This is a genomic window from Myxococcus sp. CA005 (assembly GCF_006518205.1).
GTDB classification, from domain to species: Bacteria; Myxococcota; Myxococcia; order Myxococcales; family Myxococcaceae; genus Myxococcus; species Myxococcus xanthus.
In genome coordinates, this window is sequence record NZ_SRLV01000001.1 from 56780 (window position 1) to 113657 (window position 56878).

At 69.3% G+C, this 56878-nt stretch carries 45 protein-coding genes and 1 pseudogene (2 of these 46 cut by a window edge); 29 read left to right on the top strand and 17 right to left on the bottom strand.

Annotation, left to right across the window (positions count from 1 at the left end):
* The 4 genes from FMQ63_RS00240 to FMQ63_RS00255 all read left to right on the top strand — a co-directional run.
* Positions 1-213, top strand: the final stretch of a protein-coding gene (locus tag FMQ63_RS00240; protein ID WP_011556402.1) for a BatA and WFA domain-containing protein. 1572 nt of this gene lie to the left of the window's left edge; only the last 213 of its 1785 coding nucleotides appear in the window; the start codon falls outside the window, past its left edge; it ends in the stop codon at positions 211-213.
* Between the two features lie 251 nt (positions 214-464).
* Entirely contained in the window at positions 465-947 is a 483-nt protein-coding gene (locus tag FMQ63_RS00245) for a hypothetical protein (RefSeq protein WP_225909556.1), read from the top strand.
* A gap of 131 nt (positions 948-1078) precedes the next feature.
* Positions 1079-1384, top strand: coding sequence for a hypothetical protein (locus FMQ63_RS00250; protein ID WP_225909555.1), 306 nt, complete (start codon positions 1079-1081; stop codon positions 1382-1384).
* A 7-nt stretch (positions 1385-1391) separates the two neighbouring features.
* The gene (locus tag FMQ63_RS00255) at positions 1392-4136 is read left to right on the top strand and encodes a VWA domain-containing protein (protein WP_011556400.1); all 2745 of its coding nucleotides are present in this window, start codon (positions 1392-1394) and stop codon (positions 4134-4136) included.
* A gap of 263 nt (positions 4137-4399) precedes the next feature.
* Here the strand turns inward: FMQ63_RS00255 and trxA are convergent, their stop codons facing one another.
* Positions 4400-4729, bottom strand: a complete 330-nt coding sequence (trxA, locus tag FMQ63_RS00260) for a thioredoxin (RefSeq protein WP_011556399.1) — start codon at positions 4727-4729, stop codon at positions 4400-4402.
* 120 nt (positions 4730-4849) lie between these two features.
* Positions 4850-5758, bottom strand: a complete 909-nt coding sequence (locus FMQ63_RS00265; protein WP_171452211.1) for a LysR family transcriptional regulator — start codon at positions 5756-5758, stop codon at positions 4850-4852.
* Positions 5759-6108: 350 nt separating this feature from the next.
* On the opposite strand from FMQ63_RS00265, the gene FMQ63_RS00270 reads away from it, so the two are divergent.
* Positions 6109-7155, top strand: coding sequence for a hypothetical protein (locus FMQ63_RS00270; RefSeq protein ID WP_011556397.1), 1047 nt, complete (start codon positions 6109-6111; stop codon positions 7153-7155).
* Between the two features lie 58 nt (positions 7156-7213).
* Here the strand turns inward: FMQ63_RS00270 and FMQ63_RS00275 are convergent, their stop codons facing one another.
* Positions 7214-11950, bottom strand: a complete 4737-nt coding sequence (locus tag FMQ63_RS00275; RefSeq protein WP_020478004.1) for a translocation/assembly module TamB — start codon at positions 11948-11950, stop codon at positions 7214-7216.
* The gene (locus FMQ63_RS00280; protein ID WP_011556395.1) at positions 11947-14094 is read right to left on the bottom strand and encodes a BamA/TamA family outer membrane protein; all 2148 of its coding nucleotides are present in this window, start codon (positions 14092-14094) and stop codon (positions 11947-11949) included. The genes FMQ63_RS00275 and FMQ63_RS00280 overlap by 4 nt, the downstream gene beginning before the upstream one ends.
* Positions 14095-14250: 156 nt before the next feature.
* Here FMQ63_RS00280 and FMQ63_RS00285 point away from each other — a divergent pair, with 156 nt between their 5' ends.
* On the top strand, positions 14251-14562 hold the full coding sequence (locus tag FMQ63_RS00285; protein WP_020478005.1) for a hypothetical protein: 312 nt from the start codon (positions 14251-14253) through the stop codon (positions 14560-14562).
* 54 nt (positions 14563-14616) lie between these two features.
* On the opposite strand, the gene FMQ63_RS00290 is transcribed toward FMQ63_RS00285, so the two are convergent.
* Positions 14617-16167: a 4-alpha-glucanotransferase gene (locus FMQ63_RS00290; RefSeq protein WP_011556394.1), complete on the bottom strand. Its 1551-nt coding sequence runs from the start codon at positions 16165-16167 to the stop codon at positions 14617-14619.
* A gap of 107 nt (positions 16168-16274) precedes the next feature.
* On the opposite strand from FMQ63_RS00290, the gene FMQ63_RS00295 reads away from it, so the two are divergent.
* The 6 genes from FMQ63_RS00295 to FMQ63_RS00320 all read left to right on the top strand — a co-directional run bounded on the left by FMQ63_RS00295 (position 16275) and on the right by FMQ63_RS00320 (position 21867).
* Positions 16275-16859 carry a DNA-3-methyladenine glycosylase gene (locus FMQ63_RS00295; protein WP_011556393.1) on the top strand — a complete coding sequence of 195 codons (585 nt, stop codon included), beginning with the start codon at positions 16275-16277 and terminating at the stop codon, positions 16857-16859.
* A gap of 35 nt (positions 16860-16894) precedes the next feature.
* Positions 16895-17509: an RNA polymerase sigma factor gene (locus tag FMQ63_RS00300; RefSeq protein ID WP_026113852.1), complete on the top strand. Its 615-nt coding sequence runs from the start codon at positions 16895-16897 to the stop codon at positions 17507-17509.
* Positions 17506-17814: an anti-sigma factor gene (locus FMQ63_RS00305; RefSeq protein ID WP_020478006.1), complete on the top strand. Its 309-nt coding sequence runs from the start codon at positions 17506-17508 to the stop codon at positions 17812-17814. The genes FMQ63_RS00300 and FMQ63_RS00305 overlap by 4 nt, the downstream gene beginning before the upstream one ends.
* Entirely contained in the window at positions 17811-18887 is a 1077-nt protein-coding gene (locus tag FMQ63_RS00310; protein WP_011556390.1) for a radical SAM protein, read from the top strand. Before FMQ63_RS00305 ends, FMQ63_RS00310 begins: the two co-directional genes overlap by 4 nt.
* A gap of 125 nt (positions 18888-19012) precedes the next feature.
* On the top strand, positions 19013-19633 hold the full coding sequence (locus tag FMQ63_RS00315) for a DedA family protein (protein ID WP_011556389.1): 621 nt from the start codon (positions 19013-19015) through the stop codon (positions 19631-19633).
* 113 nt (positions 19634-19746) lie between these two features.
* Complete coding sequence (locus FMQ63_RS00320) at positions 19747-21867, top strand: hypothetical protein (RefSeq protein ID WP_225909999.1); 2121 nt, start codon at positions 19747-19749, stop codon at positions 21865-21867.
* A gap of 36 nt (positions 21868-21903) precedes the next feature.
* On the opposite strand, the gene FMQ63_RS00325 is transcribed toward FMQ63_RS00320, so the two are convergent.
* On the bottom strand, positions 21904-25050 hold the full coding sequence (locus FMQ63_RS00325; RefSeq protein WP_011556387.1) for an ABC transporter substrate-binding protein: 3147 nt from the start codon (positions 25048-25050) through the stop codon (positions 21904-21906).
* A gap of 62 nt (positions 25051-25112) precedes the next feature.
* Between FMQ63_RS00325 and FMQ63_RS00330 the strand changes: the two genes are divergently transcribed.
* Positions 25113-26138, top strand: coding sequence for a lasso peptide biosynthesis protein (locus FMQ63_RS00330; protein WP_011556386.1), 1026 nt, complete (start codon positions 25113-25115; stop codon positions 26136-26138).
* 9 nt (positions 26139-26147) lie between these two features.
* Here FMQ63_RS00330 and FMQ63_RS00335 read toward each other — a convergent pair whose 3' ends face one another.
* On the bottom strand, positions 26148-27173 hold the full coding sequence (locus FMQ63_RS00335) for an arginine N-succinyltransferase (RefSeq protein ID WP_011556385.1): 1026 nt from the start codon (positions 27171-27173) through the stop codon (positions 26148-26150).
* A 256-nt stretch (positions 27174-27429) separates the two neighbouring features.
* Between FMQ63_RS00335 and FMQ63_RS00340 the strand changes: the two genes are divergently transcribed.
* The 8 genes and pseudogenes from FMQ63_RS00340 (at position 27430) to FMQ63_RS00375 (ending at position 35296) form a co-directional block, all read left to right on the top strand.
* Positions 27430-28524, top strand: a complete 1095-nt coding sequence (locus FMQ63_RS00340; RefSeq protein WP_011556384.1) for a heparin lyase I family protein — start codon at positions 27430-27432, stop codon at positions 28522-28524.
* Between the two features lie 750 nt (positions 28525-29274).
* Positions 29275-29871, top strand: a complete 597-nt coding sequence (locus FMQ63_RS00345; RefSeq protein WP_225888201.1) for a hypothetical protein — start codon at positions 29275-29277, stop codon at positions 29869-29871.
* A 303-nt stretch (positions 29872-30174) separates the two neighbouring features.
* Positions 30175-31770 (top strand): serine hydrolase, encoded by a 1596-nt coding sequence (locus FMQ63_RS00350; protein ID WP_011556382.1) that lies wholly within the window; start codon positions 30175-30177, stop codon positions 31768-31770.
* A gap of 82 nt (positions 31771-31852) precedes the next feature.
* Positions 31853-33136, top strand: coding sequence for a TIGR04013 family B12-binding domain/radical SAM domain-containing protein (locus FMQ63_RS00355; RefSeq protein WP_011556381.1), 1284 nt, complete (start codon positions 31853-31855; stop codon positions 33134-33136).
* A gap of 48 nt (positions 33137-33184) precedes the next feature.
* Positions 33185-33856: a TIGR02269 family lipoprotein gene (locus FMQ63_RS00360; RefSeq protein WP_011556380.1), complete on the top strand. Its 672-nt coding sequence runs from the start codon at positions 33185-33187 to the stop codon at positions 33854-33856.
* Positions 33853-34581, top strand: a pseudogene (locus FMQ63_RS00365) (double-CXXCG motif protein). Before FMQ63_RS00360 ends, FMQ63_RS00365 begins: the two are co-directional and overlap by 4 nt.
* 67 nt (positions 34582-34648) lie before the next feature.
* A complete protein-coding gene (locus tag FMQ63_RS00370) occupies positions 34649-34987 on the top strand; it encodes a hypothetical protein (protein ID WP_011556377.1) in 339 nt (112 codons plus the stop codon).
* A 66-nt stretch (positions 34988-35053) separates the two neighbouring features.
* Positions 35054-35296 carry a hypothetical protein gene (locus FMQ63_RS00375; protein ID WP_011556376.1) on the top strand — a complete coding sequence of 81 codons (243 nt, stop codon included), beginning with the start codon at positions 35054-35056 and terminating at the stop codon, positions 35294-35296.
* A gap of 3 nt (positions 35297-35299) precedes the next feature.
* Here the strand turns inward: FMQ63_RS00375 and FMQ63_RS00380 are convergent, their stop codons facing one another.
* From FMQ63_RS00380 to aceB, 3 genes are all read right to left on the bottom strand, one after another.
* Entirely contained in the window at positions 35300-35707 is a 408-nt protein-coding gene (locus tag FMQ63_RS00380) for a hypothetical protein (RefSeq protein WP_026113851.1), read from the bottom strand.
* A gap of 178 nt (positions 35708-35885) precedes the next feature.
* On the bottom strand, positions 35886-37172 hold the full coding sequence (gene aceA / locus FMQ63_RS00385) for an isocitrate lyase (RefSeq protein WP_011556374.1): 1287 nt from the start codon (positions 37170-37172) through the stop codon (positions 35886-35888).
* Positions 37173-37229: 57 nt separating this feature from the next.
* Positions 37230-38855, bottom strand: a complete 1626-nt coding sequence (gene aceB, locus FMQ63_RS00390) for a malate synthase A (RefSeq protein WP_011556373.1) — start codon at positions 38853-38855, stop codon at positions 37230-37232.
* A gap of 248 nt (positions 38856-39103) precedes the next feature.
* Between aceB and FMQ63_RS00395 the strand changes: the two genes are divergently transcribed.
* The 4 genes from FMQ63_RS00395 to FMQ63_RS00410 all read left to right on the top strand — a co-directional run bounded on the left by FMQ63_RS00395 (position 39104) and on the right by FMQ63_RS00410 (position 42241).
* Positions 39104-39457 carry a PspC domain-containing protein gene (locus FMQ63_RS00395; RefSeq protein ID WP_043611863.1) on the top strand — a complete coding sequence of 118 codons (354 nt, stop codon included), beginning with the start codon at positions 39104-39106 and terminating at the stop codon, positions 39455-39457.
* 99 nt (positions 39458-39556) lie between these two features.
* Positions 39557-40957 (top strand): class II fumarate hydratase, encoded by a 1401-nt coding sequence (gene fumC, locus FMQ63_RS00400; protein WP_011556371.1) that lies wholly within the window; start codon positions 39557-39559, stop codon positions 40955-40957.
* Positions 40958-41063: 106 nt separating this feature from the next.
* The gene (gene clpP, locus FMQ63_RS00405; protein ID WP_011556370.1) at positions 41064-41675 is read left to right on the top strand and encodes an ATP-dependent Clp endopeptidase proteolytic subunit ClpP; all 612 of its coding nucleotides are present in this window, start codon (positions 41064-41066) and stop codon (positions 41673-41675) included.
* 146 nt (positions 41676-41821) lie between these two features.
* A complete protein-coding gene (locus tag FMQ63_RS00410; RefSeq protein WP_011556369.1) occupies positions 41822-42241 on the top strand; it encodes a hypothetical protein in 420 nt (139 codons plus the stop codon).
* 64 nt (positions 42242-42305) lie between these two features.
* Here FMQ63_RS00410 and FMQ63_RS00415 read toward each other — a convergent pair whose 3' ends face one another.
* Both FMQ63_RS00415 and FMQ63_RS00420 read right to left on the bottom strand, forming a co-directional pair.
* Positions 42306-42773, bottom strand: coding sequence for a DUF3293 domain-containing protein (locus FMQ63_RS00415; RefSeq protein WP_225909554.1), 468 nt, complete (start codon positions 42771-42773; stop codon positions 42306-42308).
* Between the two features lie 223 nt (positions 42774-42996).
* Positions 42997-44433 (bottom strand): M48 family metalloprotease, encoded by a 1437-nt coding sequence (locus FMQ63_RS00420; protein WP_011556367.1) that lies wholly within the window; start codon positions 44431-44433, stop codon positions 42997-42999.
* 147 nt (positions 44434-44580) lie between these two features.
* On the opposite strand from FMQ63_RS00420, the gene FMQ63_RS00425 reads away from it, so the two are divergent.
* Positions 44581-45207 (top strand): hypothetical protein, encoded by a 627-nt coding sequence (locus FMQ63_RS00425; RefSeq protein WP_026113850.1) that lies wholly within the window; start codon positions 44581-44583, stop codon positions 45205-45207.
* An 8-nt stretch (positions 45208-45215) separates the two neighbouring features.
* Here the strand turns inward: FMQ63_RS00425 and FMQ63_RS00430 are convergent, their stop codons facing one another.
* Together FMQ63_RS00430 and FMQ63_RS00435 are read right to left on the bottom strand one after the other, a co-directional pair.
* Positions 45216-45701: an ester cyclase gene (locus FMQ63_RS00430; RefSeq protein WP_011556365.1), complete on the bottom strand. Its 486-nt coding sequence runs from the start codon at positions 45699-45701 to the stop codon at positions 45216-45218.
* A gap of 63 nt (positions 45702-45764) precedes the next feature.
* Positions 45765-48098: an acyl-CoA dehydrogenase gene (locus FMQ63_RS00435; RefSeq protein WP_020478009.1), complete on the bottom strand. Its 2334-nt coding sequence runs from the start codon at positions 48096-48098 to the stop codon at positions 45765-45767.
* A 141-nt stretch (positions 48099-48239) separates the two neighbouring features.
* On the opposite strand from FMQ63_RS00435, the gene FMQ63_RS00440 reads away from it, so the two are divergent.
* Positions 48240-49049, top strand: coding sequence for a phospholipase D-like domain-containing protein (locus FMQ63_RS00440; protein WP_011556363.1), 810 nt, complete (start codon positions 48240-48242; stop codon positions 49047-49049).
* Positions 49022-49219, top strand: a complete 198-nt coding sequence (locus FMQ63_RS37745) for a hypothetical protein (protein WP_011556362.1) — start codon at positions 49022-49024, stop codon at positions 49217-49219. Before FMQ63_RS00440 ends, FMQ63_RS37745 begins: the two co-directional genes overlap by 28 nt.
* 54 nt (positions 49220-49273) lie before the next feature.
* Here the strand turns inward: FMQ63_RS37745 and FMQ63_RS00445 are convergent, their stop codons facing one another.
* A complete protein-coding gene (locus FMQ63_RS00445) occupies positions 49274-50755 on the bottom strand; it encodes a LamG domain-containing protein (RefSeq protein WP_225909553.1) in 1482 nt (493 codons plus the stop codon).
* A 451-nt stretch (positions 50756-51206) separates the two neighbouring features.
* Between FMQ63_RS00445 and FMQ63_RS00450 the strand changes: the two genes are divergently transcribed.
* On the top strand, positions 51207-54842 hold the full coding sequence (locus FMQ63_RS00450; RefSeq protein ID WP_020478010.1) for a serine/threonine-protein kinase: 3636 nt from the start codon (positions 51207-51209) through the stop codon (positions 54840-54842).
* 96 nt (positions 54843-54938) lie between these two features.
* Here FMQ63_RS00450 and FMQ63_RS37255 read toward each other — a convergent pair whose 3' ends face one another.
* Both FMQ63_RS37255 and FMQ63_RS00460 read right to left on the bottom strand, forming a co-directional pair.
* Positions 54939-55379, bottom strand: coding sequence for a hypothetical protein (locus tag FMQ63_RS37255; RefSeq protein ID WP_171452212.1), 441 nt, complete (start codon positions 55377-55379; stop codon positions 54939-54941).
* 44 nt (positions 55380-55423) lie between these two features.
* Positions 55424-56878: the 3' portion of a sigma 54-interacting transcriptional regulator gene (locus FMQ63_RS00460; protein ID WP_011556358.1), read on the bottom strand. It continues 168 nt past the right edge of the window; 1455 of the gene's 1623 nt are visible here — the last part of the coding sequence; the start codon falls outside the window, past its right edge — the gene reads right to left on this strand; the stop codon is at positions 55424-55426.

Here is a 56878-nt window from a genome sequence, read left to right on the forward strand (position 1 = left end):
GACGCCCGGGAGTCGGACCTGCGTGAGCGCGGGCGCGCGGAGGTGCCGGCACGTGAGGCCGGCGACGACGACGCGGGAGGCAACGCGCCGGGCCGGGCCCGATGGCCTCTGGTTCTTCTGCTCGCCGCGCTGGTGGCGGACTTCTACCTCACGCGGCGAGAGCCGCCGGGCGCTTCAGGGGCGAGTGCGCCAAGTACCGGGGGCGCGTCATGAGCGCGTCGGAATCGCAAAGCACGGGCCATTGTGCCAGCAGGACGGCAGGTGCCGTGAATGTCCGGGCGTACAGTCGCTCGCACTTCAAGGCATCATGGCTGCTCATCGGTGGTGCCTGGGTTGCCGCATGCTCCAGTCCGAACCCGAACGTGAGGGCCCGTCGGTTGCCCTCTGGCGGCATCGCGGTGAAGGGGCCCCTGGCAGGGCCTTTCGAGACCGAGCAGGAGCTTGCGCAGAACGCATGTTCCATCATGACCCGTCAGCCCGGCGCATCCGCGGGGATGTACGGTACGGAGTACTGCGCTCTCGGGTACTACTCAGGCGAGGGAAAGGGATACTTCCTGAGCTACCTGTCCGAGTTGAGGTCACGCTTGGACAGTGGAAGGAAGAGCTGCCTGATTCCGTCGGCGCTCGACGATGAAGCGCATGGTGATGCGGTGGTCTTCTGGGCGCCGCACACGCATCCGCACAATCGCGAGTTCTCGCGAGTCGACCTCAAGACGCATCTGCGCTGGCTGCCGACGCGCGTGGCGGAGAAAGGCACGGGTAGGGCCTTTCCCAAGTCCATCCTGCTCCTCTACCGGGAGAAGACAGGCGAGTGCCGGGTGTATCGGTATGAGCTTCCGTCCAAAGGTGTCTTCGCGCTCCGCGACGGAGCGTGGGTACCGATTGGCCGAGTCTACGATGACGAAGGAAACGTCGAGATGCTCGACGGGATGGGGTGGCTGCCATGAGGTGCTGTCACGATGGGGGAGCCTCCCTGCGACGGGCGTTGGCCTGGGGCCCACTTCTGGGCCTCTGCGGGTGTTCCGCGCTGGGCATCTACCGATTCGACAAGCCGGAGAGAGCCCCTGCGAATGAGTCGGTGACGATTCCGAGCCAGATTGAGGGTGGCGTGGCGCTGACCGGACCCATGATGGCGGCCCTCAAGGTCGCCATGGATGATTTTCGTCCACCCTGGGTTACGGCGGAGAAGCAGGAGCACCTGGAGGAGAAGTGCCTCGCGGATTGGCGATACATCGACGCTCGTGTGGTTCAGGCGAATGACGACCTGTTCTATGTGACGTTCTCCCCCAACTTGAGCGCGTGTGGCCCAGGCCTTGTTCTTCTCGACGGTGGCGTCGTCTACGCTATCGATGGGAAGGGTCGCATCCTCGCGGAAGGGGAGTGACGGGCGCATGACCTTCTCCCTCCCGCAGGCGTGGGTGCTGCTGCTGCCGCTGGGCCTCTTCCTCTGGAAGTACGGCCGCCGGCCGGGCCCGCCCATGTGGCTGCGCGCCGCGCTGCTGGTGCTCGTCGTCGGCGCGCTCTCGGGCCCCGAGCTGCGATGGGCCGATGCTGGCAGTGACGTCGTCGTGGTGGTGGACCGCTCCGCGTCCATGCCTCGCGACGTGGACCGCACGGCCCAGGAACTCATTACCCTCCTGGAGTCGCAGCGCCGTCCCGGGGACCGCGTGGGGGTCATCACCTTCGGCCGGGAAGCGCGCGTGGAGCAGCCCCTCGCCACCCTCGGAGGCTTTGGCGGTTTCACGCGCCCCGTGGACGCGGAGGCTTCCGACCTGTCCGCCGCGTTGGATGTCGCGAGCGCCCTCATCCCCGACGAGCGCACTGGCCGCGTGCTGGTGCTGTCCGATGGCCGCGCCACGGGCGTGGATGCGCGCGGCGCCGCGCGGCGACTGGCGGCCCGGGGCCTCTCCGTGGACTGGCGCCACATCGCTCGCCCCGAACCGCCGCTTGATGTGGCCGTCGTCTCCGTGGACGTCCCCGCCGCCGTCTCCGAGCGCGAGCCCTTCCAGTTCTCCGCCGTGGTGCATGCCTCCGCCGCCGTCACCGGCACCGTCCGCCTGGAGCGCAATGGCCGCGTGCTCCTCCAGGGGCCCTTCGACTTCCAGCCGGGCCCCAACGTGCTGCCGCTGCGCGACCTGGTCGAGGAGCCCGGCCTGGTCCGTTACCGGCTCTCCGTGGCTGCTCCCGGCGACGGCGTTGTGGAGAACGACCAGGGCGTCGCCGTGCTGCGCGTGGAAGGCCCGCCCCGGGTGTTGCTGCTCACGAACCAGTCCCGGGGCACGCTCGCGCAGTCGCTCGCCGCTTCGGGGTTGCAACTCGACGTGCGCACGCCGTTCCGCCTCACGTTGGATGACCTGGATGGCGTGGGCACCGTGGTGTTGGAGAACGTGGACGCCAATGCGCTCGGCGAGCCGGGGCTCAACGCGCTGGCGGCCTACGTCGAGCAGGCCGGAGGCGGGCTGGTGATGACCGGCGGACGCAACAGCTTCGGCGAGGGCGGCTTCCGTCGCTCGCCCGTGGAGCCGCTGCTCCCGGTGTCCCTGGAGATGCGCGAGGAGCAGCGCCGCGCGTCCCTGGCGCTGAGCGTGTTGATGGATGCTTCCTGCTCCATGGGGATGACCGTCCCGGATGGGCGGACGAAGATGGAGCTGGCCGCCGAGGGCGTCGTGGCCGCGCTGACGCTGCTCAACCCCAAGGACGAGGTCTCCGTGCACATGGTGGACACGGCGGCCCATGAAATCTTCCCGCTCAGCCCGGTGGAGGCGGGGTTGCCCCTGGATGCCGTCGCGCGCGGATTCAGCGGTGGGGGTGGCATCTACGTGGGCGAGGCGCTCCGCGCCGGCCGCACGGAAATCCTCCGCAGCGAGAAGCCCACGCGCCACGTCCTCCTGTTCTCCGACGCAGCGGACTCCGAGGAGCCCGATGACTACCAGCGCACGCTGGCCCACTTGCGCGAGCAGGAAGTGACAGTGTCCGTCATCGGGCTGGGCGTGCCCTCGGACCCGGACGCGGACCTGCTCCGGGAAGTGGCCCACCGGGGCGGCGGGCGCGTCTACTTCGCCGAGGACGCGATGAGCCTGCCGCGCATCTTCAGCCAGGAGACGCTCACCGTGGCGCGCGCCACCTTCGTGGATGAGCCCGCGTCGCTGGAAGGGGCGCCGGACCTGCCGCTGCTCGGCCGGCTGTCCGCGGACGGGCTGCCCCAGGTGGGCGGCTACAACCTCACCTACCTCAAGCCCCGCGCCAACGTGGCGCTGCGCACCCTGGACACGAATGGCGCGCCCATCCTGGCGATGTGGCCGCGAGGCGCGGGACGCACGGTGGCCTTCACCGCGGAGGTGGACGGGCCGTACACCGGCGAGCTGCGAACGTGGTCCTCCCTGCGCGCGGCCCTGGAGGGGATGGTGCGCTGGACGCTGGCGGGCGCGGCGCCCGTCGGGGACGCGGTGGTGCGGACCGAGCGGAGGGGGCACCTGCTGCGCGTGACGCTGGACCTGCCTCCGGGCGAGGCGCTGCCCGGCGTGGTACCGACGATGGTGCTCCTGCCCGGCGACGGACGCGCCGCGCCGGTGGAGCGTCCGATGCGGTGGGAGGATGAAGACCGGCTCGTCGCCGAGTACCCGCTGGAGGGCAGTGGAACGTGGCACCCGGTGGTACGGTTGGGCGCGAAGGTGCTCCGCGCGCCGCCCGTCACGCTGCCCTATGCGCCGGAGTTCGAGCCCGGCTCCGCGAAGGCGGGACTGGAGCTGCTGCGCGCCATCGCGGCGGTAGGAGGTGGCGTGGAGCGCTTGTCCATGACGGGCCTCTTCATGGAGGCCCCGGAGTCGCTGGGCCGCGTGGCGCTGGCGCCGTGGCTGGTGGCCCTGGCGCTGGCCCTGCTGCTGGCGGAGGTGGCCGTGCGCCGCTTCCTCTCCGCGCCACGGCTGCGTGCGCCGCGGACCCGTGAGCGCTCCGTGTCCATCCCCGCGACACCCACGGCGCCGTCGTCCACTCCGGCAACACGGACAACCCCGACGTCAGCTTCGCCCACCCATCAGGGCGACGCGGCTCCGGCGCCAGCGAAGCCGGCCGAGGGCAGCGTGGACTCCGCGCTGGATGCCGCGCGAGCCCGGGCCCGCCGACGGCTGGACCGTTGATACGAAGGCGTTGGTCGAAGTGCGGGCCGCCCCGGACAGGAAGGGGCTGGCACGGAGGAGGGCGACTGTCCCCGGTGGGTACGAGTCGCCCCGAACGAGATGGGGGGATCGGAGATGTGGGGCGACCCGCGCCCTGCGAGATTCACAGGGCGAATGAGTGGATACACGAACAGTGTGCACTTTGCAACACGGGTCTAAAATTATCCGTGAACTGGACGCGCAACCTGCTGGCCAACACGGCCTGAAGGAAGAGGGACGCCACGTCACCCGAGGTGGGTGCGCAGTTCCTGCTCCAGCTTGGCGCGGGGCTGGGCGCCCAGCATTTGCCGCACCACCTTGCCCTCCTTGAAGAGCAGCAGCGCCGGGACGGCGCGGACGCCATAGCGCATGGCGGACTCCGGATTGTCGTCCACGTTCAGGCTGGTCACCTTCAGCCGGCCCCGGAAATCGGCGGCAATCGCGTCGAGCACAAGGGCGAGCGCACGGCACGGCGGGCACCAGGTCGCGGTGAAGTCCACCAGCACGGGCTCGGATGACTCCAGCACCTCCCTTTGAAAGTGCGCGTCGTCCAGCGAGATGACGTTCGTCGTCATGGTGTGTCCTCCTCGTTCGGCCGGGCGCGTGGGCCCTGCCTGGGTGTGGACACAGGTGTAGTGGCCTCAACGGGAACGGACGAGCGCCCGCGAGGGAACGCTGTGTTGCGCGAGGTCCCCTTACCGGCTCCGGGAGGACGGGGGCTCGGTGGCGTCGTCCCAGGGGAGCGCGGCGCCGCGTTCACTCAACAGCGCCAGGAAGGCGCGCACCTTGAGCGGGAGCTGCCGCCTGCTGGGGTAGACGGCGAAGACAGGGATGCCCGGCGGCGTTTCGGTTTCCAGCACCGGAACGAGCAGCCCGCCGCGCACGTCCTCGGCGACGAGCGAGGCGGGCAGCCGCACCACGCCCAGTCCCGCGCGCGCGGCGGCTTGTCCCGCGCGCACGCTGGGAACGCGCAGCCGTCCCGTCACCGGCAGGCTCTTCGCGCCGCGGCCTTCGCCGAAGAACCAGACCTCGTCGGTGCCGGGCGCGGCGAGCACGACGCAGGCATGACCTTGCAGCTCCGCCGAGGTCCGGGGTGCCCCTTGCCTCGCGAGATAGGCGGGGCTGGCGTAGTAGCCGGTGCGAAGGCGCCCGAGCCTTCGGGCCACCATGGCGGAGTCCGCGAGCGGGCCGGTCCGCAGCGCCACGTCGTACTCCTCGGAGATGAGGTCCACGTGCGCTTCGGCGAGTGAGACTTCCACGCGGAGCAGGGGATTGCGCAACAGCAGCTCGGCGATGAGCGGTGTCAGCAGCTCGCCCAGCAGTGAGAGCGTGGCGATGCGCAAGGTGCCCTGCGGCGTGACGCGCGACTCACCGAGCGCGCGATTCACCTCGCGAGCCTCCGCCACCAGCCGCGCGCAGTGGGCGTGGTAGTCGCGGCCCACCTCCGTGAGCCGGAGCCCGCGCGTATTGCGCTCGATGAGCCGGACGCCGAGCCGCTCCTCCAACGCCGCGAGGCGGCGGCTCACCGTGGACTTGCGCAGCCCCAGCCGCTCCGCCGCGGCGGTGATGCCACCGGTCGCCACCACCTCGGTGAAGAGGAGCATGTCATCCAGGAGGGGCGGGCTCGCGGGCACGCGGTCAGCCTACCAGGACGGGCAGGGCGCTCAGGACGCCAGGGTGGGGATGCACGGTGCCTGTCCGTCTCCGGCGTCGTCCGCCGCCCTTCGCCAGCGTGGACGTGCCTCATGGCGGGTCCGCGACTCCCGGCGCCCGCGCGCTGTCTGTGTGGCCTGGGTGACGGATTCAGCATGACACCAATAATCCGTCAGGCATTAAAGATAAGAAATTCTTGAATAATGTTTCACGCGGCTGGAGCCTCGGATTCCCCCAGGCCGTGTCCGGTGGACGGTGAGCACCGCTCTCCGGGTTCGCGGCCCATCCCCCCGAGGACGCGATGAAGACGCGATTGTGGTTGCTCCTGGTGCCCGCGTTGGTAGCGGCCGGCTGTGGTCCCATCGACGAGGCAGATGAGCCCGTCATCGATGAGCTGACCGGCCAGGTGCTGCTGGAGGCCACCACGAAGTACGACATGCACCGGCTGCTGGAGGACACCGACATCACCGGTGGCCAGTGGATTACCACCGCGCAGGTGCAGGCCTTCCTCCAGCAGAACAACTCGTTCCTGGCGAACTACCGGGACCCGGCCTTCAGCAACAAGACGGCCGCCGCGCTCATCGTCGAGCGCTCCAAGGCCTTTGGCATCAGCCCGCTGTACATGCTGGCCCGCATCCAGGTGGAGTCCAGCCTCATCCAGAGCGGCAACTCCAACAACCTGGCCAAGGCCACCGGCTGTGGCTGTCCGGACACCAGCGGCTGTGACGCGCAATACGTGGGCTTCGGCAAGCAGATTGACTGCTCCGCCAAGAAGCTGCGCGGCTACCTGACGGACCTGGACGCGGGCCGTGCCACCATCTCCGGCTGGCGCGTGGGCGTGACGAAGTCCACGTCGGACCCGTGCTCGGTGCGTCCCGCGAACAAGGCGACGGCGGCGCTCTACACGTACACGCCCTGGGTGGGCGCGTATGCCCTCCAGTGCGGCCGCACCAACGTGGGCGGCTCGTCGCTGGTGTCCGTCGTCTACCACCGCTACGAGTCGGCCTATGCGTGGGGCTCCGCCTCCGGCTGCTACTCCGAGACGGCCGACACCACCGTGCCGGAGCTCGGCTGTGTGCAGAGCTCGTCGGACGCCATGTGGCGGCAGTGCCAGTCGGGCGCCTTCACCGCGGGCAGCACCACCAAGCCCACGAACTGCACCGCGTCCTACGGCTGGTGCTCCTCCGCCACGCTGGGCCGCTCCGTGCCGCCGCGCACCTGCGTGCAGTCCACGGGCGACCAGCAGTGGCACCAGTGCGGCGCCAACAGAGCGTGGCTGAGCGCGCCGTCCGCGCCCATTTCCGGCGCGGGCCCCGCGGGCTCGTGCTTCGCGATGTACGGCCTCTAGTCGTTGAAGCGGCGGCTCCCGCCCGGAAGGACGGGAGCCCGCCGTGTCCCAGCGAGCCTCAGTACTGGTTGGTCCAGATGAGGTCCAACCCGCCCGAGCGCGCGTCGCCGTACTGGCCTTCCAGGCTCCAGCGCGTGCCCAACTGGTACTCGAAGCGCACCGCGTTGGCGTTCTCTCCCTGCTGGAGGTTGGCGCCCACGCGGCCGGTGTAGCCGACGTAGATTTTGTCCGTCACGTAGGTACCTACTTCCAGCTTGGTGCCCGCGATGCCGGAGGCCCCCGCCTCGATGGAGACCACGTCCAGGGGCAGCTTCGCGGCCAGGGCCTTGCGGGCCTCGTTGGCCACCAGCGAGCCCACCACGGACGCGGCCTGCGCGCTGGCATTCATGGAGGCACCGGAGCTGCGCTCCAGCGTGCGCCGGCCCGTCGCCAGCAGCGTGTAGATTTCCGACTCCGGCAGCGGCGGGTCACTGGTGGGCTTGAGCGTGATTTCCCGCCCCTGGCCCCGGATGGTGACGAACACGGTGACCTTGGCGCTGTCGTTGCGGTGCTCGGCGGTGACGTTGATGTACGGCGCCATGGCCGGGCCGGTGAAGCGCACCTGGCTGTCGCGCTGGATGTCGAAGCGGCGGCCGAGCACGTCCACGCGCCCGCGCAGCACGCGCACTTCACCGAACAGGCGCGCCACGTCCGTGTATTCGACGCGAAAGTCATCCGACAGCCCCAGCTCCGCGTTGATGTCGGAGCCCTTCACCCAGAGATTGCGGGGCGCATTCACATTCACCCAGAACACAATGGGTGGCGTGGCCGTTTCCTCCTCGCCTTCCGCCGCCACGCCCTCCGCCGGGGCCGCGCCTTCCACGGGTGTCCCGTCGGGATTCGCCGGGGGCTGCGCCTGGGCCGCTTCCTTGCGCTTCTTGCGGTTCAGCGGCTCTCCGTTGCGCACCAGCACCACGTCACCGGGCCGCTCCAGCGCCTGCAGGTCCTTGCGCTTGGCTTCCGGCAGCTCGATGGTGGCCTCGGGGATGGTGACGTTGCGCAGGTTGACGAGTCGCTGGGACAGCGTGCCCTCCACCTTCGCGCGCAGGCTCACCAGCGCCATGAGCTGGTCGTCGACGATGATGGGGAAGTTGCGCATCACCAGCGGCGGGTCGGACGTCCCGGGGCTGGACAGCTCGTACTCATTCCGGGTGTTGAGCACCGCGGTCAGCGGCGAGTTGAGGTTGAGTGAGCCGTTGCCGGCCTTCGCCGACAGCGTCGTGACGGCGATGGATTCGCGGCTGGCCTTCAGGGCGAGCTGGATGTCGCGGTACTCGCCCAGGCCCATCAGCCCCAGCTTGCCGTCCTTCCACTCCAGGCTGCCGTTGATGCGGGGCGCGCTCAACGTGCCGGCGACGCTGGCGTCCGCCTGGAGCACGCCGCCGATGCTGCGCAGCATCTCCACCGTGCCGGACAGGAAGGCCGGGTTGAAGTTGCGCGCCTTGAGCGCGACCTCCACCGGAGCGTTGTCTGTCTGGAGGCCCCGGTTGAGCGCGGGCAGTGACACGTCCAGGCCCAGGCCTCCGTTCACCAGCATGGTGCCGCCGCCCGGCTCGGTGAGCAGCAGGTCGAAGCGGGAGCGGGTGTCCTTGTACGTGTAGTTCAGGCGCACCTGGCCCAGCCCGGTGTTGCCCACGCCCAGGTCCTGCACGCCGGCGGTGAGCTCCATCTGCGGCGTGTCGAGCGTGCCCCGCGCGCCCAGCTCCATGGCCAGCACGCCCTGGATGCCCTGGGGCCGGCCGCCCTGCGGTGGCGGCGCGCCCTCCGCCACGGGCGACGCCGGGGTGGCCACGCCGGGAATCTCCTTCAGCGGCACCGGGCCCACGCGGCCGGTGATGTCGAAGGGAATGTGGCCGTAGACCTCGCGGTCCTGGAGCGCGCCCAGCGGGGCCGCCAGCGTGGCCGTCAGTTGCGCCAGCGGTCCGTCCTGGCGCTGCGCGTTCAGCGTGAGCTTCACGTCCTTGTCGCCGCCCACGACGCTGAGCTGCCCGTTCATGGGCGGCAGCCCGTTCATCGTCACCGCGTTGGCCTGCACGCGCAGCGTCGCGTGGGGCACCAGGACCGAGCCCTCGAAGTCCAGGTGCGCCGTCACCGTGCCGTCCGGCTGCTGCACGCCGCTCATGCCCTTGAGCAGGGTGAGGGGCAACTGCGTCACGCGGGCCTCAACGCCCAGCGTCGTCGCCAGGAGCTCATCGGGCGTGGGCGGCTTCGCCATCAGCCCGCCCACCGTGAAGGGCGTCCGCAGGGCCAGGTACGTCTGCGAGCCCAGGCCCTCCACGTCCAGGCGCGCATCCAGCGTCTGGTCCTCGCGGTCGGACGCGGCGCGCAGGTGGAAGGCCAGCGGCTCGGGCAGCGAGAAGCCCGGCGGCGGCGACTGGTAGCGCACGTCCTGCCCGCGGAGGGTGAAGTCCAGCAGGGGCTCACGCGCGGGGCCTTCCACGGTCAGCGCGCCAGCCAGCCGGCCGCTGGCGCTCTGGGGCTGGCCCGCGAGCTTCATGGCGCCGGCGATGTCCAGGTCCTCCAGATTCAGGCGCACGGACATCACATCGCGCCGGCGCTTGAGCACGCCCTGCACCGGCACGTCGAACTCGGCGGCGAGCCGCGCCACGGGCAGGCTGGCCGCCAGCGTCCCGGTGGCGCGGTCCTTCACGTAGCGCGCCTTCAGCTTCGCCTGAAGCCCCTCGTAGCCCTGCGCGCTGCCGTCTTCCAGCCGCAGGTCGGTCTCCGCGTCGGGGCGCGCCATCGTCCCACTGACGGCGGCGTGGCCCGTCAGCCTGCCGCCCAGGCCCAGCGACTCCGGGACGAAGGCCCTGGGCAGCCGCGACAAATCGAACGCGTCCAATTCCACGCGCGCATTGACGCGCTGGCCGCGCATCGTGCCCTGCAGCGACAGCGTCTGCCCCTCCGACGCGAGCCGCAGCGGGGGCTCCACCTCGACGTTGCCTCCGCCGAAGCCCACGTGCGTGGGCGCCTGGAGCGTCCAGGTGGCCTCCGGCCAGAACAGCGCCAACTGCCGGATGGCCAGCCCCTGGCGATTGCCGTCCACCAGGCCACTGAGCGTGAGCCCCAGCTCCGCGTCTCCCGCCACGCGCACGCTGGCCTCCAGCGCACGCTCCTGCGTGGCCAGCGTGACGGCGACGTCGCGCAAGTCTCGCCCGCCCGCCTTCAGCCGGGACACCACCAGCGTGGCGTTGGACGTGAGGGGGTGGCTGACGTCCGGCATCTCCAGCTTCAGGGATACGTCCTGCGCCGCCACATCGCCGTACCGCAGCGCCGCGAAGCCGCCGTCGACCTTCACGGCGGGCGTGCGCAGCGGGCCCTTCACGGAGAAGTCCAACGTGCCGTTGCCCGCCATGGGGGCCACCACGCCCGGCATCAGCTTGGACAGCATCTGCGAGAGCAGGGCGAGGTTGCCGGCGGTGAGGCCGCCTTGCAGGTTCACCGACTCCGCGGTGCCGTCTCCCTTGGCCTGCAGGGCCACGCCCGGTGCGAGCATCCGCAGCCGCATCAGCGAATACCGGCCCTCCTTCGCGCGGGCCTCCAGCTCCACCGGACCCAGCGGCTGGCCCAGGTATTGGGATGGGGACACGGTGAGCTTCACCTCGCCTTCCATCGACTCCAGGCTCGTGCCTCCGCCCTTCGCGTCCAGGTCCGCGGCGATGCGCGTCTTGGGGCCCTGCGCCATCAGCTCCGACAGGTCCACGTCGCGCGCCTTCACGGACAGGCCGTCGGTGCGCATCCGCTCCAAATCCATGCCACCCTTCACGGACAAGGAGGCGCTGGCGGCCTTCGCGGTGACGTCCACCCGCGCCGCGTCGCCGTCCAGTCCGGCGGAGCCCTCCGCGGACACCGGCACCCGCAGCGGCCAGGTGGGCACGAAGGCCCGCAGCAGGTCGGGCGGCGCGGACAGGCGCCGCAGCTCCAGTCCTGCTTGGAGCCGGCCCTCCGGCGCGCCCGGCGGCGTCTCTGGAGGGAGCTTCGCGCGGCCGCTGGCGTCCAGCACCAGCCCCGCGGCCTCCAGGTCGACATCGCCTTCGAAGGCGCCCTCTTCGCCGCGGGCCTTCAGCGCCAGCCGCACGGGCCCGGGCACGGGACGGGCGAGGCTCGCGGTGGCGTCCAGGTTCGCGCCCACGCCCTGCGTCGCGGCGGCGTAGCGGGCCGAGCCCCGGGCATCCAGGTCCTCCAGCCGCACCCGCCGCTCACCGCCTTCGGGCAACGCCTGGCGGAAGTCGACATAGCCGTCCTCGAGCACGAGCTCGTGCAAGTCCAGCGTCAGCGAGCCGCGGCCCTGGGAGGGCTCCTCGGGGCTGGGCGTGCGGGGCTCCAACGCGCGCGTCAGGTTCAGTCCGCGCTCGTCCTGGGCCAGATACAGGCGCGGACGCTCGATGCGCGCGGAGGGGAGGTTCACGTGCTGGCGCACCAGCCCCGCCAGCCGCGCGCGCACGTCCACCCGGGCGATGTCCGCCACCAGCTCGCCTTCGGGGGCATACAGCTTCACGTCCTCGAGGATGACGCCGCTCAGGGACAGGTCCAGGCGCCCCAGCTCCAGCCGGCCGGAGAGCTGCTCATTGGCCAGCGCGAGTCCCTTCTGGACGAGCCAGGCCTCTCCGCGCGACGTCGTGGCGAAGACGAGCACGCCCGCGACGACGAGCACGATGAGGCCCACGAGGCCCAGCAGGCCCCACAGCACGCGGCGGCCCCAGCGCGCGGGCCGGCGGGGTGGGGGAGGCGCGGCGCTCGGGGCGGATTCCGTCAAAACGCCTCTCCAATCGACAGGTGCAGCGCGCACAGCCCGTCCGGAGCGCCCGCGAACGCGCCGCTGGGCGTCGTCGGACCCGTGGGCCTCCACCGGCTTCCGATGCCAAAGCAGCCTCCGGCTTCGGGATAGATGTATCCCGGGGTGGAAACGGGCAATCCCTCGCCAATGTTCAACCGCCGGGCGATGTCCAGCCGGATGGGCCCGACGACCGTCAGATACCGCAGGCCCATGCCCACGGCGTGGTAGTGCTGGGGGCCGAAGAGCTTGGGCCGGTTCGCGTGGGAGAAGTCCTCGATGCCCACCAGGCCCGTGTCATAGAAGGCCGCCACCATCAGGCTCTCCGTGAACTGGTAGCGCATCTCCACCGAGGTCTCGAAGAGGCTGTTGCCACCCACGGGCACGGTGTCCCATTCCTCGTCCTGGACGACATCCGGGTTGCCGTCGCCGTCCACGTCCGCCGTGCGCTGCAGGGCGGCCAGGGGAGACAGGCGCTGGCCGTTGAAGCCGCGCATGAACGTGCCACCGCCCGAGAAGAAGCGGGTGACGATGGAGCTCTGGCTGCCGCCCGCGGGGTTCAGCGTGCCCGCGCGCACCTTCGCCGCCAGGATGAACCGCTTGTCCTCGCCGAACGAACGGTAGACGCGCAGGTCGGGCAGCAGGCGGACGTAGTTGAAGTCTCCCATGAGGGGCGTGCCTCCGCCCTTCTGGACGGAGAAGGAGATGTAGTAGCCGTCGCGTGGCTCGATGACGTCATCGCGCCGGTCCCAGGTGAAGGCCAGCTCCAGGAAGCTGAGCGCCACGTTGCACTGCGCCTGGCCCTCGCCGCAGCCCAGGACGATGGGCGGCACGCGGGAGTCGGCGCTGACGCGGCCGCTGAGCCGGTACACCTGGAGGTTGTACGACGGGAAGATGGAGAAGTCGGGGTGCGGCTGCCAGATGACACCCGTCTGGAGCCTGCCGCCCCAGAAGTCATAGGCCTGCTCCAGGCCCTTCTCCACGCTGAGCGAGTTCTGCGCCCGCAAGTCCCTGAAGAGGAAGCGGGGCTGCTCGTACTCGGCGGTGACGTCGAAGACAGGACCGTCCTTGTTGAAGTTGAGGACGTTGGGGATGAAGGCGTAGCCCAGCCGGCCGCGGACGGTGAAGCGGCGCAGGCCGCCGCCGAAGTTGCGGTGGGTCCATTCGCCCACCGCGCGGACCTCCTGCCGGGCCGCGTCCACGCCCAGACCGCCGCCCAGCCGCACGGAGCGGAAGGGCGCCTCGCGCACGTCCACCACCACCGGCACCGTGCCGGATTCGCGGTCCGGCGCGCCGCGGTTCACCTTCACCGCGCCGAACACGCCCATGCGGAACACGCGCGCCTGCGCGTTGGCCAGCGCCGTCTCGCTGTACCAGTCCCCCTTCTTCAGCGCGCCCGTCACCTGTTCGATGATTCGGCGCGGAGGCACCTGGGGATTGGCGTCCGTGGCGACGAAGGTGTTGCCGAAGCGGTAGCGGATGCCGGGCCGGGTGCGCAATTCCACCACCGCCTGCCTTGTGTCCACGTCCACCCGGACCTCGCCGTCGACTTCGGCCTCGGCGTAGGCCAGCTCGCGCAGCCGCTCCTGGACGCGGGCCTTCGCTTCCTCCCAGGACTCTTCCTTGAAGACGTCGCCTTCGTGCAGGGGCAGTCCGTCCAGCACGTACTTGCGGTGCTCCTCGCGCACGTCCTCCGGCAGGGTGTCCAGGCCCGTCACCTGGATTTCGCTGATGCGGGTGGGTTCGCCCTCCTGCACGCTGATGTCGATGGCGACCTTGTCGTCACCGGCCGGCTTCACCTCGGCGTGGGTGACCTTCGCCTGGTAGAAGCCCTGGGCCTGGTAGTACCGCTCGATGCGGCGCAGGTCCGCCTGCCACGCATTGGCGTCGAAGTAGCTGGGGCCGCCAAAGGGCCAGAAGCCCCAGAAGGGCGTGGCGGTGGTGAGGATGCGGTCCTTGATGGCGCCTTCGCTCACCTGGTGCGTTCCCTGGATTTCCAGGTCGGTGACCTTGGGGCCCGAGGGGGGCGGCGCATTCGTGGTGGCGCAGGCCGCGGTGAGCAGCAGCGCGAGCGGAGTGGCAAGGCGGAGGTATCTGAGCAGGTCGGCGGCCACGGGGTGTTTCATAGCTGGAAGGCTCGCGGCCCCAACACTTCTTCCGTCCAGGATGGCAGTGCTTTGTCGCATACCGGGACGTCGGGGCAAACCCCAGTGTCCGGTCTCGCGGAATGGCGCCTCGCGAAGACGTGCAAGCCGCTCCCGCCTGGCCCAAGATGGGGGGCCATGGCCCAGTCCCGGCGAATCAGAAGCCTGGTGTTCTCCGTGCTCGCGGTATGCGTGTCCTCGTGTGGTGTCTCCGAGGACGAGGCGGTGCGCCCCAAGGAGGGCGAGAGCTTGTCGGACGCGCCCTACTGCGGCTCGTTCGGCTGCGTGAACCCGTACCAGTTCTGCGCGGAAATCTTCCTGGAGTTCGGCCGCTCGCCGCCCATCTGCGTCTTCGACGACATCTGCGAGCGGCTGGAGTGCGCCAACTCCAACCGCACCTGCGCCCTGTTCGACGGCTTCCCGGCCCAGGTGAAGTGCATCAAACCGTGAGGCCGTCGCGGCCGCGCGTGTCCGCTCACTTGGGCCCCTCGGGCGGACGGTGTCTCAGCGCCGCGCGGACGCGGTGAGCCAGGCCAGCCGCTCGGCGGCCTCGCGCGTGCGCGAATCGGTGAGCAGGTCACTCACGTTCTGTTCGATGCGGTAGGCCCAGTTCGAATCGCTCATGGAGCCGGGCAGGTTGATGCGGTCCCGGGTGCCGAGCACGTCCTGCCAGGGCAACACGCACAGGTCGCTGTTGGCGTTGAGCGCCGAGGCCAGCATGGCCCGGTGCACGTCCGGGGTGAACTCGCGGGTGATGGCCACGCCGTTGAGCTCCGGCCATGAGCGCGCCGCCGCCTGCCGCTCGTGGTCGCCCGCGCCCTCCCACCACTCGGCCATCGTGTCCGTGTCATGCGTGCCGGTGGTGACCAGGGACACCGCCGGGAACTGGCGCGGGTCGCGGTAGTGGTTGTCGTCGCGCTCCCAGCGCATCACCCGGTAGCCGGGCAGCTTGAGCTCCGCGAGGATGTGGCGCACGAAGTGTGGAATCACGCCCAGGTCCTCGGCGACGATGCCGGCGCCCTCGGACAGCAGGCGGAAGGTCTTCTCGCCCAGGCGGCGGTGGCTCTCCTCGTCCGGCGGGATGAAGCGCCCGGTGGGCGTCTGCGCGTCGCGAATCCACTGCCGGAAGTACCCCACCGCGTGGTCCACGCGGCGCAAGTCGTAGTAGCTGGCCGCCTTCTTCGCGCGCGTCTTCAGCCACGCGAAGTCGTCCTTCTCCATGGCCGCCAGGTCGAAGTAGGGCAGGCCCCAGTCCTGGCCCGTGGCGGAGAAGTCATCCGGAGGCACGCCCAGGCGGGCGTCGCGCCGCAGGATGTCCGGGTGCGCCCACACGTCCGCGCTGTCCTGACCGATGATGAACGGCTCGTCGCCGCACAGGAGGACGTCCTTGGCGCGGGCCTGCGTCCGCACCTCGTTCCACTGCTGCTCGGCCACCCACTGGAGCCAGGCGTGGTAGCGCACGCGGCGCTCCAGCTCCCGGGACTTCTGGGCCAGGGCCTCGGGTTGACGGGTGCGCAGCGGCTCCGGCCACTCCCACCACGGGCGGCGCTCTTCCTGCTCGCTGATGGCGGTGAAGAGCGCGTAGCTCTCCAGCCATTCGCCCTGGGCGTCGCGCCACTGGCGGAAGGTCTTCGCCCGCTCGGACTGGGGCGCCCAGTGCTGCGCTTCGAAGACGTCGAAGGCGCGCGCGAAGGCGGTGTCCTTGAGGGGGAAGACCAGGTCATAGCGCACGCGCGGCGCAGAGCGCGCCTCGGCCAACTGGGCGCGCTGCGCGTCGGACAGGGCCGCCTCGCCGCCGGCCGCGGTGAACTCCGGCAGCCGCTGCAGGTCGATGAAGAGGGGATTGAGGCCGAAGGCCGAACGCGTCGCGTAGGGGCTCGAGTCGCCCGGCGCGGTGGGCAGCAGCGGCAGCACCATCAGCATCCGCTGGCGGGCGGACTTCATCCAGGTGAACAGTCCCTCCAGGGCACCGAAGTCACCGATGCCAAAGTCGGTCTGTGAGCGGAGGGAGAAAAGCGGGAGCAAAAGACCGGAGAGCCGGCCGGGGGTGGACATGGTGCGATGCAATCTGCCCCAGCCCCGCGCCGGTGGGAACTGTGGACGCTCTCCGAGTGTGTCTGGGTTCTTCGCTTTCCGGACGGAAGGGCCGTTAACATCCAGGTGTGAACTGGTTGCCGGAGTCTTTCTACGCCCGTCCCGCGCTGGTGGTCGCGCGGGAGCTGCTCGGCGCCTTGCTGGTGGTGGAGGAGGGCGGGCAGCGCCGGGTGGGCCGCATCGTGGAGACGGAGGCCTATATCGGCGAGCACGACCTGGCGTGCCACGCGGCCAAGGGACTCACCCCTCGCACCGAGGTCATGTTCGGACCGGCCGGCGTGGCGTACGTCTATCTGATTTATGGCATGCACCACTGCTTCAACGTGGTGACGGATGCCACGGGGGCGGGCGCGGCGGTGCTGGTGCGGGCGGTGGAGCCGGTGGAGGGCCTGCCCCCGGGGACGCGCACGGACGGGCCGGGCCGCCTGTGCAAGGCGCTGGGCCTCACCCGAGCGCACAACCGGCGGGGCCTGTGCACGCCCGTGCTGCACTTGCGACCCGGGACGCCTGTTCCCGAGTCAGCCGTGTCCCGGGGGCCTCGGATTGGCGTGGATTACGCTGGGACCTGGGCCGCCGAACCCTTCCGGTTGTGGGTCCGGGACAGTCAACACGTCAGCAAGGGGCCGCCACCGGGGCGCCGCAAGCCCGCTTGACGGCGGGCTTTCTGGCTGGTTGGGTGCGCCCCGCCATGTCCGACGAGGCCGTCATGGGCGAGGACCGTCAGCTCCTCGCTCGCGCACAGGATGGGGATGTTTCCGCCTTCGAGGCCCTGGTGGATGCCCACCGGGACAAGGTGTATGGCCTGGCGCTCCGGATGACCCGTTCGGAAGCCGACGCGGCCGAAATCACCCAGGACACCTTCCTGTCCGCCTACCAACACCTGAAGGATTTCCGGGGGGATGCGGCCTTCGGTTCCTGGGTGCACCGCATCGCCGCCAACCATGCGCTCATGCGCCTGCGCCACCGCCGCGTGGCCCAGGCAGCCGAGCAGGAGCTCCAGGGCCCGGAGTTCACCGAGCGGGGCTCCCTGGCGGATTATCCCCAGACGGATTGGAGCCGGGACGCCGAGGAGAAGGCCCTGGACGCCGAGCTGGGCTCCGCCATCCAGCAAGCCTCGGACCGCCTGCCCGAGGGGTACCGGGAGGTCTTCCTCTTGAAAGACGTGGAGGGCCTCAGTTACGAACAGATTGCAGAGGCGACGGGGGACTCCATCCCCGCCATCAAGAGCCGGTTGCACCGGGCACGGCTCGCGCTCCGTGAAGCCATCGACGCTTTCTACAACCGGGATAGCCGCGAGTTGTGAAACGCGACGAAGCGCTCGGCATCATCGAGAGGAACGAGGGCGCGCCGCAGCCAGCCGAGGTTCGGATGTACAACTGCAAAGATTCCATCAACCTCCTGCTGCAATTCCTCGACGGAGAGATGTCTCCCGAGGACACACAGCACTTACGTGAGCACCTGCGCGGTTGCAGTCCCTGTGTGGACTTCCTGCGCACCTACCGGGCCACACCCGGGCTGTGCAAGAAGGCGCTGGTGGCGAAGATGCCGAAGGAAGTCTCCGAGAAGCTCACCGAGTTCCTTCGCTCCAAAATCAAGTCCGCCTCGTGAACCTGAAGTCCTTGTCGTTGCAGGAGTTGGAGGCCGCGCTCGCGCCGCTCTCCCCGTCGCCCGCCGCCGTCCGCAAGGTGTTCGCGGCCGTCTTCGCCCACGGTGCGCAGTCCGTGGAGGACGTCGCTTCGGCCCGTCAGGTGCCGCGCCGCGTGGGAGACCACCTGCGTGCCCACGCGGAGATGCCGAAGCTGGCAATCGTCGAGCGCCGCCGCGCGGACGACGGCTTCGTGAAGTACCTCTTCGACTCGCCGCTGGGCGGACGTATCGAAGCGGTCCGCATCCCCATCTTCGATGAGAAGTACGTCATCTGCGTCTCCAGCCAGGTGGGCTGTGCGCTGGCGTGCGACTTCTGCATGACGGGGAAGTTGGGCTTCAAAAGGAACCTCCAGACCTGGGAGATATTGGACCAGGTGCTCCAGGTCCGGGAGGAAGCGGACCGGCCGGTGCGCGGCGTCGTCTTCATGGGGATGGGGGAGCCGCTGCTCAACTACAAGGAGACGCTGCGGGCCGCGGACATCCTGCGGCACCCTGCGGGGTTCTCCATCGCGGGCGAGGCGATTACCTTCTCCACGGCGGGCCATGTGCCGGCGATCCGCCGCTACGTGCGCGAAGGGCATCCGTACCGGCTGGCCTTCTCCGTGACGAGCGCCATCGCGGAGAAGCGGGCGAAGGTGCTGCCGATTGAGAAGACGCACCCGCTGCCGGAGCTCATCGCCGCCATCCGCGAGTACAGCGAGGTGCGGCGCGAGCGGGCGATGATCGCCTATGTCGCCATCAGCGGCTTCAACATGGGGCGCGAGGACGCCGAGGCGCTGAAGGTCGCCTTCGAGGGCATCCGCATCAAGGTGGACCTCATCGACGTGACGGACCCCACCGGGAAGTACCTGCCGCCCACGCCCGAGGAGCTGAGCGCCTTCCGCGACCACCTCCAGATTCTCAAGTCGCCGGTGGCGCGTCGGTACTCCGGTGGCAAGGAGATTGGCGCGGCGTGTGGCACGCTGGCGGCCACGCAGTATGGCGGCACGGTGATGCCGCGGCCCGCCGAGGCGCCTCCGTCCACGACGCCATGACGCGGGCCCCGCGTGGGCCCCGGGGATGTTCACCGGTGGCGGGGCCAGGGCGGAAGCACCTTTCGTGTTGGCGGCTTCCGACTTAAATCCGACGGAGCACGACTCGCCGGAGGTCGCACGCTCGGATGGTGGAATACATCGACCAGCTCATCTCGGCCCTGGGGCCCCTGGGCCTGCTCGTGCTGGGGCTGGCGGCGATGCTGGAGTACGTCGTGCCGCCCTTTCCCGGAGACACCATCACCCTGCTGGGGGGCGTGTACGCGGTGCGTGGTTCGCAGCCGTGGGTGCTCGTCTTCCTGGTGGTGACGGTGGGCAGTGTGGTGGGCGCGGCCATCAACTACGCGGTGGGGCACTGGCTGGCGAAGCGCTTCGACGCCCACCCCGAACGCAGCTTCTTGGGCATCACCCATGCGCGGCTGGAGCAGGTTCAAGCGCGCATGCGCGTGAATGGGCCGTGGCTGCTGCTGGTGAATCGGTTCCTGCCGGGCATCCGGGGCCTCATCTTTGTCGCCGCGGGCGCCTCTCGCATGCCGCGCTTCAACGCGCTGGCGCTGGGCGCGGTGTCCGCCATGGCACATACCGGGCTGGTGCTGGGGCTGGGCGCGGCGGTGGGCGGCAATCTGGAGCGGCTGACGGCGCTCGTCACCCGGTACCAGTACGCGGTGGTGGGACTGGTCGTCATTGGCGCCATTGGCGTGGGCATCCGGATGTTGGCCCGGCGCCGTGCCCCCGCGCCGGGGCCTTGAGTTCGTCTCAGGACGGCGCCTTGGCGTTGCATTGCAGGGGCGCGCGGCCCCGCGCTTGAGTCGCGGACATGCATCCGCAGGCGCGTTCCTGGAGTCCATTGTGGGTGGCGCTCATGCTCGCCGTGGGCGGGTGCCAGTCGGGGGACTCCGGGATGGGAGGCTCGCGTCAGGGGTTCCGGCCCCGGGATGCGGTGGTGGACTTCGGCCGTGTGCTGGAGGGGACGCAGGCGCGCCGCGCGGTGACGGTGCTGGCCACGGGCCGAGTGGGTCTGACGGTGGCGGCATCCGTGGAGGCGCCCTTCGCCGTGGTGACGTCCGAGGTGAGCATATCTGGCGGCGGCGCGACCGAAGTGGAGGTCGTCTTCACCGCGGGGCATGGGCCGTCGGAGGGAATGCTGCTGTTGTCAGGCGCGGGGCTGACGGAGTCCGTTCGCCTCACGGGCCTGGGCATCCGGCCCACGCCGTGTCCGGAGCGCCCCTGCTTCGACTCCCGCTTCGACGTGGCATCCGGGACGTGCGTGGAGGCGCCGCTGGAGGAAGGCGCCGCGTGCACGCCGGAGAGCCGCTGTCAGGTGGATGGCCGCTGCCAGGCGAGCGTCTGCGTGGGCCACCCGAGGACGTGTGATGACAACAATCCGTGCACGGTGGATGCCTGTTCGCCCACGCAGGGGTGTGTGACGTCGCGGGTGGCGTGCCCCGCGCCGCAGAACCCCTGCAAGGTGGGGGTGTGCGACCGGGACGAGGGCTGCACGGCGGTGGACGCCGACGACTTCAGTCCTTGCGGCCCGGCGGACTGTCAGAAGGCGCGTCTGTGCTTCAGCGGCGCATGCCGGGAGGTGACGCCACCCGAGGGCTTCGTCTGCGCGCCTGCTACCGCCTGCCAGGGAGAAGGGACGTGCCAGGGCGGCGTGTGTCAGCGGCCGGACCCTGTCGAGCTCGCGCCGGAGCTCAGCCTGGAGCTGGAAGGCGTGCCGGTGGAGGCGGACGGTGGGACGGTATTGCTCGTCTCGGAAGACGCTCTCTACACCTCCGTGTGTGGCGGGGACGCGGGCTGCCAGTTGGTCGCGTACACGCGCTCTGGGCTGCTGCGGTACGCGTCTTCGTACCCGGATGGGGGTGCGCGGACGCTGCTGGCCGCGTCGGATGCGGGCGTGGTGGTCCATGCGCCAGAGGGGCTCGAGGCCTATGCGCCGCGCGGCTCCGGTGCGCGCCTGTGGCAGGCCTCGTGGGCGTCGCTAGGGGCGGGCGAGGGCCTGCCGCTGGGAGGCGCCGCCGCGAGCCACATCGCACTCACGCACGAGGAGGACATCCTCGCGTACGTCGCGTGGCGAGCCGTGCCGGATGCCGGCGGCGTGGATGATGGCGGCACCGCGCCTGAATCCGCGAGGCTCGTCTGGCTGTCGGGTCGCGAGGACGCTGGCACGTTGCTGGGCGCGTCACAGGTCGAAGCCTGGCGAGGAGAGGCGCGGCTGGGGCTGGACGTGCTGGGGACGGCCTATCTCTACACGGTGGATGGGCGACTGGCGCGGGTGGAGGTGTCGCCAGGAGTGGCGGATGGCGGTGGGGGGACGGAGTTGAAGCTGAGCGCGCTGCTGGATGGCGGTGTTCCGGATGGAGGTGCGTCACTGGCCATCGCGGGTGGGCGGCTGCTGGTGGGAGCGCGAGCCTTTGTGCCGGAGGATGGCGGCGTGCCCGTCATGCTCTCCGAAGGGGGCGGTGGAGCCAGCGTGCGGGTGCCCATCGCGGAGCCGGCGCTCCTGTCCTCGGGTGGCCAGCCTGGCCAGCTCTTCGCGCGGGCATGTGCGCGCACGGACGGCGTTCCCTGCACGGCGCGGGAGGAGCGTGTCGTGCTTCGCGCCGTGGACCCGGAGTCCGGCCACGTGGTGTGGGAGGTGGATGCGCTTCCGGATGAGGTGGCACCGGGCACGGTGTACGAAGCCGCGTTGCTCCAAGGGGGCGCGGTGGCGGTGCTCGCTGACGCCGAACTGCCGGAGGGCCACCAGGCCTGGATACAGTTCTTTGCTCAAGGTGCCCGAGTCGGCAGTTGCCCGCTTCCCAGTCGCCCGCGGGTGGCGGGTGCCGCGTTCCTGGGGCAGCACCTGTATGTCGTCTTGAACCGCGATGGCGTGTGGCGACTCGAGTCGTACGGCCTGGGGCGGGACTTCATGACGGAAGACCGCGGCTGGCCGCAGCGCCATGGTGGACCCTTGCGGATGAGAAACGAATCTCCGTGATGCCGGCGCCGCGCGCCACCCGTGCCTTGGGCTGTCTCAGGTGGCGGCGTTCGGGTCGACCCAGAGGTCTTCGAAGCGCACCTGGGGCGGCGTCTGGTGCAGCCGCAGGCTTTGGACCGCGGGGGTCGCGGCCGCGTGGGCGCGGTCGTGGTACAGCGGGATGAGGGGGCAGTCCTCCTGGAAGAGCTGCTCCGCGCGCAGATAGAGCTGACGGCGCAGCTCCGGGTCGATGGAGACGCGGGCCTCGGCGGTGAGGCGGTCCAGCTCCGGGTTCCGGTAGCCCATGGGGAACACCGTCTGGGCGTTGGAGTGGAGGAGGAAGTACAGGAAGGTGTCCGGGTCCGGGTAGTCGGCCAGCCAGCGGTTGCGGAAGGCGGGGAGGCGGCCCTCGGTCACCTGGGCCGTGTATTCCTCGCGCGACATCTCCACGTAGCGCAGCTCCAGCAGCCCGGCCTGGAGCAGCGGGCGGAAGAGCACCGCGTCCTCCGCGGAGTGGTCATTGCCGGTGGGACGGTGGAGCGTCAGCCGCAGCCTGCGCAGGCCTGCCTCTCGCAGCAGCCGCTCGGCGAGGGCCACGTCCGGTACGGGCGCGGGTCCCATGTCCGCGTCATCCAGCAGCTCGGGTGGGGTCAGCGAGCGAGCCACGCGCGCGCCGGGGTGGAACTGGCTCACCATGGCCGGGATGTCCATGCCCGCGCGGAGTGCGCGACGGACCCTCACGTCGTCGAAGGGCGCCTCCCGGTGGTTGAGCACGACGAAGGCCGTGGAGGGCGTGGTGCTCGCGGCAAGCTGGAAGGCCTCCAGGCCGGGCAGCTCCACATGCTCCGTGTCGAGGAACGACACCAGGTCCACCGCCCCCTGGCGCAGCAGCGCCACCGCTTCCTTACGAGAACCGGCGAGCAGGAACTCCAGCCGGTCCACCATCGGTCCGCCCGGACGCCAGTAAGAGGGGTTCCGCTCCAGCACCACGTGCTCGGGTTCCAGGGCGAGGAGCCGGAACGGCCCGGTGCCCACCAGCCGCCCGTTGGCGTCCGTCCGGGCCACCGCGGTGGCGGTGAGCGCCATCAACTGGAGGAAGAACGCCTTGGGCTCGCGGAGGCGAATCTCCAGCGTGTGGTCGTCCAGCACTTCCAGGCCGGACACGTCGCGCGCCATGCCAGCGGCGTACTCCGGCGCGCCCTCCACGTCCTCCAAGAGGCTCCGGTCGGGCGAGCGGAGCGCCGGGTCCAGCAGCCGCTCCAGGTGGCGCTTCACGTCGCTCGCCGTTAGCAGCGTGCCGTCGTGGAAGGTGACGCCACGGCGCAGGTAGAAGCGGTAGCGGCGCGCGGAAGGGTCTGCGTCCCAGCGCTCGGCCAGGTCGGGCTCCAGCCCGCCGTCCTCTCTGCGCACCAGTGTGGAGAACACGCACGAGGTGAGCTCGGAGACCTGGTTCTCCACGCTGAAGAGCGGGTCCACCGCCTGGCGGTTTCGCAGCGACGCGGCCTGGTGCATGCCCACGCGCAGCGTCCCGCCGGAGTGGGGCGTGGGGAGCTTGAAGTGGTACACCTCCGCTTCCAGGCCCTCTGCTTCGTGGCCCAGTTGGTCCACCGTTCGCGTCAGCCCGTCGCCGATGCGGATGACCCGGCGTGCGTCCTCGCGCACCTGGGCGACTTCCTCGCGGATGGAGGCGTCTGCCTTGGTGAGCACCACGTTGGCGGAGCGCAGCTCCTCCAGGGCGGCGCTCAGCCGCACCACCGACTCGGAGAGGTCGCGCCCGGTGCGCGCCTGGGCCTCCGCCTTCTGCGAGGCGCCCTGGCCCACGCGGGCCATCTCCTGTGTCTGGCGCAGCAGCTCGCGCGCGTGGCCGGACTGTTCAATGGCCATGCGCGTGACGTTCTCCACCCGCAGGGCCACGCGGCGGCTGGCTTCAACGACCGTGGCCCCCTGCGCCTCCAGCCGTTGCGTCTCCGCCACCGTGGCTTCAACGGCGGTGAAGGTGCGCTGGGTGATGGTGCGAATCTCCACCAGGGCCTCGGCGGCGCGGTCGCCCAGGGCCACACCGGCGGTGGCTCGCTCGCGGCCTTCCTGCACCAGCGCCACCGCCGTCTGCACGGCGTCGCGCACGCCCGCCACCATGGCGCCGATTTCGCGGGTGGAGCGCGTGGTGCGCTCGGCCAGGTTGCGAATCTCGTTGGCCACCACGCCGAAGGGCCGCCCCTGCACGCCCGCCTGGGCGGCGATGATGGCGGCATTGAGGGCCAGCAGGTTGGTCTGGTCCGCAATCTCCTGGATGACGTCGACGATGCGGCCGATTTCCGTCGAGCGCGTGCCCAGCATCTCCATCAGCTCGGCGGCCTTCCGGACCGTCTCCTCCACCCGGTACATGCCCTTGACGCTGTCGCCCACCAGCACCTCGCCGCGCTCGGCGGTGGCCGTCACGGCGATGGCCAACTGGTTCGTCTCATTGGCACGGCGGCGCACGGAATCGATGCCGCCTTCCACGGCGGCGACGAAGTCCTCGGCCTCGCTGGCGAAGCGGCCCAGTTCGTCACCGGACGCGGCGATGTTGGCCATCCGTTCGGCCATGGCCTGCATCAGCGACGTGGTGTTGTGGGCGAAGGTGTTGACCTGGGCCAGCGAGTCCACCACCTGCTCCAGCCGCTCCGTCATCTCCAGCAGCGCGCCGGTGGTGTCGACGGCGAAGACCTCCAGTTGGTGTACCCGCTTGCCTGCCACCTGGAGGCTGCCGCCCATTCCGCTGACGGCCTCCAGCGTGCGCTCCACCGCGCCGCCCTGCCGCCGCGCGGCCTCCAGCAGCATCCGGGCCTGCCCGCTCACGTCCGTGCTGGTGCGGTGCAGGTTGGCCGTCACCCGCTGCACCTGCGCCAGGGCGCGCCGCAGGGACAGGATGAGGCGGCGCACGTCCTCGTGGCCTTCATAGCGCGGCCCCACCGTGGTGGTGAGGTCGCCCTCCGCCAGCCGCGCCATCACCTGCCGGCGCACCTGCCGCCGCTGCGCCGCCCAGCGGAACCACGCGAGGTATCCCCCCGCCAGATAGAGCGCGGGCGTGGCGAGCAGCACCACCGCCCAGGTGGCATTCGGAAGCGGCGCCCCGGACACGGCTCGCAGCATCCCCCCCAGGAGGAGCGCGGAGACCAGCCCTGCCGCCAGGCCGAACGTGAACAGGTACCGTTTGGCGCCCATGAAGGAGTGGAACGCTACTCCGCCTTCTCGCGCCGGTCCTCAAAACGCCGCACACTGGGGCCGTGGCCACCCTGCTTGCCCTGCTGCTGCTGACGCTCCCGGTAAAGCCAGAGAATCCTGGTAGCGCTGGCGCGCCACCCGCGTCCCAGGCGGATTCCACGCGTTACGTCTTCGCCTGGCGCGGCGTGCCGGTAGGCACGGTGACGCTGAAGCTGGAGCCGGGCCGTTTTACCTACGTCAGCCAGCACCTGCACACCCGCGCCGGAAAGGCGGGAGCGCGCCGCCGGGAGCAGTCCCTGGCGGTGGATGCCCAGGGGCGGGTGCGTGGCTCGCCGGCGGTGCCGCAGGCGCTGTGGCTCTGGAAGGGCGTGCCCGCCGTGGGGTGTGTCGTGGGGCGGGAGGAGCTGACGGGCCGCGAGGGCCCACACTGCGTCACCCGCGTGGAGGACCGGCGCGTGGAGGGAACGTTGTTGGGGACGGCCTTCCAGGCCCGCTATGGGGCGGACGGCCAGATGGAGGCGCTGGAGGTGGGCGACTCGCGCTTCACCGTGGCCGCGCCTGGGGAGCGGCTGCGCGCGCCTCCCGAGCTTTTCGCGGACGGACTGCCCGTGGAGGGGGCCCGAGGCGCGCTGTCGCTGGAGCCGCCGCTCGACGTTCCAGCGCGGCCGGCGGGGCTGACGCCGTGGAATGCGGCGGCGGCGCGGGCGCTGGCTGCCGAGGTCCACGCGGCCTTCCCGGAGAAGACGCCCGGTGGTGCGGACTGGAGCGAGGACGGCGAGGGCGAGGCGGGCGGGTGCCTGGCGCACGCGCTGCGCTTCGCGGCGGGGGCCCGTGCTCGGGGCGTGAAGGTGGCGCTGGTGCACGGGCTGCTGGTGGTGGACGGCGGGCCGGCGCGCCCCCACGCCTGGGTGCGCGTGGCGCTGTCGAAGGGCGGGACGTTGGATTTGGACCCGACGTCCCTGGACGAGGTGTCACCGCAGACGCACCTGCCCATCGCCCTGGCGGAGGCGCAGGGCCCCGCGCTGGAGGCGGGGGCGCGCTGGCTGTCGCTGCTGCGCGGGGCGCACCGGGTGGTGCGCCGGCCGTGAGGCAGTGGGTTATTCGAAGGGGATGATGGACACCTTCGCGCCGGCCTGGATGTCCAGGACCTCCTTGGCTCGCGCGGGCAGGAAGGCCTGGGTGTTCTCCAGCCGGGCCTGGCAGCGCACGGCGCGGAAACGGTTGCGGCCGGAGTCATTCTCCGCCGCGACGAGGACGTCATCCCCCTCCAGGTCGAAGTCCTCCTCCGCCACCTTGAGCGTACGGAACTTGCGCACCAGGGAGATGTCGGCGGTGTCGGCCTCGAAGTGGGGACCGCCGTCGAACGGGTCGATGCGCTCCATGTACTTGAAGCCGATGCGCTCCAGCATGCGCTGCACGCCGCGCGTCTGCGGGCCCACCTCGCCCAGGACCTTCTGTACGCGCGCGGGGAAGAGCGACGCGTAGATGTCCGAGGCGGGGAAGAGCTCCTTGATGAACTCCTTGTTCTGCCGGCTGAGGCGGTCCGCCTCCTGGTAGGTGAGGCCGGTGAACTTCTTGCCGCAGGCCTCCCACAAGAGGCTGCGGCCGTCCGGCAGCAGCGGCGGCAGCAGCTCCGCCAGCACGCGAGGGCGGAAGAGCCGCCGGTGCATGGCGATGAAGAGGAAGCGCCCGTAGGACAGCTGCTTGCCGGGCTTGTCCGGCGTGGCGCGGTAGGGCGGGTCCACGACGAGGCCGCCCACCTCGGTGGGGCCCTCGTAGTTGTAGGCGATGGAGAGGACCTTGTGGCGAAGGTGACGGGAGAGGGACGCGGAGTAGTGCTCGCGCTCGCTCACCTCGTAATAGATGTGCGGAGCCTCATAGGTGCCGTGCTGCGCGATGATCATCGACGTGCCGATGATGAGGCTGTTGCGCACGTCTTCGAGCACGAAGAGGTACTCGCGCTCGAAGGGGTTCTTCACCTTGCCCGCGAAGCTCTTCACCGACGTGTCCACGATGGCCGACAGCGTTTCCTCGTTGTTCGGCAGGTTCACCGTGTTCAGCACGGCCGCGAGCCTTTTGAGCCCGGGCAGGTCGGTCTTCTGGACGTCACGCAGGACAAGCATTGGGACACTCGGGGCGCCCCCGGAACGGAGCGCCGGAAAGTGCGGACTATACCCCACACCTGCCGCCAGTCAGCTTGAAGGTTGTCCGGCGTGTTGATGACGCGACGTGTTGCTGTCGGCTTGCCAGGACGCCCGGAGTGTGTCAGCCGCCCTGCGCTCGACGTGAAACATGGCGTGAAACATCCAAGGCCTTGCATGCCCGCCTGCCCACTTGCCGGCCCAGCGGGAAGGATTTCGCGGGGGAATGAAGCAGTGAATGGTTTGCGGTACCGTGTGCCGGTTGTTGCATTCCAAACCTTTGCGAGGATGTGTTTTGAGAGCCTTTATCCCCGGATGGCTTGTGATGTGGTGCGTCCCCGGGCTCGCCATGGCAGGCGTCGTGTGGCGGGGGGACTTCGAGACGGGGGACCGCTCGCAGTACTCCCGCGCGCAGATGGTGAACGCGGACCGGCTGCAGGTGGTGACGTCACCCGTGGCCGAGGGCAAATACGCGCTGAAGGCGACGGTGCATCAGGGCGACGACCCCATCAACGCCAGCGGGAATCGCAACGAGCTGGTCTACATCAGCAACGAGCCGGTGGGCTCGGAGTACTACTACCGCTGGAAGGTGATGTTCGCGAACGACTTCCCCAGCGTGGACACCTGGCAGCTCTTCACCCAGTGGCACCACGACGGATGCTGTGGTTCGCCGCCGGTGGAGTTCTACGTGAAGGGGGAGGAAATCCGGCTGTCGCTCCCCGGCACCAGCGAGATTCCCTGGCGCACGAAGCTCACCCGAGGCGTGTGGCACGAGTTCATCCTGCACGCGAAGTGGTCGTCCGACCCGAAGGTTGGCTTCGTCGAGCTGTGGCACAACAAGGAACTGGTGCTGCCCAAGCGCGGCGCGATGACGATGTACTCGGGGCAGCGCAACTACCTGAAGCTCGGCCTCTACCGGAGTGACACCGTGAAGCCGGTGGGCGTCGTCTACCACGACGGCTTCATCCAGGCGACGGCGCTGTCGGACGTGCTCGAGCAGAAGCCGGAGCCGCCACCCGTGGACGCGGGGACGCCGATGGATGCGGGCTCGCCCATGGACGCCGGCTCGCCCGAGGACGCGGGCCGCGTGGACCCAGACCCCGTGGACGCGGGTGGGGCCGAGGAGCCGGGCCCGCAGCCGGAGGCGGACGCGGGGACGCCAGCCTGGGACGCGGGCACGGAGCCTGGGCCGAACGTGCCCCCGCCTGGAGGCATCTCCTCGGATGAGGGCGCCGCGGCACAGTCGGGGTGCAGCAGCACCGGTGGCTCCGCGGCGGCCTTCGCGCTGCTGGGGCTGATGGGCCTGGCGGGCTACCGCCGCCGCAAGGGCTGAGCCTCCCGGGGCGCGCGGGCCCTCGGGCTCGCGCGCCATCGTGGGAAAAAGTGAGAGACGCGGCGCGCTCCACGTGTCCGGAGCGCTCGCACCCACGGGCGAGGTCGGCTCGCCCGGGAAGGTCCGTCCGGCTCCGAAGCGGTGCGCCGCTCTCGTTCGAGCCATGAACCCGACGTGATACGTCTCATGCTTCGCCGTATCGAAGCCGAGGCGGCCGGTGGAGCGCTACTCCAGGCGTGAAATCCAGCCTCATTTCTGACGGACTCGGAGTGCGTCTGACGTGTCAGCCGCGCTCCGTGCCGGTCCTCTGCTCGTGAGCAGCAAGGCCAATGACCTGACAGGTCTGAAAGGGGCCTGTCGGGTGCGGACTCGCCCGTCACGGCCCGCGTCGTGGCGCTGCCTGGCCTCGCGGTGGGAGGTGGCGACCTGATGCGGCGGGTCCATGCATCCAAACGATTCCATGTGCTGTGGCTGGAATAGGGGTGGATTGCGTCTGGGATTGGGGTAGATCCAAGCGCTTGGGGGTAATGAATTGCATGGAAGACGTGGCGCGTCGGTGATTGGAACTGACGTGTCAGTCGCAGGGTGCAATTCCAGGCTCGATGCGAGCTTCAGAGGAGGCAATGGTTGGGTAGTCGATGGCATGTGCGTTGCTTTGGTGGTCCTCAGGCGGGATGGACTCCTTGCCGTGAGCCCGATGTGAGGGTTCAGCAACGACACACAGCAGCCACACGAAGGGATTGGTTCGACATGGTAAAGATCAGCTTCCTGATTGATTCCACCAAGCTTCCCACGGGGGGATCCTCCGTCAGTACCGCGGTCGCGGTTAGCCATCAGACGTTCCTCGTGAACGACAACCCCCATCCCAACCAAAATGACCCCGACTATGCGGTGCCCGTCCCGAGTGGGGAGAGCGTCCGCATCTACATCCAAGAGGCGAACTACGCCTCGACCGTGGGGCTCGCGCCCAATGGCATCATCGTGCATGCGTTCAACGGCGCTCCGGTCTCGGACGCGATCATGAATGACGCCACGAAGCGGCCCATCGACATCCCCAACTTCGATTTGGATCTGGGCCCTATTCCGGACTTCATCGGTTTCGTCGGCGATAGCCCGAAGTGGACCCAGACGCCCCCCTCCTGGAGCAACTGGCCCAACGAGCCGCTCATCGACCAGCAACTCCGGGCGGGCTGGACGCCCACCTTCGTTCCGTACATCACGTTCAATGCCAGTAAGCTCGTGAGCGGTTTGCTCGAGTACGGAGTGGTGTTCGCGCTGACGAAGGACGGAGCGAACGTCCAGTACTTCTACTTCGACCCCTTCCTCAAGATCGGTTCGTCGAGCTGATAATCCCTTCAGCGTACGCGCTGCCCGCGCAAGCCGGTTGCTGTTGATGACACTGGACTTGCACGACGCCGCGCAGAAAGCCACCGCTGCCGTCCGGGACTCGATGGAACCCGGGCGGCCAGCGGCGGCCCCGCGCCGTTTGATGGCGCGGGCGCTCGAGTGGCGGCCGCATGCCTCGTCCCTCTCCGGCCCGGCGCCAGTGCCCTCGCAGGGGATTGATGCCGCTTCGTCATGGCGTGCGGGCCATGCAATATCGGCGCTTCCGGTGCGTAGTTCGAGCAGGTCCGCCCCCGGGGAACGCCCATGCGACACAGTCTCTACCTCCCGCTCTGTACCTTGCTGGCCTGTGCCCACACGCAACCCGTGGCCGCGCCCGCTTCGTCTCCAGTCTCTGCCGTGCAGCCGGCGCCAGCAGACCCTGAGTCCCAGCTCCGCGAGGCGTTGCAGCGGGCTGGCAGGGCGATGGAGGCCGGGCGCTTCGACGCCGCGCTCTCGGAGATGCAGCGGCTGTGGGAGGGCGGCCGCCAGACGGACGAGGTGGCATGGCTTGCCGCTTACGCCTCGTTGGGCGTGGGCGACGACGCCGCGGCCTTCCAGTGGCTGGAGCGCGCCGTCGAGCGGGGGATGGGCTCGCCGGGCGATCTGCTGCACGACAAGTCCCTGGAGCCGTTGCGGCGGATGCCGGGTTACGACGCGCTGGTGGCGCGGGCGAGAGAGAACGCACTGAAGGCGCGCGCGGAGGGCAACGTCGGGGCGGGGCTGGAGAAGGCGACGCCCGCCGAGGCGGGGCTGTCGGAGCCGGCGCTCGCGGCCTTCGTGAAGGCGGCCGAAGAATCGGGCTCGTCGGCCCTGGTGGTGCTCCGCCACGGCAAGTTGGTGGGGGAGTGGTACTTCGGCGGCGAGACGCAGCGCATCGAGTCCATGTCCGCCACCAAGGGCGTGGTGGCGCTGGCCATCGGGCTGCTCATCGATGAGGGCCGCATTCCCTCCGTCGACGCGCCTGTCTCCACCTTCTTCCCGGAGTGGAAGGACGGCCTCAAGGGGAAGGTCACGCTTCGGCACCTGCTCAGCCACACCTCGGGGCTGGCGGCGAACGCCCACGCGATGGACATCTACGAGTCGCGGGACTTCGTCCGCTACGCGCTGGACAGCCACGTGGTGGACGTGCCGGGCAGCCAGTTCTTCTACAACAACAAGGCCACCAACCTGCTCGCGGGCGTGGTGGAGCGCGCCTCAGGCGAGAAACTGGACGCCTATCTCATGCGGCGCCTCTTCGAGCCGCTCGGCATCCGTGACGTGTTCTGGCAGAAGGACCCGTCCGGCAATCCGCTGGGCATGTCCGGCCTGCGCCTGCACCCCGTGGACTTCGCCAAGGTGGGCCAGTTGATGCTTCAGCGAGGCGTCTGGCAGGGCCAGCGCATCCTGAGCGAGGCCTGGATTCAGGAATGTACCGCCGCGGCATCTCAGGCCCACACCCCCACGGCGGGCTTGTTGTGGTGGCTCGTCTACGACAAGGCGTTCCGCGTGCTGGGCCAGGACATGGTGAACGAGGCGCGTCGCAACGGCATGCCCGAGGCGTCGTTGTCTCGCCTGCGGGACGTGGTGGACAAGCCGATTCCCGCCGGGGACTTCATGCAGGTGCTCTCCGAGCGGCTCGGCGGGATGAAGGGCGTCATGGCGTTCATGGAGAAGAGCGCCCGCATCCCGTTGCGCACGCACGTGGAGGGCGCGCCCCGGGGTTACTCCGCGCGAGGCTCCTTCGGGCAACTCCTGCTGGTGGTGCCAGAGCAGGACCTGGTGGTGGTGCGCATGGCTGTGCCGGACGGGCGGGTTCCTCCAGACGTCATGGAGTTCCCTGCATTCAACACGCTGGCCCTCTCGCTGGTGCCTTCTCCCTGACTGGCCAAAGGCGCACGCGGCGGGCCCGGCGGCCTGCCCGTGTGCCTGCGCCGCCGGCCCTGTGGCATAAAGCGCTTCCAGCATGCAGCCATCTCGCCGTGTTTCGCTCGTCCTGAGCTACCAGTACCCAGGTAAGTACGCCTTCACCGTGCTGGCGGGCGCCGTGGAGTCGGACCCGGCGCTGGCGGACGTGACGCTGCACTTTCCGCGCAGCCGCGAGACGCTGCTGGACACGATTCGCGAGCGCGTGGACGCCGGAGACACGGTGGTGGCGGCGTGGTCTTTTTACTCGGCCAGCTTCGCCCCGGCGGCGGAGGAGCTGGCATGGGTGCGTGAGCGGTTGGAGGGACGGGACGTGCTGTGCATCGCCGGCGGTGTGCACGCCACGGCGGAGACGCTCCAGACGCTTCAGGCGGGCTTCGACCTGGTGGCGGTGGGCGAGGGTGAGTACTCCCTGCGCGCCTTGCTCGGCCGGGTGCTGCGCGGCGAGGTGCCGCGTGAGACGCACGGCGTCGCGTATCTGAAGGATGGGAAGCTGGTGCAGCACGGCCGGGGGGAGGGCGTGCAACTGGACGACTTCCCGCCCTTCGCGGCGCGCAACGGGCAGTACGGCGCCATCGAGATTACGCGCGGCTGCATCTACGCGTGTCGCTTCTGCCAGACGCCGTTCATGAGCAAGGCGCGCTTTCGCCACCGCTCCGTGGCCAACGTGGCGCACTGGGCGCGGGAGCTGCGGCGCTCGGGGCGGAGAGACATCCGCTTCATCACGCCCACCTCCATGTCCTACGGCACCGCCGACGAGTCGGTGAACCTGGACGCGGTGGAGGCGCTGCTCGCCGCGGTGAAGGAGGCCATGGCGCCCGATGGGCGCGTCTACTACGGCACCTTCCCGTCGGAGGTCCGCCCCGAGCACGTCACGCCCGAGGCGCTGGAGTTGCTCAAGCGCTACGTCCACAACGACAACCTCATCATCGGCGGCCAGTCCGGCTCCGAGCGCATCCTCCAGAGCACCCGCCGGGGGCACGACGTGGAGACGGTGGTGCGCGCCACCCGCATCGCGGTGGAGTGTGGCTTCGTGCCCAACGTGGACTTCATCCTCGGGCTGCCCGGCGAGGAGCCCGAGGACGTGGATGCCACGGTGGCGCTGATGGAGAAGTTGGCGGGCCTGGGCGCGCGCGTGCATGGGCATACATTCATGCCGCTGCCGGGGACGCCCTTCCGCGATGCGCCGCCCGGGTCGGTGGATGAGGCGACACAGCGCAAGCTGGACCGGCTGGCCTCGCAGGGGCGCCTGTATGGGCACTGGAAGCAGCAGGTCGCGCTCGCCGAGGGCATTGCCTCACGCCGTCGCCCGCGCGCGGGGTAAGGGCAGCGCGGAACGGGCAAGACAGACCTGAAGTCTAGGATTCGCGGAATGCGAACCTGTCTGCTCCGAATGCTTCCGGTGCTTGCTGTGCTTTGGCTGGGGTGTTCCACCTCGGTCAAGCCGCCCATGCAGCAGGCCTGGGATGACGCGGAACTGGAGTGCTGGACTCCGCACGAGGACCAGTGTGTGTCCTTGCTGTGTCTGGGCGACGCGTGTGGCTTCTACCGTTGCACGGACCTGCCGGGGGAGGTGGAGCTGGCGCGCTTTCCGCCCGCCCGTCCACCCGTGGCTGCCGCGGCGCCTGGCCGAGGTCCCCGGCGAAACTGGGGCCTCGGCCAGCAGTTGCCTCGGGGCGCTGTCATGGTGTTCCCCAGTTGGGGTGGTGCGCCTGGGCGAGTCATCCCGCCGTCACATCGGCTGCCGCCCGGACGCTGGGAGAAGCACCACATCTTTCCCCAGGCACCAGAGCTTGCCCAATGGTTCACGCAGCGGGGCGTCAAGATTCACGACTACACGATGCCGATACCGCGAGAGCTCCATCGACGCATTCCCGGTGGTGCGGGAGCCGGTGGTGCCTGGAACGAAGCCTGGCGCGCGTACATGCGGCGGAACAGTGGGGCGAGTCCTGAAGAGATTTTCAAACACGCCGGGGAGTTGATCTACCGCTTCGAGCTGCTTGGTGGGCCGATTCGGCCGTACTATTCCAGGCCCGGAACATGACCCTTCGTGTGTTTGAACTCTCCCAGGACAGCGCGATGTGGCCCCGAATCAACGGGAGCTTCAACGCCGCGCACAAGTGGGGACTGCCTGGGCTGGCGGGGTGCCCTGGCTGTGGGGTGACCTGGGCCTCCTCGGGCCATCAGTACCCCGCTGTCGATTTGTCGAACCTGCCTGCGCAGTTCGAATTCCTGAAGGCCCGGCCCGAGCCATTCGAGGAGTTCGTGAGGCTGCGTGAGTTGGTCCGCCCCTTGGCTCCGCCAGGCGCGCTGCTGCCTCCAGGGACATTGTTCGGCCCGCTGGTTGGAACTGCCTCGGGACGATTCGCCGACTTCGAAACGCAAGGGAGCATGTTGCTGGTGGTTCGCCGGGAAGCGCTGTAACGGCTCCAGGTGGAAGGTGTGCGTGGCCTCGTGGGCTGCAAGACGGAGCTGCGCTTTCGGCAGAAGGACCCGCCGGAGCTCTTGGAGCTTCAGCTCGAACCTCGAGGACAACTGCACCCGGACTGCTATCCGCCGGAGTTGCCTCCACCGTGTGACGTCTGCGGCCGATTCAAACTCACGTTGCCCGACGAGCCCATCCTCGACGCGGCCTCGCTGCCCACGGACCGCGACGTTTTCCGCGTGGGCAATTTCGCGACCGTGATGGTGGGCACCGAGCGGTTCAAGGAGGCGGTGCAGCGCTTGGAGCTGGAGGGCATCACCTTCCGTGAGCTGCCCACCCGCTAGGCGCTCGCAAGGGGGCCCGTCACTTCCACGGGCCTCCGCTCCGCCAGGCGCTTAGGATGGGGGCGCGATGTCCACCGACCAGGCACCTCCCTACTGGCTCCTCATCTCCGTCCTCTTCAGCAACCAGCCGCTGTCGCCCTCGCTGGCGATGACGCTGCACCAGGTGGCCTATGAGCTCCACCAGCGCGGTGAGGGCGCCAAGGAAGTGGCCGGGGACATGGTGAGCGGCCGGGTGGTGAACCTGCGCAAGGACGTGTCCTTCGGCGGCATCGCCGGGCCGGCCTTCGAGGCGGAGATCGAGACCGAGCGGGGCTCCGGCGTCGTCCGCTTCGTCCTCACCCGGCAGGGCCTGGAGATGATGAAGCAGCAGCCCGCCGAGCCGCCCCGGCCCAAGTACCTCAACTGAGCCTGCGCGGGCCCGCCCGCCTGTCCGCCCCTGCTCGCGGACGGTGGGCGTCTCCACTTTGGAGACATGGACCCCAAGGACTACCTCAAGCGCAGCGCGGGCATCCCGCTGGATCCGAAGAAGCAGAAGGACCCCGAGGAAGACGGCGAGCGCGTCCCCGCCGAGGGGCGCGCCGAGTTCCTCAACGACGTCTCCGAGCACAACGGCGGTCAGCGCACCGACGTCGACGTGCCGTGGCGCAAGGGCCCCGAGCTGCAACGAGGCCAGCGCGACGCCTACAACGCGGAGAGCGACAAGAAGAAGGGGTGACCCTTACTCCCGGTCGAGGTCCACCTTCATCTTGTTGCCCATGTGCAGGATGGAGTTCGACAGCGTCGCGGCGGACATCTCCGCCAGCTCCATCAGGACCTGCTCCTGCTGCGCCTGCTCCGAGCCGGCCGGAGCCTGGGACACCGAGCCCCGCGAGCCGTCCTCGGAGATGGGCCCGCGGCCCACGGCGGACAGGTAGGAGTTCAGGATGCCGTTGTTCGGCGAGCTGCCCACCGAGGCGAGCGCCGAGGCGACCACCGCGCCCCCCGATACCATCAGCGGGTCCCCAGGCCGGTTGGCAGGGGCCATCGGGTTCACCAGCGCGCCAAAGCTCGTGCTCGCGGCGCGGGCCTGCGCCTGCGTGGTGGCGGGCTGAATCATCGGACCGGTGAAGGAGTTGATGCGGGTCATGGCGCCTCCGTCTCGGCCCGGGACGCGCACCACGCACGTGTCGGACCTCTCGAAACCCCATTATCGCCCGGCCGCCGGCGAAGTTGCGCGGAAGGCCGAAAACGCCCGAAGGCCGCGGACTTACGGGCGTGCTCCCCGTCAGCCGCGGCCTTCTTGGGACTTCAGGAGGCGCCGTTGCCTAGAACTGGTGGGCCTCGGTGGACTCCGTCAGGGCGAGCGTGCTGGCGTTGCCGCCGCAGATGGCCTCGGCCACCTGGTCGAAGTAGCCGGTGCCCACCTCGCGCTGGTGGCGGGTGGCGGTGTAGCCGTCCTTCTCCGCCGCGAACTCGGCCTGCTGCAGCTCGCTGTAGGCCGCCATGCCACGGTCCTTGTACTTCCGCGCCAGCTCGTACATCCCGAAGTTGAGCGCGTGGAAGCCGGCCAGGGTGACGAACTGGAACTTGTAGCCCATGGCGCCCAGCTCGCGCTGGAACTTCGCGATGGTGGCGTCGTCCAGGTTCTTCTTCCAGTTGAAGGACGGCGAGCAGTTGTAGGCCAAAAGCTTGTTCGGGTACTTCGCGCGGATGGACTCGGCGAACTTCTTCGCCTGGGCCAGGTCCGGGGTGCTCGTCTCGCACCACACCAGGTCCGCGTACGGCGCGTACGCCAGGCCGCGGGCGATGGCGCAGTCCAGGCCGCCGTTGAGGCGGTAGAAGCCTTCCGGGGTGCGGCCGGACTTCTTGTCGATGAAGGCGTGGTCGTACTCGTCCGCGTCGCTCATCAGCAGCTTGGCGCTGTCCGCGTCCGTGCGCGCCACCAGCAGGGTGGGCACGCCCATGACGTCCGCCGCGAGCCGGGCCGCGTTGAGGGTGCGGATGAAGTGGCTGGTGGGCACCAGCACCTTGCCGCCCATGTGGCCGCACTTCTTCTCGCTGGCCAGCTGGTCCTCGAAGTGCACGCCCGCGGCGCCCGCTTCAATCATGCCCTTCATCAGCTCGAAGGCGTTGAGCGGGCCACCGAAGCCGGCCTCGGCGTCGGCGATGATGGGCGCGAACCAGTAGCGGTCCTTGCGGCCTTCGGCGTGGTCAATCTGGTCCGCGCGGCGCAGGGCGTTGTTGATTTTGCGGACCACGGTGGGGACGCTGTCCACCGGGTAGAGGCTCTGGTCCGGGTACATCTGCCCGGCGGAGTTCGCGTCCGCCGCCACCTGCCAGCCGGACAGGTAGATGGCCTTCAGGCCCGCGCGCACCATCTGCACGGCCTGGTTGCCGGTGAGCGAGCCGAGCGCGTTGATGTAGTCCTCGGTGTGGAGCAGCTCCCAGAGCTTCTTGGCGCCCAGCTCCGCCAGCGTGTGGCTGACGGTGATGGAGCCGCGGAGCTTCTCCACGTCCTTCGGGGTGTAGTTGCGCTTGATGCCCTCGAAACGCTGAGCGTGGAGCTTGGCGTGAGGGGAGGTATCGGCGGTCGTCGGCGTGGCGTCGTACATCGTGGGCTCCTCGCTACGGTAAAAGTGATGGGTTGCTGCTGCGAGATTCAGAAAGGTTCAGCGTTGGGCTTCCAAGGCGTCGTAGGCCGGCAGGGTGAGGAAGTCCTCGAAGGTGCCGGCGGTGGAGAGCTGCTCGAAGAGGACGCGTGCGCGCTCCAGGTGGGCGGCGCCGTAGCGCTCCTTGGCGCCTTCCTTCTCGAGGCGGCCCATCTCCTCGCCCAGCGCGTCGCGGAAGAGGGTGAGCGTCACCTTGCGGCCGTCCTCCAGGGAGGCGCCGTGGTGGATCCACTGCCATACCTGGGCGCGTGAGATTTCGGCGGTGGCCGCGTCCTCCATCAGGTTGTAGAGCGGCACGCAGCCCAGGCCGCCCAGCCACGCGGCGGTGTACTGGATGCCCACGCGGATGTTGTGGCGCAGGCCTTCCTCGGTGCGCGTGCCGGACGGCACCTTGAGCAGCTCCGCCTCGCCAATCTTCACGTCCTCGCGCTTGTTGGAGAGCTGGTTGGGGCCCTTCATGTGCGAGTCGAAGATGTCGCGCGCGATTTCAACGAGGCCGGGGTGCGCCACCCACGTCCCGTCGTGGCCGTTCTTCACCTCGCGCAGCTTGTCCGCGCGGACCTTGTCCATGACGGCGTCGTTGGCCGCCGCGTCCCCCTTGATGGGGATGAAGGCCGCCATGCCGCCCATGGCGTGCACGTTGCGGCGGTGGCAGGTCTGGATGAGCAGTTGCGAGTAGGCGTTGAGGAACGCCTTGTCCATCGTCACCTGGCCGCGGTCGGGCAGCACCACGCGGGTGTCCGACTGGAGCGTCTTGATGAAGCTGAAGATGTAGTCCCAGCGGCCGCAGTTGAGGCCGGCGGAGTGCTCGCGCAGCTCGTAGAGGATTTCGTCCATCTCGAACGCGGCGGGCAGCGTCTCGATGAGGACAGTGGCCTTGATGGTGCCGCGCGGGATGCCCAGCTCCGCTTGGGCCAGGTGGAACACGTCGTTCCACAGCCGGGCCTCCAGGTGGCTCTGCATCTTCGGCAGGTAGAAGTAGGGGCCGGTGCCGCGGGCCAGTTGCTCACGGGCGTTGTGGAAGAAGAAGAGCCCGAAATCGAGCAGCGAGCCGGAGATGGGCTTGCCGTCGATTTCGATGTGCCGCTCCGGCAGGTGCCAGCCGCGGGGGCGCACGAAGAGCACGGCGCGCTTCGGGTTGAGGGCGTAGTGCTTCCCGTTCTCCGCCGTGAAGGAGATGGTGCCGCGCACGGCGTCGCGCAGGTTGATTTGCCCGCGCACCACGTTGTCCCAGGTGGGGCTGTTGGCGTCCTCGAAGTCCGCCATGAAGACATTCGCCCCGGAGTTCAGCGCGTTGATGACCATCTTCCGGTCCACCGGGCCGGTGATCTCCACGCGGCGGTCCTGAAGGTCGGCGGGCAGGGGAGCCACCGTCCAGTCGCCCTCCCGGACGGCCTTCGTCTCCGGCAGGAAGTGGGGCCGCGCTCCCTTGCTCCAGGCCGCCTGCACCGTCTTGCGGCGCTCCAGCAGGGCCAGCCGGCGCTCGCCGAAGTTGCGGGCCAGCTTCGCCACGAATTCCAGGGCCTCGGGCGTGAGGACCTCGGCGTAGTCGGGGTGCCAGGTCCCCTTCACCACCACTCCCGGTCCGAACGCCGGGGGTTTCACAGAGGGGGCTTGGTCCGACATCTGAGCTCCTTTGGCTAGGTGCGTTGTAAATCTACTGGAACGGCTCGGAAAATGAGTCCTGCGAGGGCAAAAAGGAAGTGCGGAGTGAATCTTTGCCTGCTTGCCTGTAACTGTGTCAACAGCCGGCGTGTTAAATCTGTAAATCAGCGAATCGTCCCCAGGGCGTGTGCAATGGGGTGCGCCAGGGCGCGTAGGTAGGAATGAGGGCCACGGACGCCAAGTGGGAGCGGCCCCAGAAGGGAGATGTGATGGACGCCAAGAGACGCTGCGCCACCTGCACCGAGGAAGTGAGCCTGGAGGTCCGGAGGTGCCCGCGCTGCGGCGCGCGCACGGAGCCCATGCACCGGGGCGTGGATGGGCGGCTGCTGACCGGGGTGTGCGCGGCGCTGGGACGGGAGCTGGGCGTGGACGCGGCGCTGATTCGCGTGGGCTTCGTGGTGGCGCTGGCGGTGTCCGGGGGCACCGCGCTGATGGTGTACCTGCTGCTGTGGGCCTTCACGCCGCCGTCGGCGACGGGCACCGCGCCCCTGCGGCGCACGTACAACTGGCTGTCCGGCCTGGGCAATTCGGAGCGCACGCCCCGCGTCGAGCGTCGGGTGTAGTGCTCAGCGTCCAACGGAGAAAGTCACGCCGGAGCCGTGCCTGAAGGCTCCGGCCTGTTATTCGATGGGGCCCACCCTTCTTTCCGAGGAGCCCCGCGCGTGAGCACGAAGAACGTCCGTACCGAGAAAGACACCTTCGGTCCCATCGACGTCCCCGCCGACCGGCTGTGGGGCGCGCAGACGCAGCGCAGCCTCCAGAACTTCGCCATCTCCACCGAGCGCATGCCGCTGGCCCTCATCCGCGCCCTGGTGCTGGTGAAGAAGGCCGCCGCGCGGGTGAACGTGGAGAACGGCTCGCTGGCGAAGGAGAAGGGCGAGGCCATCATCCGGGCCGCGGACGAGGTGCTGGCCGGCCAGCACGACGCGGAGTTCCCCTTGAGCGTCTGGCAGACGGGCAGCGGGACGCAGACGAACATGAACACGAACGAGGTGCTCGCCAACCGCGCCTCGGAGCTGCTGGGCGGCGAGCGCGGCGAGCGCCGCAAGGTCCACCCCAACGACGACGTCAACAAGGGGCAGAGCTCCAACGACGTCTTCCCCACCGCGATGAGCGTGGCCGCCGTGGCCGCCATCACCGAGCACGTGCTGCCGGAGCTGAAGGCGCTGCGCGACGTGCTCGCGCAGAAGGCCCGCGCCTTCCATGACGTGGTGAAGGTGGGCCGCACCCACCTGCAGGACGCCACGCCCCTGACGCTGGGGCAGGAGGTCGGCGGCTTCGTGGCGCAGTTGGACCACGCGAAGGGCCACCTGGAGCGCACCCTGCCGCATCTTCTGGAGCTGGCCCTGGGCGGCACGGCGGTGGGCACCGGCCTCAACGCCCCCAAGGGCTATGCCGAGCGGGTGGCGCAGGAGCTGGCCCAGCTCACCGGCCACCCCTTCGTCACCGCGCCCAACAAGTTCGAGGCGCTGGCCGCCAACGACGCGCTGGTGCAGGCGCACGGGGCGCTGAAGGGGCTGGCGGCGGTGCTCTTCAAGGTGGCCAACGACGTGCGCTGGCTGTCCTCGGGGCCGCGCTCGGGGCTGGCGGAAATCACCATCCCGGAGAACGAGCCGGGCAGCTCCATCATGCCGGGCAAGGTGAACCCCACCCAGAGCGAGGCGCTCACCATGCTGTGCGCCCAGGTGATGGGGAACGACGTCGCCGTCACCGTGGGTGGGGCGTCCGGCAACTTCCAGCTCAACGTCTTCAAGCCGCTCATCGCCCACAACCTGCTCCAGAGCTGCCGGTTGCTGGCGGATGGCATGCGCAGCTTCCGCCTGCACTGCGCGGTGGGCATCGAGCCCAACCGGCCCCGCATCCAGGAGAACCTGGAGCGCAGCCTGATGCTCGTCACGGCGCTCAACCCCCACATCGGCTACGACAACGCGGCGAAAATCGCCAAGACGGCCCACAGGGACGGCACGACGCTCAAGGAGACGGCCGTGGCGCTGGGGCTCGTCACCCCCGAGCAGTTCGACCAGTGGGTCCGCCCGGAGGACATGACGGGCCACAAGGGGTAGGTCACCAGGGGAGCAAGGGGGCTCCGGCGTCGAAGCGTGGGGCAGCGTACGCTCCAGGAAGAAGGGACGGGCACGGCGGCGGAAGGGCGATTAGGGTAGGGGCGTCATGAACGTCCCCTTCGTCATCGAGACCACGCACCGCGGAGAGCGGGCGTACGACCTGTACAGCCGGCTCCTCAAGGACCGCATCATCATGCTGGGCACGCCTGTCAATGACGACGTGGCCAACATCATCGTTGCCCAGCTCCTCTTCCTGGAGTCGGAGGACCCGGACAAGGGCATCAACCTCTACATCAACTCGCCGGGTGGCTCCGTGACGGCGGGCCTCGCCATCTACGACACCATGCAGTACGTGAAGTGTCCGGTGTCCACCATCTGTGTGGGGCAGGCGGCCTCCATGGGCGCGCTACTGCTGCTGGCGGGGGCGAAGGGCAAGCGCTACGCCCTGCCCAACAGCCGCATCATGATTCACCAGCCGCTGGGCGGCGCGCAGGGCCAGGCCACGGACATCGACATCCAGGCCAAGGAAATCCTCCGCCTGCGCAGCTACATCAACGGCCTCATCGTGAAGCACACGGGGCACACCATCGAGCGCATCGAGAAGGACACCGAGCGCGACTACTTCATGAGCGCCGAGGACGCGCGGCAGTACGGCCTCATCGACGAGGTGGTGGAGAAGCAGCGCGTCATCGCCCCGACGCCCGCTCCGGCGAAGTAGGGCCCTTCCCGCCCCGGACGCATGCCGGGGCGGGGTGCTCCTCCCGGCGGGGTGCCACACGGGCGCCGCGCCGGACGCAGGTCCTGCACTGGACGTTTCCGGCTTCCCTGCCTGCGGGTGGCACGCGGCGTGCTCACCATGGGCATATGCCGCCGATCCGATTTCGCATCGTCCCCCGGTTCCTCTTGCCCGGCGCCATCCTGGCCTCCATGGCCTGCGCGACGGGGCCCACCGGCCGCCCCCCCGCCCCTCCCAGCTCGGCCGCCGTGCAGACGGAGCTGGGCGCTCGGGACGTGGTCCAGGCCGGCGAGGAATACGCCCGCAACAACTCATTGGTGCTGGCCGAGGCCGGGGAGGCGGTGGAGATCCGCCCCAACTTCTGGCGCATCCGCTTTGGCCTCGCGGACCGACCCGGCCGCGTGCTGGAGGTCGAGTTCGATGAGCTGGCGCGGAGGGTCGTCAATGCCCGCGAGCTGGAAGTCATCCCGGAGAATCCGGGGGACTCCGCCCTGGGCGGCAGCGGCCCCGTGCCGGCGGCGGGGCAGCCCCGAGGCCCCATTCCCTGAGCGTGGACGTCGCCCCGCGGCCCCGGTCCTCACGGGCGGCGCGGGGGCACTCTGTCCGCGTGCTTCACGGGGCGGGTGAGGCGCGGGCTTCCTCGCAGAACAGCAGCTCCGCCTGGCCTCCCGTGCGTCCCACGAGCACGGCGACCTTTCCGTAGGCGCGGCCGAAGCGTCCGGCCTCCTCGCGGGGAAGCCCGGGGACGAAGAGGCTCTGCTCGCACCAACTGCCGTCATCCGCCTCGCCCAGCGCGGGGGCGGCCCCCCAACCCCCGGCGACGAGCTGCGCGACCATGCGCTCCTGCGCGCGGCGGTTCTCCTCGCCGCTCCGCCACTGCGAGCCGGGATTCCACGCCGTCAGGAAGGCCCACTCGCGGTGGCCGCGCGCCGCAAGCGTTGCGTCCAGCGCCGGGTGCAAGGCGCCCGCCCGCAGGATTTGCTCGACACCACCCGTGCTGGAATGGGGCCGGATGATGTAGCGCGTCGCCGCGTAGGCCGTCGCCAACCGCTCGCGTTCGTGGTGGCTCATTCCGCTCATGATGCGCCGCGTGCCCTCCGGGGAAAATCGGGTTTCGGATGATTCAATGTGAATGTTCGATTCCGTTCGACGCCCATGCCCCCGCTTCGTTCCGGAACGGAATGAACGGCTTCGGAGGGGAACAGGCTTCGTCGTTCTGTTGCGGTCGTGTCGCGTCGCGACGACAGCGACATCGAATACTGAGAGACGCACCGTGTTCCGGCGCACCCTGCCGGAGCACGGCTCAGTGCGTGGACCGCACCCCGCCCGTCACTCGTTTCACCGTGCGGCCCGCGGGAAGCGTGTCACCGGGCTGCACGCCGTTGATGATGGACAGCTCCTCCACGGGGATGGTGGACGGGTGCTGCTCGTTGAACTGCTGCAACGTCATGGGTGACGTCACCTTCGCCAGTTCAATCCGTGCGGGCTGGACGGCCAGCGCCGACGCATCCGTCAGCTCGCCGAAGCTGGAGAAGGTGGCGCGGAAGGCGTCCTCGTAGGCGGGAAGCTGCTGCGCGCCGGTGTAACCCAGGAGCTGCAGCGTGGTGCCGCCCTGGGACACGAAGGCCGTGACGCCGGCGATGACGCCCTGCTCCGTCTGCGCCTGGAAGAACGCGGTGCCCTGCGGGAATCCCGTGGGCGCCGCGCTCACCGGCTGGATGCCTTCCTGCGCGAGGAAGCGCCGCATCGCCTCCTGCGGCGCGATGTTGCCGATGGGCACCAGCCCGACGATGGCGTCCTCCTGCGGGCTGATGCCCGCCACCTGCTGCGGCTGGTTCGCCGTCTTCCAACCCTGGGGGAAGGTGAGCTGGAAGCGCAGTCCCGGGTGCATGAAGACGTTGCCCCGGAAGAAGCCCTGCCGCGGGTCGTCGCCGTAGGCCATGCCCTGGAGCATGGCGAGGTATTCCTCCCGGCCATCCTTGAGTTGGTTGAAGTCCACGTTGGCTTTCGCGGCGCGCTCCTTCGCTGTCTTCACGCGGTCGCCCGGGTCGGGGTGGGTGGACAGCCACGTGGGGAGGCTCTGTCCGCCCGCGGCCTTGCCCACGCGGTCCAGGGTGGCGAAGACGTTGGCCGCCTGGCGCACGTCGTAGCCGCCTTTCAGCATGTACTTGAAGCCCAGTTCGTCCGCCTGGCGCTCGTCGTCGCGGCCGTACTTGAGGAACAGCAACTGGAGCCCGGCGGCGGCCAGGCCCCCGAAGCGGGCCACGTCCTCGCTGAGCACGCTGCCCAGCAGCAGGCCCGCCTGGGCGAGCTGCGCCTGGGACATCTGTTCCACGGAGTGCCGTGCGGTGATGTGGGCGATTTCGTGCCCCAGCACGGAGGCCAGCTCCGCCTCGGAGTTCATCGCGGTGAGCAGGCCTCGTGTCACGAACACGGGCCCTCCGGGGAGGGCGAAGGCGTTCACCACCGGGTCATCCACGGCTTGGATCGTCCAGGGCAGCTCCGGCCGTTCGGAGGCCTTCGCCATGGGCAGGCCCACCCGGGCGACGTATTCCTGAACCTTGGGCTCCTGGATGAGGCCAATGGACCCGCGCACCTCCTCCGCGCTCTGCTTGCCCAGGGCAATCTCGTCCTGTTGGGAGACGAGCGACAGCATGCGCTTGCCGGTGGCGGGGTTGCGCACGCAGGTTGTCAGCGAGAGCAGGGCCAGCAGCGGCAGCAGCCGGAGTCGTGAAGTCATGGGGCCTTCCTGGTAGTGGTGGATGCGCAAATAGGTCAGCGGCGGCGAGGCGACCACGGCGGGTGTGGGCGGGCCGTCACTGCTGGACAGTCGGGCGCGCGCATCCGGCCCGCTTCCGTTAGCTTCTCTTCGCGAGGAGGCGTTCGAATGGATTCGGATTCGCTCGAAGCACGGATGGCGCGGCTGGAGCGCAGTTGCCGGCGGTGGCAGGGACTGACGTTCACCGCGCTCGCGTTGGCGGGACTGGGGCTGGGTGCGGCGGCGCTCCGGGGCGAAGACGTGTCCTCCGGGACGCTGGTGGCCTCCCGGCTGGTGCTCACGGACGCGCGCGGGCAGACACGGGCCACGCTGGATACCGATGACCAGGGCAACGCGGGCCTGGTGCTGCGCGACGGCGAGGGCCGGCCCCGGGCGCTCCTGGGCGTGGGCGAGGACGGCTCGCCCCGGCTGCGCTTCTCCACCGCCGAGGGCCAGTCCCTGGCGGAGCTGATGGTGTACTCCGACGAGGCGCCACGCCTGACGCTGTCCACGCCCGGCGGCGGGGAGTTGTTCGCGGTGGGCCTTCAGGTGGATGGCTCGTCGCGGCTGGAGCTGTCGGACGCGGACGGACGGCCCCGGGCCATCCTGGGTGCGGACGAGCATGGCTCTCCCGGTCTGGTGCTGAGGGACCGCAAGGGGCTGCCACGCGTGGCGCTCCGGGTGTCGCCGTCGGATGGCGCCAGCCTGGTGGTGGAAGGCCAGGACGGCGCGGTGTTCCGCGCGCCCGGCGGCTGAGCCGAGGGCTACAGCGTGGGCGGCACCACCTTGTAGCCGCGCTGAAGCAGCGGCGACAGGCGGTCGGAGATGTCCCAGGACTCCACCACCTTGCCGTCGCGCAGCCGGTACAGGGAGTGCCCTTGCAGCAGGAGGGGCTGGGGGGCCGGTGCGGTGGCCTTCCAGTGCGCGAGCACCAGGTCGCCGTCCGCCACCAGGTGGAGGATGTCGAACTTCAGCTCGGGGAACGTTTTGAAGCTGGCCTCCGCCTGCTGACGGATGAAGGCGGGCCCCACGGCGTTGAGGGGCGCGTCCTGGGAGCGGTCCACGAAGTCCTCGGCGATGAACTCCGGGATGCGGTCCAGCATGCGCAGGTTGTAGAGCTCCTCGGTGAGCTGCCGCACCCGCTGTTTGTTCTGGGCCTCCAGGGCGGCCGCGCGCTCCACGGGAGACATCGTGGCGCAGCCCGACAGCCACCCGAGGGCGCACATCAGAATCGTCGTGTGTCGTGTCATGGCCCCACGATGCTGTGCATGGGGCGGGCAGGCGGGCAGTGCCGCCGGCCTCAAACGTTCACCTCATGGCGACAGGTGGCCCAATCCAATGGGCGCGGCGAGGCAGGTGTCCGGTACTCCAAAGGCGTTCACCAGCGCCACCGCGTCCGGGCGGAGCTCGGCGCACAGCCGCGTCACCTCCTTGCGGATGGCCTTCACCTTGGTGCCCTCCAGCCACCCGTGCTCCTGGAACCAGCCGTTGGCGGACTCCAGGCAGGACAGTCCGTAGAGGTCGCACAGGCGCCCCAGCACCGTCTTCAATCCGGGGTCCTTCACGTCCGCCACGCCCTTGAGGAACTGCTCCAGCACCAGCCGCTCCACGTGGGCGTGCGCCAGCTCCAGCAGGTGGACCTGGACCTGGTTGAACGCCTCGAAGGCCTCCACGCCCGCGCTCAGCCGCTTGCGGATGCGCTTGGACACGGTGGCCAGCAGCTCCTCCTCGCGGAAGCGCAGCGCGCGCAGGTGGTAGTCGTTGTCGCGCAGGTGGTCGCTGTCGGTGCGCCGCGCGGCGAAGGGGTTGCGGTCCACCACGGCGGTGGCCCGGTCCGCCAGCAGCTTCAGCACGGCGAAGACGCGGTCGTCCTCGAAGCGCTGCCGGTAGCCGGTGAGCAGGCCCTTGGCGACCAACTGCATCAGCACCGTGTTGTCGCCCTCGAAGGTGGTGAACACGTCCGTGTCCGCCTTGAGCGCCGCCAGCCGGTTGGCCTGGAGGTAGCCCTGGCCGCCGCACGCCTCGCGCGCCTCCTGGAGGACGGCGGTGGTGTGCCAGGTGCTGTAGGCCTTGAGGCCGGCCGCCAGCGACTCCACCTCGCGCGCGTCCTCCTCGGTGCGCTTCACGTAGCGCTCCACCAGGTACTCCAGCGCGAAGTCCATGGCGTACGTCTTGGCCAGGGGCACGAGCAGGCGCCGCTGGTGGGCCTGGTGGTCCAGCAGGCGGAACTCCTTGTCGCCGGCGGGGCCGAACTGGCGCCGCAGGTCGCCGTAGCGCACGGCGATGGTAAGCCCGCTCTTGGCCGCGCTCAGCGCCGCGGCGGCCACGCTCACCCGGCCCGCCACCAGTGTGCCCAGCATGGTGAAGAAGCGCTTGGAGTCGCCGGTGATGGCGCTGGTGTATTCGCCCTGCGCGTTCACCTGTCCGAAGCGGTCCAGCAGGTTCTCCCGCGGGACGCGGACGTGCTCGAACCAAATGCGGCCGTTGTCCACGCCGTTGAGGCCCATCTTCTCGCCGCAGTCCTCGATGCGAATCCCGGGCAGCACCTTCCCGGCCGGGTCGCGCAGTGGCACCAGCAGCGCGTGGACGCCCAGCACCCGGCCACCGACCTCGAGCTGCGCGAACACGGTGGCGATGCGCCCGTGCCGCGCGGCGTTGCCAATCCACTCCTTGCGCGCCGTCTCTGTTGGCGTGTGCACCACGAACTCGCCGGCCTCCGCGTCGTAGCGGGCCACCGTCTCCACGTCCCGGACGTTGGAGCCGTGGCCCAGCTCGCTCATGGCGAAGCAGCCGGGCAGCTCCAGCGAGGCCACCTGGGGCAGGTACTTCCGGTGGTGCTTCTCGGTGCCGAGGAAGAGGATGCTGGCGCCGAAGAGGCCGAAGTGGACGCCGGCCTTGATGACGAGGCTCAGGTCGAAATAGGCCAGCGTCTCGAAGGCGGTCACGAAGGCGCCCAGGTCCGCGCTCGTCTCATTGCCCGAGGGGAAGGCGATGCGCCCCAGTCCGTGGTCGGCCATGGCCTTGAGCCAGGCGAGCACCTGGTCCCGGTACTTCGCCGTGTCGCGCGTGTCCGTGTAGCGGTAGGCCGGGTCCGCCAGCCACTGGCGCACCTGGGCGCGCGTCTCCGGATAGGTCCGGTCCAGCACGGCACGCAGCGCCTCCGGGTCGAAGGACGTGGGCGTGCCCTGTTCGGCGCGGCTGGGGGAAGCGGCGGGGACGAGCGCGCGGACGGCCTCGCTGCCGGAGACGCCCAGGGACTCCTCCAACTGCGCCAGCGCGCGCGTCAGCTCCGGCATGGGCGCGGGAAGGCCCTCGTCGCCGTTGCCCACCTGGGCGAGCCGCGCGCCCAGCTCGGCGAGGTTGTTGTGTTCGCTGTGGGACAGGCGCTCCGCGGTGCGGCGGATGTGCTCGCGCACCTGGGCCAGCTCACCGGGGCTGGGCGGCACCAGCGGGTCCAGCCAGCGTGCCAGCACGGTGTTGGCGCGCAGGTCCAGCCAGGGCTGCGCGCGGGCGGCGGAGCCCATGGCGCGAATCTCCTCCGGCGTGAGCTCCCCGTCCGTCCAGGCCACGTACAGCATGGGCACGAGCGGAGCGAGTCGGGGAAGGGACAGCAGCTCGTGGGCTGTCGGTCGGGTGTCATCCACCATGGTTGGCGCTCCTGGAGGCTTGAGGACGAGCGCAGTGTGGCCAGCCTGCCGCCGCGCGGCAACGGGAAGCACGCGTCGGGCCCGAGGCAGGCGGGCAGGCGCGGCATTCCAAGCGGAGGGAGGCATCCCTAGCTTGCCCGTATGGATGAAATGCAGGAGCTGGAGGCGCTGATTCCCAAGCCCGGGGCGCTGGGCTTCTCGGGCAGCGTGGAGCGTGCGCGACATGAGATGCACGGGCCCTTCTCGCTGCCGCCGGGGCCGGAGGCCTTCTCCTTCGCGCTGTACCAGTCCACGGGGGTGGGGCTGATTCCCGGACACGCGCTGGAGTTGCTGGAGAACGGCGCGGTCTTCGAGCGCATGCTGGCGGACATCCGCGCCGCCCAGAGCAGCGTCCATGTCCTGGTGTACATCTGGCGGCCCTGTGCGCTGTCGGACCGTGTCGTGGAGGCGCTGGTGGAGCGCGCCCGGGCGGGCGTGGCGTGCCGCGTGGTGGTGGACCCGGTGGGCAGCGAGGAGATTCGCGGCGACCGTGACTTCGACCAGAAGGTGGAGAAGGTGCTCACGGACGCTGGGGTGGAGGTCCACTACTTCCGGCTCCTGGCGGGCAAGGTGCTGGGCCGTCTTCTGGGGCGCAGTCACCAGAAGCTCGTCATCGTCGACGGGCGCATTGGCTACACGGGCGGCTTCGGCATCTGGAAGGTGTGGGAAGGCGACGGCCTGAAGCCGGACGAGTGGCGCGACACGCACAGCCGCGTGGAGGGCCCCGAGGTGCGCCGGATGCAGTTGTCGTTCTCCCGGCACTGGCAGGAGTCGGGTGGCGGGTTGATTCCACCGAGCGCCTTTCCGGAAGCGGAACCCGCGGGCCCCTGCGCCGCGGGCTTCATCGACAGCGCGGGCAAGCTGGGCCTCACCGACGCGGAGCGATGGACTCGCTGTCGCTCAACAAGTTGAAGGAGGGCTCGCTCGTCATCCACGACGCGTCCTTCGTCCGCAAGCTGGCGCGGTGCTGGGCCAGGGACCTGCGGCACTCGAAGGAAATCACGCTGGAGAATGGGGGCCGCACCAATCCCTGGCGGCGGCTGGCCCGCCGGGCGACGCAGCTCGTGGGGCAGGACCGGTAGCGAGGGGAACAGCAGCCGGTTGAGCTCCCCTCGCTGGCCCTGAGTCCGCGTGCCCTACTTGCCCTTGGCGAGAATCGCACCGAGGCTGGGGTCGAACCAGGCGACGCGGTTGGGCCCCACGGCAAGGCTCGTGATGTTGCCGTACCTGACGGCAAACGCTAGCGCCCACTGGCTCCCTCCTACCGGGAGCCGGAGGATGTCGTATGGACTCAGGTTCTCCGCGATGAAGAGGTCCGTTCCGTCGCTGGCGATACCCGTGGTGGCGTTCGACGAATTCCAGAGGGATGAAGCAGGGCCGCCGGGCCTGGCTGCCTTCACGATGGTGCCGCCCGGCTGCATCCAGTAGAGATGATGACCATCCACTGCGAGGGGGCCAGCCAGGGCCGTCGTATAGAGAATGGCAGGCGTGCCGCCCTGGACCGGCATGTGGAGGATGGAGCCTCCCTGGGTCCAGAAGAGTTCCGCGCCATCCGTGACGAGCTGGCCAATCCCCGATAGCCCCGAGGCCAGGGAGGTGATGCTCCCGCCATTGACGGGCATCTTGAAGATGGCCTTGTCGTCCTCGACCCAGTAGACAAACGTGGCATCCGTGGTCACGGCGCTCGGGTTTTCGCGGCCGGAGGCGAGCACCTGCGCTCTACCCGTGGAGAGCGACGCCTTCATCACCTGGCCGTTGGTTCGTTTCTCGACCCAGTACACGCTCGTGGTGTCCGCGGCCATGCCCGCGACGTCCGTTCGCCCGTCGATGACTACGTGCTCCGTGCCAGGCGCCATCACGGTATCCGGGCCAGCCTGGTAGCTGGCGGTGAGGTCATTCGACGACAGCGCAGCGCCGTGAACGCGGAACTCGGAGATCGAGCCCTTGAAGAATGGATCCGCGGAATAGGCGGAACGACCCAACCACGCATTCGCGAGCGTGCCCAGGCTCGCCGGAGTGAGCGCGGTAGGGGTGGTGGTCTGAGCCACCTGCATGCCGTCGATGTACAGGCGGTTGACCCTCGCGACGCTGTCCATGGTCACGGCGACGTGCGTGAGTGCGCCCGTTGGGAACCCGGTTGCACTGGTGGCCTGCTCCTCTCCACTGATGGCCGGGCTGAAGATGCTGAAGCGTGGCGCATCGACCGCCGGCCCCGAGTCGAAGCCGCCATTGCGCGGGGTGAGGACCAGGGACTTGTTCCAAACGCCATCGTTGAAGTCGAAGATGCGCGCCCACGTCTGCCCCGAGGCGGAATCCCACTTCACCCACGCCTCGAAGGTCGCATCCTGGAGGCTGGCGAGGGTCCCGGTGATGGGCAGGTTCACATAGGCCCCCGCTCCGCTCAGAATCACCTCGCCATTGACGGTCGTGGCACCCCCCTCGAGCGTGGCATGCGCCGCGCTCACCGAGTCGGTCCCGCCGGCGGTGAAGCTGTAGCGGTGGAGGAGGCTCGAACCGCCCATCGTCAGGCCCGCACGCGAACTGCTCAACGCGTCTTGCTCAAGCTGGAGTTGCTGCTCGGGCGTGCACCCCACCAGACCGAGGACTCCCGCCAACATGGCGGAAACCTTCGTAGCCTGGCGGAGTGCGTCCCACCCTCCGCGCGGCTTGGAGTTTCGCGAGCTGAATTCGGACATTGTTCTCATGGCTTTCACCTGAAGAGGGGCAAGGGAGCGGCAATGCGTGGTGGAATCACCAGGCGCCAGTCTGTGTTTGCACCTCTCGTGCCCACTCGAGCTTCGCTTCCGAATCGGACCGCTCACGCTTCCATCAAGGGGCGTGGCGCGTCTCCGCCAGCGCACGCGTTGGTAGGGTGATTGCGCCCCAGGGGGATGTCTCGACAGTCCGGCGACATGCCGGCGACATGCCGCGAGCACTCCTTGGACCGAAGCGGACCCCGTGTCTCTTCTGAGAAGAGACCTCGTGATATAGGAACGACCGGGGAGCGCGGGGCCCTTCAACTGAGACGGCCGCTGGCTTTGCGCGCCGCTCTCTTTGAGGTGCCCATCGATGAATCGTGACGATGAGACGGAGCTCTGGCTCGCGATTGACGAGGGGATCCTGTCCCGCGAGGAGGCAGCGGCCCTGCTTCAGGATGCGCGACGCCTGGGACGAAGCCCACTGGAGTTGCTTCAGGAGCGGGGCCGGATTTCGGAAGAGACACTTGCCTCTCTGATGCGGGAGAACCTTGTCCTGGAGGAGCGCCCGTCAGGTGAGCAGCCCTCTCCCGAGCAGACCGTTACGGTCGACCCGGTCCGGGCTGAACAGGCATTGGCCCCAGGGGACGCCGACGTCCCTGCTTTCCCGCTCCTCGGGAGGGAGCGATACCAACCCGTGCGGTTCCTGGGACAGGGCGGAATGGGTCGTGTGTTCCTGGCCTGGGACCCACGGCTGCGCCGACAGGTCGCCCTCAAGTTCGTCCGCGACGAGGAATCGCACACTCGCCGCTTCGTTTCCGAGGCCCGTGCCCAGGCCAAGGTGAAACACGAGCGCGTATGTCAAGTGTATGAGGTGGGCCACGTCGGGGGGAAGGTCTTCATCGCCATGCAGTACATCGACGGCCAGTCGCTCGGCGCTCAGGTGCGCTCGCTCACCATCGAGCAGAAGGCACTGGTGATGCGCGAGGCTGCTCTGGGTGTTCATGCGGCCCACCGCGTCGGGCTCATCCACCGGGACATCAAGCCTTCCAACATCATGGTGGAGTCCTCCGACGACGGGACTCCCAGGCCCTATGTGATGGACTTCGGTCTTGCGCGTGAATGGAACGAGTCCGTCACGGCCAGTGGCGCCGTCTTGGGGACGCCGCACTACATGGCCCCGGAACAGGCTCGCGGAGAGGTGAGCGGGCTCGACCGCCGCGCGGATGTCTACAGCCTGGGGGCCACCCTCTACTTCCTCCTCACCGGCGAGGTCCCCATCCCTGGGGCCAATGGCCTGGAAGTGCTCAACAGCATCGCCACCGAGGAGCCGCGCGCGCCGCGCCTGCTTGCTCCAGGACTCCCGGCGGACCTGGAGGCCATTGCCCTCAAGTGTCTGGAGAAGGATCGCGACGCCCGTTACGACTCGGCGCGTGCATTGGCGGATGACCTGGAGCGTTTCCTGGGCGGCGAGCCGGTGCTGGCACGCACGAGCTTCGCGTACTCCCTGCGCAAGCGCCTGCGCAAACACCGGCTCCTGGCCACGGTGGGCGCCGCCGCGCTGGTCACGGCGGGAGGGGCCCTCGGTTGGGGCATCCGGGCCCGCCAGGAGGCCGCCGAGCGTGAGCGAATCGTCCAGCGATTCACCGAGCTGGTGGAGGGCATCGAGTCCAGGGGCCGCTACTCCGCGCTCTCGCGGCTGCATGACATCCGGCAGGACCGCCGGGCACTCCAGGCCCAGATGGCCGAACTGGAGGCGGAGATACAGCGCTCCGGTCCACAGGCGCTGGGCCCTGGGCACCATGCGCTGGGGCGTGGCCACCTCGCGCTCGGAGACGAGGCGAAGGCCCTGGAGTTCCTGGAGTCCTCCTGGCGCAATGGCTTTCGCTCGCCCCGGGCCGCGTATGCGCTCGCGCTGGTGAGCGGGCGGCGCTATCAGCAGCAACTCCTGGAGGCGCAGCGAATCCGTGTGCCGGCGCTGCGGGAGGCCGCGACGCGTGAAGCGGAGCGCCTCTACCGGGATCCGGCGCTCGCGTGGTTCAAGCAGAGTGAAGGCGCTCAGGTGCCCTCGAGGGAATACGTGGCGGCGCTGGTCGCCTTCTACGAGGGCCGCTTCGATGACGCCCTGCTCCTGGCGGATCGCGCCGCCAGCGAGCTGCCCTGGTTTCATGAGCTGCCCATGCTGCGCGGGGACGTCCATGCGGCACAGGCTTTCAAACGCTGGAACGGGGGAGACCCCGAGGGAGCCCGAGCGAGCTTCGAAGCCGGTCGCAAGGCCTACGCCGCCGCCATCGCCACCGCTGAAAGCGACCCCGCCGTCTACCGGTCCCTGGCCTTGCTCGAAAACGATGCGATGGTCATGGAGCTGTATGGCAGGGGGGATGTCATGCCTGCGTACCACCGCTCCCTGGACGCGCTCTCCCGTTGTCTCACCATTGCTCCGGACGACGCCCAGTGTGTTATCCGCATGGCGCGCGCGCACCACCGCCTGGCCGAGCACCGGCTCACCCATGGGGGCGATGGGGAGGAGCCTCTCGCGAAGGCGCTGGAGGCAGCGCGGCGTGCCCTCTTGGTGGAGCCCGGGCTTCCGGCGGCCACATTCAACCTGGCTCGGAGCACCTGGCTCCAAGCGCGCTATCAAATCGAGAGGGGCGAGGACCCACGCGCGCTGCTCGGAGAAGCCGCCGCGTTGTTCGCGAGCATCGGCGTGGCGCACCGGGACCGCGCCTACCACGGCGATTCAGGTCTCGTCTTCACGACATGGGCGGACTACGAGGAGCAGATTGGGAGGGATTCCGGCGGGAACAGGGACAAAGCCATCCTCGCCTACGAGGCGGCCATCGCCTTGGACAATCGTGTCCCCGAGGACTGGATCAACCTGGGTCGTGCGTTTTTTTCACGGGCTTCCCGTCCACTCAATGCGGAGGCGGAGCAGGACCTGCGGCGGGCGGCGGCGGCACTCGAGGAGGCTCGGGCCCTCAACCCCCAGCATATGGCGCTGTACTTCTATGCGGGGCAGGTCGACGAGCAGTTGGCTCGGCGGCGGGGTCGTCGCGGCGAGGATCCGCGACCCGTCCTGGCGCATGGATTGGAGCAGTATCAGCGGGGCATTGAAATCAACCGCCGGATCCCCAACTTCCATAACGGAATGGGCGTGGTGCACTTGCTGCGGGCCGAGGATTCCTGGAACCGGGGTGAGGATCCCCTGCCCGCGCTGGAGCAGGCTCGGACGTGCTTCGAACAGGCCATCGCTGTCGCGCCCGGACAGGGCTTTGCCTATGCGAACCTGGGCTCTCTCTTCGTCCGGCGCGCGCACTACCTGCTCGCGCTTGGCGAGTCGCCTCTTTCGAGCACGCATGAGGCAAGGGAGGCACTGAGACAAGCCTCCGAGAGGATGCCGGGGGCCGTGTGGCTGCGGGTCCTCCTCGGCACGGTGCATGTCATCCAGGCCCGCGTCGAGTCGGACCAAGGGCGAGACCCCGGGGCTGCCATCGCTCGCGCCCTGAAGGAACTCCACGCCGCGTTGGAGGTGAACTCCTTGGAGGCGGAGCCCTGGCTCCAGCTTGGCAAGGCGCAGGCCCTCCAGGCGCACTGGAAGGCACAGCGCGGGTCGCTCCAGACCGAGTCCATGGAGGCAGCGGCGAAGTCCTTCGACAGGGCCCTCACGCTCTCTCCAGACGACCCGGAATATCGCCTGGAGGCTGGCCGCTTCTACCGACGGTGGGCGGAACACCAGAATCGCACGGGTCGTGAAAACGGCCCGCTCCTTCTGCGGGGCCTCGAACACGCCGAGCAAGCGCTGAAGCTCCGGCCCGACTGGGCCGCGGCCCGCGCCCTGCGGGCCGGTTTGAAGTTGGAGTGGGTTGAAGCCGAGCCCCCCGGGGACCCGTGCACCTGGAGGCGCCAGGCCCTCGATGAGCTGACCCAGGCGCTCACGCACAATTCAAACCTCTCTAATGAGTGGGGTGGCCCACTCGCGGGCGCACAGCGGCTTGCCGCATGCCCCTGAGCCTGTGCTTGCGTCGCCCTCCGCCACGTCCGCGGCTGCCTGGCGTGAGAATGAAACGTCGTGCCGCGAGCGTGGGGCGTACCTTGGGAGCGGTGGCTAGACCAGAGAGGGAAGTTCTGTGCCAGGACCGCCTGATACTTCGATTTTCCCGGAGGATGTGGGGGGTTCCCCTTTTGAAGAGCGGTTCTCCACCCTGTCTCTCAGAGGGTACTCGGGGGGCACGGTTTCCACGAGTTTGACGACATAGTTGCGTATGAATCTATCTTGGGAGGTGGGGGCCTTGGTTTTGTCTATCTGAGGAACGAAGTCGTGTTCGTATGTGTTTTTTTCTTCGGTGAAGACGAAGTCGTGGGTGGGATCATTGATTGTCAGGATGCAGGCGTCGGGGTCGGTATCGCAGAAGGTGATTGTTGGAGTCAGCTTCAAGTCGGGAGGGAGTATGATCCTGAAGGTTATCCTGGTGCCGTTTCGGACCGAGATTGGCTTCGGTGTAGGTTTTTCCTCGTTGAAGTTGATGGTGATGACGTGGGGTTGCATGGTCGTCTCCTGGTCTGCCATTGAGGTGGTGTGAGGCCGTCCGCTCAGGACTCCTTCGAATACAGCCCCAATTCCTTGACACGCCGGTTCAGGGCCCGTTTGGACACCTCCAGGCGCCGCGCCATCTCATCCAGGTTGCCCTGGCACGCGTGGAAGGCGTGGGTGAGCTCCTCCACGCTCAGGTCTCCAGCCAGACGGATGCTGGGGCTGCGCTCGATGAGATCATAGATGGAGGAGCGGGCGATCTCCAGGTGGTGGGCGGCCTTCTTGACGTCCCAGTCGTGCGCACGCAAGGCCACGAGGAGTTCCTGTTCGCCCACGTCCGTGGACTTGCGACGGGCCGCAACCTCACGCTTCGGGGGGACGGCGGAGGCGGAGGGCCGGGCCGGCGGCGCCAGGTCGAGCCTCAACTCCTGGGCGAGGCGTGCATCAAGCTCCAGGCAGGACTGCCCCCTGCTGCCGATGACGAGCTGTCGGGCGACGTTCCGGAGCTGACGGATGTTGCCCGGCCAGGGATGCAGCAGGAGCTGCGCCGCCAAGTCTGATGGCATCCAAGGTAGTGCATGAGGGTCTCTCGCGGTGAGGTGGTGGGCCTCTCCGAGCGCGTCCAACTCCTGGCGGGCGAAGTGGAGGAACAGTGGAGCGATGTCCTCCCGGCGCTCGCGGAGAGGGGCAAGCCGGAGCTCATAGCCGGCCAGCCGGTGAAGGAGGGGAGACCGGAAGCGCCCCTCGGCGATCTGCGCTTCCAGGTCCGCATCCGTGGCCGCGATGAGGCGGATGTTCGTCGCCACGGGCTTGCTGGCCCCCACCGGGTACAGCTCCCCCGTCTCCAACACTCGGAGGAGCATGACCTGTACGTCGGATGAGGCCTCTCCCACCTCGTCGAGGAAGAGCGTGCCGCCCTCCGCGGCTTGGAAGAGGCCCTTACGGTCGCGTTGGGCACCGGTGAAGGCTCCCTGGACGCTGCCGAAGAGTTCCGCCGCGGCCAGTTCCTTCGGGAGGGCGCCCAGGTTGACACTGACGAAGGGACCTCGGCGCTGGCTCCGCTCGTGGAGGGCCTGGGCGACCAGTTCCTTGCCAGTTCCGGTTTCGCCCCGGATGAGGACGGGCACGTCCAGATCGGCGACGCGTTCGATGTGTCGGCGCAGGGCATGGATGGCGGCGCTTTCGCCCACCATTCCCAGGGCGGATGGTGCGTTTGATTCGGGGGCAGGGGCCAGGTGCAGCAGCACCCCCGTCCGCCTGGAGAACTCCAGCGGGACTCCTTGTTCAAGCGCTGTCGGACCGAATTCGCGGGCCCCGTGGAGTGGCTCACCCGCTGACGTGCATCGTCCCACTTCGCCCAGGACGACGCGGATGCCTGCTCCCGCGGGGACGAACAGGATCGACTTGCGACTCATGAAGGGGTCGCCCAGGGGCAGGCCCAGCGGCTCGCCCGGGCGGCAGAAGTCCGGGGCATTGCGGGAGAGCGGGACCTCCCGGCCGGCGAGGAGTCCATG

Excerpts from the sequence above, each read along its gene's own strand:
- FMQ63_RS00245 (WP_225909556.1), top strand. The coding sequence starts at position 465 with ATGACCCGTCAGCCCGGCGCATCCGCGGGGATGTACGGTACGGAGTAC.
- FMQ63_RS00255 (WP_011556400.1), top strand. The coding sequence starts at position 1,392 with ATGACCTTCTCCCTCCCGCAGGCGTGGGTGCTGCTGCTGCCGCTGGGC.
- trxA (WP_011556399.1), bottom strand. The coding sequence starts at position 4,729 with ATGACGACGAACGTCATCTCGCTGGACGACGCGCACTTTCAAAGGGAG.
- FMQ63_RS00265 (WP_171452211.1), bottom strand. The coding sequence starts at position 5,758 with ATGCTCCTCTTCACCGAGGTGGTGGCGACCGGTGGCATCACCGCCGCG.
- FMQ63_RS00270 (WP_011556397.1), top strand. The coding sequence starts at position 6,109 with ATGAAGACGCGATTGTGGTTGCTCCTGGTGCCCGCGTTGGTAGCGGCC.
- FMQ63_RS00280 (WP_011556395.1), bottom strand. The coding sequence starts at position 14,094 with ATGAAACACCCCGTGGCCGCCGACCTGCTCAGATACCTCCGCCTTGCC.
- FMQ63_RS00285 (WP_020478005.1), top strand. The coding sequence starts at position 14,251 with ATGGCCCAGTCCCGGCGAATCAGAAGCCTGGTGTTCTCCGTGCTCGCG.
- FMQ63_RS00290 (WP_011556394.1), bottom strand. The coding sequence starts at position 16,167 with ATGTCCACCCCCGGCCGGCTCTCCGGTCTTTTGCTCCCGCTTTTCTCC.
- FMQ63_RS00300 (WP_026113852.1), top strand. The coding sequence starts at position 16,895 with ATGTCCGACGAGGCCGTCATGGGCGAGGACCGTCAGCTCCTCGCTCGC.
- FMQ63_RS00315 (WP_011556389.1), top strand. The coding sequence starts at position 19,013 with ATGGTGGAATACATCGACCAGCTCATCTCGGCCCTGGGGCCCCTGGGC.
- FMQ63_RS00320 (WP_225909999.1), top strand. The coding sequence starts at position 19,747 with ATGCTCGCCGTGGGCGGGTGCCAGTCGGGGGACTCCGGGATGGGAGGC.
- FMQ63_RS00325 (WP_011556387.1), bottom strand. The coding sequence starts at position 25,050 with ATGGGCGCCAAACGGTACCTGTTCACGTTCGGCCTGGCGGCAGGGCTG.
- FMQ63_RS00335 (WP_011556385.1), bottom strand. The coding sequence starts at position 27,173 with ATGCTTGTCCTGCGTGACGTCCAGAAGACCGACCTGCCCGGGCTCAAA.
- FMQ63_RS00340 (WP_011556384.1), top strand. The coding sequence starts at position 27,430 with ATGGTTTGCGGTACCGTGTGCCGGTTGTTGCATTCCAAACCTTTGCGA.
- FMQ63_RS00345 (WP_225888201.1), top strand. The coding sequence starts at position 29,275 with ATGGTAAAGATCAGCTTCCTGATTGATTCCACCAAGCTTCCCACGGGG.
- FMQ63_RS00350 (WP_011556382.1), top strand. The coding sequence starts at position 30,175 with ATGCGACACAGTCTCTACCTCCCGCTCTGTACCTTGCTGGCCTGTGCC.
- FMQ63_RS00355 (WP_011556381.1), top strand. The coding sequence starts at position 31,853 with ATGCAGCCATCTCGCCGTGTTTCGCTCGTCCTGAGCTACCAGTACCCA.
- FMQ63_RS00360 (WP_011556380.1), top strand. The coding sequence starts at position 33,185 with ATGCGAACCTGTCTGCTCCGAATGCTTCCGGTGCTTGCTGTGCTTTGG.
- FMQ63_RS00370 (WP_011556377.1), top strand. The coding sequence starts at position 34,649 with ATGTCCACCGACCAGGCACCTCCCTACTGGCTCCTCATCTCCGTCCTC.
- FMQ63_RS00375 (WP_011556376.1), top strand. The coding sequence starts at position 35,054 with ATGGACCCCAAGGACTACCTCAAGCGCAGCGCGGGCATCCCGCTGGAT.
- FMQ63_RS00380 (WP_026113851.1), bottom strand. The coding sequence starts at position 35,707 with ATGACCCGCATCAACTCCTTCACCGGTCCGATGATTCAGCCCGCCACC.
- aceA (WP_011556374.1), bottom strand. The coding sequence starts at position 37,172 with ATGTACGACGCCACGCCGACGACCGCCGATACCTCCCCTCACGCCAAG.
- aceB (WP_011556373.1), bottom strand. The coding sequence starts at position 38,855 with ATGTCGGACCAAGCCCCCTCTGTGAAACCCCCGGCGTTCGGACCGGGA.
- FMQ63_RS00395 (WP_043611863.1), top strand. The coding sequence starts at position 39,104 with ATGGACGCCAAGAGACGCTGCGCCACCTGCACCGAGGAAGTGAGCCTG.
- clpP (WP_011556370.1), top strand. The coding sequence starts at position 41,064 with ATGAACGTCCCCTTCGTCATCGAGACCACGCACCGCGGAGAGCGGGCG.
- FMQ63_RS00410 (WP_011556369.1), top strand. The coding sequence starts at position 41,822 with ATGCCGCCGATCCGATTTCGCATCGTCCCCCGGTTCCTCTTGCCCGGC.
- FMQ63_RS00415 (WP_225909554.1), bottom strand. The coding sequence starts at position 42,773 with ATGAGCGGAATGAGCCACCACGAACGCGAGCGGTTGGCGACGGCCTAC.
- FMQ63_RS00420 (WP_011556367.1), bottom strand. The coding sequence starts at position 44,433 with ATGACTTCACGACTCCGGCTGCTGCCGCTGCTGGCCCTGCTCTCGCTG.
- FMQ63_RS00425 (WP_026113850.1), top strand. The coding sequence starts at position 44,581 with ATGGATTCGGATTCGCTCGAAGCACGGATGGCGCGGCTGGAGCGCAGT.
- FMQ63_RS00430 (WP_011556365.1), bottom strand. The coding sequence starts at position 45,701 with ATGACACGACACACGACGATTCTGATGTGCGCCCTCGGGTGGCTGTCG.
- FMQ63_RS00435 (WP_020478009.1), bottom strand. The coding sequence starts at position 48,098 with ATGGTGGATGACACCCGACCGACAGCCCACGAGCTGCTGTCCCTTCCC.
- FMQ63_RS00440 (WP_011556363.1), top strand. The coding sequence starts at position 48,240 with ATGGATGAAATGCAGGAGCTGGAGGCGCTGATTCCCAAGCCCGGGGCG.
- FMQ63_RS37745 (WP_011556362.1), top strand. The coding sequence starts at position 49,022 with ATGGACTCGCTGTCGCTCAACAAGTTGAAGGAGGGCTCGCTCGTCATC.
- FMQ63_RS00445 (WP_225909553.1), bottom strand. The coding sequence starts at position 50,755 with ATGTTGGCGGGAGTCCTCGGTCTGGTGGGGTGCACGCCCGAGCAGCAA.
- FMQ63_RS00450 (WP_020478010.1), top strand. The coding sequence starts at position 51,207 with ATGAATCGTGACGATGAGACGGAGCTCTGGCTCGCGATTGACGAGGGG.
- FMQ63_RS37255 (WP_171452212.1), bottom strand. The coding sequence starts at position 55,379 with ATGCAACCCCACGTCATCACCATCAACTTCAACGAGGAAAAACCTACA.